Genomic DNA, 43,473 nt, shown 5'->3' with positions numbered 1-43,473 from the left:
ATTTCCACCAACACAATATATTATAGAACCTCAAATAAGGCTGGATAAAAACTCAACGTAGTTTTATTCCAGCCTTATTTTTTATTGAAATATTAGATTTACTCAGCGATTCTATTATCTGATATAGTTTCTTTACCTTCTTTTCTTATGCTGTAAATTTTAGAAATATTAATAACTAACGTTTTGATCACAGCATATACAGGAATACAAATCAACATCCCAATAATTCCACCAACACTTCCAGATGCGATCAATACTAGTATGATCGTTAACGGATGAATATTCAATGATTTTCCCATTAGTAAAGGCTTAATCAAATTACCATCCAATTGTTGGATGACTAAAATCGATATTGCCATATAGAGTGCTTGCCACGGTGAAATAAACAAGCCCACTAGAATGGCTGGAACTGCACCAATAAAGGGTCCAACATAAGGAATAATATTGGTCATTCCACAAAAGACAGCCAACAGCAGACTATAGGGCTGTTTAAAAATCGTCATCGCGATAAAGCTTAAGACACCAATGATCAAAGCATCTAAAACGGTACTACTAATATACGCTGACAATGTTTGATTCATTTCTTTGACTGTCTGACGTAATTCACTGCGAATACTTTTGGGAAAGAAATGAGACATTGCATCCAAAAATTTATGACCATCTTTAAACATAAAAAACAAGATAAATGGCACAGTAAAAAGTAAAATAAAGAATCTCATCAAAACACCAACTATTTTAGATAGACTACTAGTAACTCCTACAATCGCAAAGTTTAAAATATTACTGACCGTAATATTGGCCTTATCTAGTTGTTCTTGAATGTTAAACTCTTTCATTCCCTCCAAATTGCCTAAATCGTTTAACCATTGATTCATCTCTTCTGCATAACTAGGAAGTGACTGACTTAACTCTACTGACTGATTCACTAACTGAGGGACAACATTCATGACCACAATTGCAATCAATACAAGTAAAATTGCAAAAGAAAGTAGAAAACCGGCAATTCTCGGAAGACCTCGTTTCTCTAAAAATACGACGATTGGATCAAACATATAATATAGAAAGCCCGCGATCAATAACGGCATAAAAACAGCAGACACCATTCCTAAAATCGGACTAAAAACATTTGGCATCTTTAATAAAAAGAAAACGCCGATAATTGTTAGTACAATTTCTACTGTCCAAAATAATAACTTCGATTGCTTAAAGAGAGAACCCATACATAACCTCCAATAGATGATACTTTTATTCTACCATTCTTTGCTACTATAAAAAGAGAATTTTTGCCTTAGCCTGTTATCTTATGAAATAATTTATCTCTTTAATTTTAATGATCATTCCATGATATACTTACTGTCTACATATGTTTTTTCTAAATCAATTATTTCAAGAGGTGCAGTATGACTATTTTATTATATAAATTACTTCTAGGGTTTATTGTCGGCAGCGTAATCGCTATGCTCTCTTATATCACACATTTCGTTACGAAGTCTGGTGCTTTAGCTTTGATTTTTGTTGCGACAATTATTTGCGGATTTGGTCCATGGCCGACTTGGGGCCTAATAATAATATTTTTTACTAGTTCAGGATGTATTCATTTAGCAAAAAAAATGATGAACATAACTAAAGTCGAATCCGTTACGGCAAAAGGACATGCGAGAGATGCATGGCAAGTTTTTGCGCATAGTCTTCCTGCGATTATCTCCTTGATTCTATTCTATTATACAAAAAAGCCACTATTCTTGATTGGCTATGTTAGCGCAATCGCAGGAGCTACGGCAGATACCTTTGGCTCTGAGATCGGTATTTTAAGTAAAAAAGTACCACGCTCAATCGTTTCATTTAAACCGATTGAGCCAGGTCTTTCTGGTGGTATTTCTATTCTTGGTAGTGTTGCTTCACTTTTAGGTAGCTTACTGATCTCACTTTCATTTTGGCTGTTTTACAGCTGGTATCATGCTTCTGTACTTCCAATAAGCTTAATCGTCATTGTGCCCTTTATTTGCGGTATTGTTACTTCTCTTGTGGATAGTTTGTTAGGCGCAACTCTACAAGTAACCTATCGCTGTAGCATCTGTGGAAAACTTACTGAACAACGATATCATCATCTACAGCAAACCAAACAAATCCACGGTATCTCTTGGTTATCAAACGATTGGGTTAATTTTTTTAGTAGTTGTTTCACAGTCTTGTTCAGTTGGTTTATTCTTCATTATATTCAGTAATGTACAGCAAAAAGTGGATATGAAACAAAAATGAATATTACTTTTGTTTCACATCCTATCCAATATAGACGGTGGGAACAGATTTTGTCAGACTATTAAAGCTATTTAAATACTGACTAGACGAAGTTTCGTTATGTTTTTATAAATGGATAAATCTTCTATAACTTCAGCGTACGTCATTCCTTTTGGTAAATCAATCGTATAAATATTGGTGTAAATTTGATTATCATCCGCTAAAACCACATTAAAGTTTACATCTTCAATTTCAATTTTATGCTCTTCAAAATATTGATTGATAAATTCTTTGGTCTCTTGTTTGTGTATATAGCGAATTTCTAGTTTTTTTGTTGTCGGCACATGAATTACTCTTCTTACTACAGTTAAAGCAATGAAAACACCAATAAAACTAGTGATGGCAATTGCGTAGTAGCCCATGCCAATCGCAATTCCTAATCCTGCAATAGCCCACAAAGAAGCCGCAGTTGTCAAACCAGTTACTGATTGCTTGGTCACAATAATCGTTCCTGCTCCTAAAAAACCAATTCCACTAACTACCTGGGCAATCAAACGTGCTTGGTCTGAACGAATCACACCGACCAACTCAGGATGATTTACCGCATCTTGCAATGCGCTAGCGGCTATCTCAACTTGAATCAGTGCAATGATCGTTGCCCCCATACAAACTAAAATATGCGTCCGCATACCTGCAGGACGATTTTTATACTGTCGTTCAAAGCCAATGGTTCCACCAATCAACATCGCCAAACATAGTCGGATAATGATTTCAGGAACTGTTAAATTTAAATCCATTACATTTATTCCTCCTCTTACTCTACTATTTTATTATAGCACTAATTTTATTTAAGAGATTGATGTTCATTTTATAAAAAAACATGGCTGAGATATAACTCTGTGAGTCATATCCCAACCACGTAAAATCCAGATAAATCGTATACACTGAAGTAATTGTTATACTTAAGGCCTATCTACTTTTTTTATAATTTACTTGCTGCAGCTTCATCAACGATTACAACAACATCTGAATGATTTTGTAACGCACTAGCTGGTAAATCAACAGAAACAGGTCCATCGATCATACCTTTGATTGCATCTGCTTTGGCTTCGCCATAGGCCATTAAAATCATTTTTTTACCTTTCATGATTGAACCGATTCCCATAGAAACCGCTCTTGTTGGTACGTCTTCCACTTTTTCAAAATTGCGTTTATTGGCATTGATTGTCGATTCTGTTAACTCAACAACATGAGTCAAGCTATCCAAAGGTGTTCCTGGTTCATTAAAACCAATATGTCCATTTTGACCAATACCTAAGATTTGAATATCGATTGGATTGCTATCGATAATACTTTCATAGTGTTTGCATTCAGCTGCTAGATCTGCTGCTTTACCATTTGGTACATATGTGTCTTTGAATGGTTTTTTATTAAATAGTTGATCATTCATGAAATAACGGTAACTTTGATCATCGTCTCCACCTAGTCCAACGTATTCATCCAAGTTCACAGAAGTCATCTCTGTAAAATCTAAATTACTTGTAGTCATTTCTTTATATAAAGTTTCCGGTGTGCTTCCTGTAGCCAGACCTAAAACTTTCGCACCATTGTTCATGCCTTCTTTGATTAGTTCAAATGCTTTCTTTCCGCCTTCTTCAGCGTTCGCTACTTTGATAATTTCCATAAAAAAATTACTCCCTTATGTTCAGATTTGGTATAGTCCAATTATACCACCCTATAAAATAGATTTCTAGTCTAAACTGGACAGAATATAAAAAAACTTCTATTCTTTCTTAAGAATAGAAGTTTTCTGCTTAATAACCGTCCGAATATACCTCATCTACAGCATTTGGATCCGTATAGCTAGAACCATCAGCATTTGCGATATCTTGATTATAACCATAATTATTAGTTGTTTCAGATACATCGCCGCCATATTCATATGTGCCTGCCTCATTACCATTCGTATAATTACTGTAGTTACTATTATCTTTTGCCTGCATGTCTTTGTTCTCAGGCAAGCCTAATTGTGCCCGTAAATTCGTCTGTACGTCATATAATTTCGTTGGATCTAGAATTTGATAGTAAATACCGCCAATTTCTTGACCTTCACCTTCTAATTGTAAAGAATCAATATCTTTGAAAGCAGGAATATATTTCTTTTGAATATCTACCATATTATCCCACGTTAGATCCGTTTTCACATTATCTTTTACCGCATCTAAAATTTTTCTATATTTAGTAATACCATCCAAACTGATGACTTTATTAACAATTTTTTCAACGACTTCTCTTTGACGACGTTGACGCCCAATGTCGCCTTCTGGATCTTCTTCACGCATACGCGCATAGGCTAAGCCAGTCTCACTATCTAGCTTAATATGACCTTTTGGAACCGTAATACCATCTAGTGTAAATTCAAATGGATTATCCACTTCAATGCCACCTACAGCATCAATTAAATCTTTCATACCTTTCATATTGATCGATACGTAACTATCAATTGGAATATCCAATAGATTTTCGACTGTATCAATCGCCATCTTCGCACCACCAAATGCATAAGCATGATTCAGCTTATCTTCTGTGCCATATCCAACAATATCAGTTAAAATATCCCGATCCAAACTAATCATTGTAGATTTTTGTTCTTTAGGATTAATAGTAACTACCATCGTAGTATCAGAACGCCCTTGTTCTGTTCGGCCTAAATCTCCAGTATCAATTCCCATTAGTAAAACTGAAAAAGGTTCTTGTGCATCAATATTGACCGCGCTTTGTCTTCTCTTAGAAGTCCGATCAATCGATTCATACACACCTTTAACTGTACCAGTTGCATCAGAATAAATTTTAATCCCGTATGCGCAAAAACCCGCAACTGAAACAAGGACTACTCCTAAAGCAGTTAATGTTACTTTTTTCCATAGGTTCATAAGACACTTCCTCATTTTTGCAAGAATAATTCATGAAACCTATTTTCTCACAATTTGAATCATGTAGCAACTTTTTTGGGAAATTAGCATGATATCTTAATATATTTGTAAAATAGTGATACAGTAACTTCAGGTACTCTCATCGTTACAAATGTTCATTATACCTAACTAAATTTTAACTATTGGAATTTATGTTTTCTTTCAAATGTCTCCATGCATTTCTATTTTTGGAGAAATTATAAACATTAAATACGCTAACTATAATTAACATAATAAGAAATACTTGATTTAAACTAAAAAAGATACTACAACAAACGAATGTTAACACAATAATACTGTCCCATGGAATCGAAGCTGACTGATTAATTTCTAATTTGGCATTCAATATTCTTCTAAAAAAATAACTTTTCAAAATAGAAACTATTGTTATCATAAATACTGCACCATCAAGGGATTCAAATATCCAAATAACTGGATAAATAACAACTATTGTCATTAAAACCATTAAGATATTTACTTGTAACAACTTTCTTTCCATTCGCAAAACTTTGAGATATGTATTATATAGCATAGCAATTTTACTTTCAAAAATTGTCATTGGAAATATAAATGCTAAATATTTTAGCCCTGAAGAATATGCAGGAAGGAATAGTTGGAGAAAAAGATAAATCGGAAAATATAAAAATAGAATATTCAGTATTAGACTAGATAATAGTTTATCAATGTATTTAAAAGCCTCTTTCAATTTATTACTTTCCATTCTTTTTAAAATCGGAAAAAATACAATCGAAATGGAATTGATAAATACCATTATCATATTTGTCATACTGATAATTAAAGATATTTTTCCAAAAACTTGAATAGACCATTTTAACTCAATGCTCATTCTTATGATCCCCATAACTAATATACTACTAAGATTAGATAAGGTAACGTTGATTCCAATTTTACAAAAATAAACTGAATCTTTAATTCCTATACTGAGAGACTTGATCTTTCCAAAAACCAAAGATCGTGATACATATACTAATAATATATTCGTAACAAGTTTAGAAAAAAGATCCACAATAATAAAATATTCAAACTTTGTCACTCTTAAAATAACCAGACTTATTATTCCAATTATTAATAACATTTTTTCCAAAATCATAGCTACAGAAAATAATTTAAGTTCATCAGTAGCCTGTAACTCATAGGTTAAAACAGACCTGGGTACTATCAATAGTAAAGCTATTGCTGAAAATATAAGTACCGTACTTTTCTGGGAATCGGTTGAAATTCCATAGATTCCAACAAAAATTAGCAATAGCATACAGAACAAAGAAACAACAAATAAATTCAAAAATTGATTTCTTAAACTTTTTTTGGGCAACTCATTGTAATGACTACCGCCAAATTCTAAATATATTCCTTCTGGTATACCAAAAGTCACGTATTGAAGGTATGTAGTATAAAATATATAAAGTTGCCAATAACCATATAGTTCAACACCAATAAATTTAGGCACAAAAATGATTAAAAAAAACGATGTAAACAAATTAACCATATTTGATGTAAATGTATAAGATAAACTTGTCAAAATTCTCTTTCTCATTTTATTAAACCTTCACTTTACTATTATTACCAATTTTTTTTAATGTATAAGCCATTAAAAAAATAACTATGACACTAAAAATCTTAGGTAAAGATAACGAGGCTACTAAAAAATTTGTAAAGCTACTTCTTGGTGCAAACATAAGCTGTCTAGCCATTAGAAAAAAAATACCTTTAAAATATGGATTCAAACGTGTTATAAACCGGTAAAAATTTCTTAGGAAAAAACCATAAAATAAATTTCCTAATATTAAACCGATATAAGAGAAATCTTTAAACAGTTCGGCTATATAGCTGCTACCATATCCTATTCCTCTCAGATATAAGTCAGGCATTATATAATAAGATATCGTATGTGAAAAAAGATTTCCCTCCAAAGCTCTGCTCACGTTCTGTCCAACATAAAAATTTTCAGTTTTAGTTAAACTCATAAAAATTCTTGTTTTAAAAAACTCAATAATTGGACCAAACGAGTAATTTTTATTAGGCAAAGAATCTCTAAAATTAATTGTGTAACCCAACACATTTACACTAATTCCTTGTGAGAAGAAAAAATCAAGCACAGATTCAGAAACTCGGTTTGTCGCTAGAGAATCACCCCTTCTTAAATTTCCGACTATATTGAGTATTATGAAAAATATTGGAAGGATGCAAATACCTAATAATATTTGCTTTTTGCTAATCCATTTTTCACGTTTATTTGAGAAGTATTCTCTATAGAAGACATACAATACAAGTATAATAACATTTAGGAGAAAATCTGATCTTCTTCCTGACCACAAACATAATACACCTTCAACTAAATATAGATAAATAAACGGTAAAGCTTCTTTTTTATAAGGCATACATCCTAAAAAAATAAAAAAGCTGATATCGTACATTTCACTAAGAAACACTATACCACCAGGTAATGAAGAGCGAAAAGAAGAAAATGCTTCATAATACCCTTGTGAATTTGTTCCTTGTATCATTTCAATCAGTACGAACACCCTAAGAACAAACGATAATAAAAATATATATTTACTTACTAACTTAATTTCCTCATAATTACTTTGAATTAAATTGTGATTTAATTGTATTTTTATAAAACTTCCCAAAAAAAGAAATAACAGACTAATAAAAAGTAATAATAAAACCTCTATAATGATTTGTGTATCATAAAAGGCAGTACCAAATAAACCGACCATATCCTTTTTATATCCCAAGATTCCCGTGACAACTATTCGCCCGAGTAAAAATGTAAAGAATGTTATCAAAAAAAGCGAAAAAGGTATATTATCTGGATACTTTGTAAAAGAAGTAATGAAGAACGAAACAATTAGAATTAGCAAAACAACTGCCATAGCTTCATAATTCATTATTTGATAATAATAGGCAAAACAAATTATCAAAAGTGGGAAAAATATTATCTGAATTATGTTAAACAACAAATTTTTTCTCATATATCCCCCTCTAATAACTCTTGACAAAATTTTTGGTAATTTTTCTCTTCACTCAACATTGTCTGCCATGTTAGAAAAGCATTTCGTGACATCTCATTATATTTTTCTTTTGAAAAATTGTTCAAATCAATTATTTTTTCTAAAAGATCTTGAGGAGTTATTTGAAAATCAACTAAAATTCCATTATATCCATCTTTTACAATGTCTGAAGTTCCTCCAACATCAGATGCAATAACAGGTAAGGACATACTAAAAGCCTCCATTACCGATACAGGAGTTCCTTCCGATTCAGATACATTTATAAATAAAGATACTTCTTTATCTTTATAAACATTCATTACATCCTTGTTCTTAACATATCCATAAAACTCATACTTACCTTCTGTTAACTTCTTTTTCGCATATTTATGGATTTTTTTTTCATAAGACATTTTTCCAGAACCGAGATGAATCCATTTATAATCTATACCTCTTTTTTCACAAAGACTTAGTGTGTCAATAATTTTTTCAATATTTTTTAATGGTCTTATAGTTGAGCAACTAACTAAATATATTTTTTTATTCTCATGTTGGAAAAATTTATTACTAATTGATTTAACTCCTAATTTTCTCACAGCTACTTTTTCTTTTAAATTAGGGACTCTCATTTTCAACATATTTTCCCCAAAAGTTGATACCGGGTAAACAAAATCCATATTGCTTAACAAATACTCGCGACTTGGTAAATAATTCAAAAAATTAGCATTTTCATTTACATCATAGCCATGTGCTCTAGAAATAATTTTTTTTACTTCATAATCTTTATCTACTAAATGTTTCTTAAGTTCAATCCCCACCATTGAAGTGAGATAGAACCAATAAGAGTATATATAAATAGAGGTGTTGATTGGTAAATTGATTTCTTTTTCAAATTCATCCTTAACAATTTTCCATGTAGCTAAACTTCTTATTTGAAAATAATATTCAAACAATTTCTTTGAAAAACTTATTGGCATTTTCTTTATTTCATTCTTAATTGACCCGTTCCAATTGTAGATCAGCATCTGAATTTTTCCTTTTAATGAATGATCTGTTGATACGTTAAGTATAGAAACATTAGATGATACAGCCCTTGTTTGTTTCATATTTTTATTAATCATTACGGGTATAATAATAACCTTTTCAAATGTCTCAGAAAGATAATTAATCTCAGATTCAAGATATTCTTCACCTTTCCAAAAGGGAAAATAATTTGTCAAAAGTATTAATGTCTTATTATTTTTCATTTTAATACATCATCCCTAGTGATATTTTTTCTTTTTATAACGGAAAAAATTGTTAAAAGAATAATTTTAAAATCTAAGAAAAACGACATATTTTCTACATAATAAACATCATTTTTCATTCTTTCATCCATAGATGCTGCATTTCTTAACAAGGCTTGATTCAATCCTGTAATTCCTGGTTGAACTTCAAATTTCATTTTAAATTCTTTCGAATATCTATGTTCATTCCCTAGTGGGCTAGGACGAGGACCTACAAGGCTCATATCTCCTAGTAAAACATTCACTAATTGAGGCAACTCATCTATACTCGTCTTTCTCAAGATTAAACCTATTTTAGTTACTCTATAATCATCACTAGAATTAAAAGTACTTCCATCAACATTACGTATATCAGGAGCATTTTCTTTCATTGTTCTCAGCTTAAACATTCTGAATCTCTTCATATTTTTACCCAATCGCTCAGCATTATAAAAAATTGAACCACCATCTTCTAACTTAATGGCTATAGCAAATATAAAGCATATCAAACATATGAATGGTAACAGGATGACAGAAATCAATATATCAAATATTCGTTTAATAAAAAATTGGTACATTTTTTTCCACCCCTTCCATCTCTTGTTTAATTTCTTCTAATGCCTTTTCCATACTGTAACTTGCAGAATAATCAATTGTACTTTTAGCTAATGAATGATTCATAAACGAACTATTAGATGAGTTCTTTGAAATATCACCTAAAACTAACAATTTTTCATTATCAAAAACTTTATTAACTAGCTTACCAACTTCCAAATTAGTCAATATATTCTCTGCTCCTATATTCAACAAATAATAGCCATCGTCCCCATCATCATGAAATATAGTCATTCTTATTGCTTTTATCACATCTTTAATATAGATAAATTCACGCTTATCCTCTGTTAAATTTGTTAAAGACAGCTCTTGCTTATTTAAGGCTTGGCGAATAAACAGATTTATCATATAATTATTCTTTTCATTTGGTCCAAATACATGTGCCAAGCGAAGTATATACAAAGAGGTTTCAGTAGAATTCAAATGAAGACGACAAATTTCTTCACCCACGACCTTACTTAATCCATAAAAACTACAAGGAGAAGGCGAATCATTTTCTCTCCAAGGTAGTAAGTTACTATCAGAATATGCTGAGATAGAAGAAATATAGATAAATTTACCGATACTGTTCTCTTTACTTGCTATTACTACCTTTTCACTCAAAAGAACATTTTCATTATAGTCTTCAAAGGTTACTCCACGGCCTCTTTTAGCTGCTAAGTGTACAACTACGTCAGCATTTTCAAACCATCTATTTAAAGAGTTTAATGAATAGTCCGTATAAAAATCGGCATTTTTATTTCTAGTTAGAGATATAAGTTCAATCGAACTTATTTTTTTCAAATCTTTTACTACTTGTTTTCCCAAAAAACCCGATGCACCAGTAACAACCACTTTCAATTTTCTCTCCACCACACTTTTTATTAAAATATTCTGTATGCAATTTTTTCAAATCTATTATTGATTGGACGAATAATATCTCCTTCTTCGTAGTATCTAAACGATTTATTCTTATCCGCGAAATCTTCTAAATATTTTGCTTTAGTATTCGGTTCTTGACATAAAAATTCCAAAGTCATTTGTTTTTCATAACTTAGATGATAATTTTCTAGCTCACTTAGATCATTAAATAATAGATGATCAAAGGTTAATTTTAATAAATTAAACTTTTTAGTCTGATAAATTAAATTCCACATATGACAACCATCTAGTCTAGGAGTAATCTCTATAATGTAAGGTTCTTCTTGCTCAACTTTCATCTGAGCATACACTGGTCCATTGATTATACCCATTTTGCTAGCTGACAGTTGAAGTAGTTTGGCTGTTTTTTCAAAAATCTCATCTGAGAAATGTGCTGGTAAAATATGTTTATGGATCAAGCCTTCAAACTTTTGCCACGTTACTCTGTCAGAAACCTCACATACCTTTAAAACGCCATTGACTAGGTAACCATTAACCGATATTTCTGGTCCATCAACATATTTTTCAATTATCACTAAATTAGATCTAGAATAGCTTTTGGTATTTTCAAATTCTTGTAACAGCTGTTGATGGCTGTTTATCTTGATTACACCTCTTTGACCTTGAGAGTCAGCTGGTTTTAAAAATATTGGATATTCACCAAATATCTGAAATTCAAAATCTTCAACATTACTCAAAGCTTGAAATTTAATATTTCCTTTAAACCCCTCACCTAGAAATGATCTCATCAAATCCTTTTTATTACATCTTTGAGCAACCTCACTTGAAATAAAATGTGGTAACCCTGTTAGTTCACTCACTTTAGAAACTACTGGCATAGCAATATCTGAACCAACCGAATAGATAAGATTGATGTTATTCTCCTTTACATAGTGAATGACCTCATCTATATTGATAATATTAATCTCTGTAAAAACATCAGCTTCCATACTACCAATACCGTCATTTTTCATGGCAATAGCATGAACTTCTACATCTTGATAGGTTTCTTTTATGAATTTAATTGCATCATATTGAACAGCGGCAACGCCTAATACTAACACTTTCATCATTACTTTAGCTCCCTCCAATACTACTAATTAGTTTTTCAGCTACATAAACAATATCATTCTCCGTCATTTTCGTATTCAGCGGTAAGGTAATCTCCGTTCGATACATGTTGTAAGCATTAGGATACTCAGTCATTTTGAAACCCATTTTCTTATATGCTGTTAACAAAGGTAACGGCTTATAGTGAACATTTGTAGCGATTCCTTTTTTAGCCATCTCCATGATGATTTGATTTCTTTTTTGTTCGTCCGAATCCCTTATACCGATTAAAAATAAATGACCACTTGATGTATATTTTTCAGTGTAATGTGATAACATAGTTACCTGATTTACTTCTTTTAAAGATGATTCATATAACTCAATCAACGTTTTCCTTTTAGATAATAATTTAGGATATCTTTCCAATTGAATTAAGCCCAAAGCCGCTTGTATATCCGTCATATTACATTTAAAAGCAGGCTCTACGATATCATATTCCCATGAACCTAACTTATTTTTAGCAAGAGCATCTTTTGTTTGTCCATGTAGCGATAATGTATTAATCGTTCGGTAAATCAACTCATCTGCTTTTTGGTCAAAAGATTTCCAAGTCAAAGCACCGCCTTCAGCAGTTGTCAGATTTTTTACTGCATGAAAAGAAAAGCTAGTAAAATCAGCAATAGTACCTGATTGTCTCCCTTTGTATGTTGCTCCGAAAGAATGTGCTCCATCAGCAAGAATAATTATCCGATCATACATAGCTTGAATATCATTATTAGACGAAAATAATTTTTTCTTATCTTCAACTAATTTAATTAGTCTATCGTAGTCACACATTACTCCAGCTATATCAACTGGTATAATTACTTTTGTTCTTGGAGTAATAGCTTTTTCCAGAGCATCTATAGATAGATGATAGCTGTCTTTTTCAGTATCAACCAAAACTATTTTTGCCCCTACATGAGCAATCACACTTGCTGATGCTGTGTAGGTGTATGAAGAAGTTATCACCTCATCGCCTGGTCCAACGCCTAACAACCTCAAACACATCTCCATACAGGCAGTAGCTGAATTCATACAGATAGTTTTTTCAGTCCCACAATACTCAGAAATTTTTTTTTCAAATTCTTTTGTTTTAGGTCCTGTTGTAATCCATCCAGATTTAAGAACTTCCACAACACTTTTTATTTCTCTATCAGTAATATCCGGTGGTGAAAATGGTATATTTCTCATAATATCTCCTTTTATTTACTTGATTCATTCGCAAACTTTATCACTTCTTTTGCTGTAAGCTGTTCATCCAGTGACAAACTACTAACAAATGATACTACCTTTTCAAATTCAAACCCTTTAACATTTCCAAGAAATATCTTATCAAATACCTGTTCAGCATTTTTTTCCTTACTTACCAACAACTCTTCATACAATTTTTCACCTGGACGAATGCCCGTTTCTATAATGTCGATTTGATCTTCCCTAAAACCACTTAGCTTAATCATGTTCTTTGCTAAGTCATAGATTTTTACAGGCTCACCCATATCCAAGATAAACATTTCGCCACCTCGAGCTAATGCGCCAGCTTGAATCACTAAACGGCTAGCTTCTGGTATGGTCATAAAATAGCGAGTCATTCGAAAATCTGTCACAGTAATAGGACCACCTGCTCTGATTTGTTCTTCAAAAACAGGTATTACGCTCCCTCGGCTTCCTAAGACATTGCCGAACCTTACTGCACAAAATTTTGTATGTCCGCCATCATTAAGACCTGTTACAATCATTTCAGCTATTCGTTTAGTTGCTCCCATCACATTTGGTGGATTCACAGCTTTATCTGTAGAAATCATTACAAAATTTTTCACACCATATTCTTTTGCCGCTTCAGCAACATTCTTAGTACCAAACACATTGTTTTTAACCGCTTCTGCAGGATTTTCTTCCATTAAAGGAACATGTTTATGCGCAGCAGCATGATAAATCGTTTCTGGTCGATATTTTTCGATAACCTGAAACATTCTTTCTCTATCTCGGATGTCTGCAATAATAGGTACGATCTCAGTATCTTGTGCACAAAAAATACGTCTGAGCTCTCTTTCAATAAGATAAATAGAGTTTTCGCCATGACCTAATATCAATAACTGTTTAGGGGAAAACTTCATTATCTGACGGCAAATTTCTGAACCAATAGAACCTCCTGCACCAGTAACTAAAATTATCTTTTCTGTTAATTGATCCGTTAATTGAATCATATCCAATTGAACTTCTTCACGACCTAACAAATCAACAACATCTATTTTTTTCAATCTTGAAATTGTAATGTTTCCTGAAGCAACTTCCTCTAACGCAGGCATGGAATTTATAGGTAGTCCTAAGGGGGTAATTATCTCCAAAATCCGTTGTAACTCTTTTGGCTGGAGGGAAGGGATCGCAACTGTTATCATTTCTATCTTATCGCTCTTAACAATATTCGGAATTTCATCTACTGTCCCTAATACGCGAACACCACCAAGATATGTCCGAAACTTATCTTGAGCATCATCAATAAAACCAACAACGTCAATATCGCCATTCGTTGTAGAGTTAACTAAACTATTTAATAGTATCCTACCAGCTTCACCAGCTCCAATGATCAACGTTTTCTTTGCAGCAGAGCTTGATGAACCTTTTTTATTCCGATACTCAATAATCAACCGCCAGCTTAAACGGCTTGAAATAATGAAAAAAGTTGTAACTAAATACGCCAATACAATAAAACGTCGTCCATAAAAAGTATCCGTCATAGCTAAAATCACGAGCTCAATTAGAGCAACAATACTGGTTGCCCCAAAAATAGCCGTCATCTCGCTAATATTTGTATAGCGATTAATACGAGTAAATACTTTCAAAATAAACCCTAACAGGATATACAATCCTAACTGCATAATAGTCGTTTCAATTAAAAAGAAATATGTAATTTTAACATAAGGTAATAAGTATAAATAAGAAAATGCATTTGCTAAAATAATTATTAATGAATCTACCAACAATAAAACCAACACTTTTGTCCTTCTTGACATTTTTCCAACCCACTCTTTCTTATAAAAAACCAAATCTTTTCATTTTAATCTCCTTGTATTCCGGTATTCGCACATCATCCCCATTTAAAATATCTCTAGCCATTTGCTGCATTGCTAAAACATGCTCTGCTCCCATGTCTTTTGCGATAGCATCATAGGCTTTTTTCATAAAAAAACCGCGTTTTTCAATATTATGAGCATCTGAGGCCATCATATATACCATATTATGAGAGACCATCTGTTTTGCGGTTCGTTCAATTTGCTTTCCAAAAACACCAACATAACTTGGAGCTGTCAACTGAGTCAAAACCCCCATTTCTAAAAATGGCAGCAACCTGTTCGGATCTTGAATAAATTTGCTGTTTCTTTCCGGATGAACGATTACCGGCGTATGACCTGCTTTTAATAGATCATAAAAAAGGTGCTCCGTATACGCCGGAATATCATTGGTTGGAAATTCAATCAAAATATAGCGATTATCAAGATCTGTAAATAAAATCGACTCTTTTTGAATCTGCTCTAGTAAATCTCCACTAATCCGCACCTCTTGCCCCTCAAATAGGGTAAGCGGTATGCTTCGTAAATCTAATTCTTTCTGTAAAGCAGCCACATGAGTAATTACCTGCCCCGCTGGATTATCATATCTACCATTGTTATGATGTGGAGTACAGAGAATATGGGTAATTCCTTGTTTAACAGCCATTCTAGCCATATCAAGTGAATCCTCAATTGTTTTGGCTCCATCATCAATCCCCGGCAATATATGGCAATGTAAATCAATCATTGGCTATTTTCCTTTCTATCTACTATCATGTACCATAGTAATATCCTTGATCAGTTATATTTTTAGAGCCGTTATAAACAACCCCTAAGATATTCGCATCAACAAGCTCTAATAGACTTTTAGCTTTCAATAAAGAATCTCTTTTTGAAACATTTTCGCGAACAACCAAAATTGTCCCATCTGATTTTGATGCTACGATTTGCGCATCTGTCACTGCCACAACTGGTGGCATATCAAAAATGACTAAGTCATATTGATGTTTTAATTCTAGGATCAATTCTTTCATTCTTCTGGAATCCAGTAGCTCTGATGGATTGGGTGGTTTAGGTCCACTTGTCATTAAAAATAAATTATCAACACCTGAAGACTGAACAACTTGATGCAACATTGTCTCACGACTTCCTAATAAGGTACTTAAACCACGAATGTTATCCAATGAAAACGTCTTTGCTACTGTCGGTTTACGCATATCCGCATCTACCAATAGTACTCGTTTGCCTGAATTTGCAAAGACAATAGCTAAATTTGCAGAAGTAGTGGATTTCCCTTCACTTGGACCAGAAGACGTAATCACTAACGTTTTTAAATCTCTATCTACCATTGCATATTGAATGTTTGTCCGAATCGTTCGGTACTGCTCTGAAATAGGTGAAGTTTTATCTGCTAGCGTAATCAAGCTAACTGCTTTTGTTTTCTGTTTCTTTTGAACTCTTCCTTTATTTGCCATTCTATACTCCTTTACACTCGCGGACGACTTCTACGTACTGGTGTAGAATCGTCTGGCTGAGTATTCTCTTTTGCCGTTGATCTTGAAACTTCTTTATTATGATTGTGGGAATGAGCAGGAGCTGCTGTAGGAGCCGAGGGAGTACTAATCACCTTAGCGTTCAATTCCTTCGCTGTCATGTTAGGGACAACTCCCAGTATTATAAAGCCAAGTTCATCTTCCACAAAACTATCATCTTTGATTGTTTTATCGAATAACTCTAAAATAAAGGCTACAGCTATTCCGCACATAACACCTAGCGCCAAGCCAATCAATAAATTTAATTTATCATTTGGTGAGACTGGATTCACATTTGCAGTAGCCGCCGATATAATTGTGATCTTGTCTACATTTAGCATGTCTTTCGCTTGTTCCTGAAAAACTAACGCAGTCTGATTGGCTATATTTTGTGCCACAACTGGATCAGTTACTTTAGAAACAATAGAGAACATTTGTGAATTTTGTGATTGATTCACTGAAACACTTGCTCCTAAAGCTTCAACAGACAAATCATTGTCATGTTCTGTTTTCATTCGTTGTTGTACTTCGGTCATTACTGTATCACTTTTGATCAAATCTTTATAAGTATTGATCATTTGCAGATTTCCGTTAATATCATTAACATTCGTTGTTTCATTTTGCGGTAATCGAACGATTAATTGAGCCTGAGAGCTATATTTAGGTGTAATCACAAAGTAGGTTAATACCCCCGCAACACCTATACCTAAAAACATACTAACTATAATTAACCCCACACGCTTTTTTAATACTCCGATTAATTCCTGTAAACTGATTGTCTCTTCCATTTTTTCCTCCATTTTAACTACACATAAATAATTATAGGTTCTAGATGAACCAAGTACAAGGCTATTTATGAAGAATGCTCTATCAATTATTTAAACAATTATTGAAATAATTGATAGACTATGTTCTGACTAATAAAAAACAGTTTGTAATCTATATTATTCACTTGGCAGAATTTCTTCTTGATTATTTATTTCTTCATTACCGAATAATTGCTTTTCCAAAAGCTTATCAATAACATCCAAACGATCGGACAATTCCTTTTTCAACATCTCATTTTTAATTTGATCCAGTTGATTGAACACAAGAATAATATTTTCTAGCGTTGCCTCAGCTGTCAAGGTTTCTCCTTCAGCCATTGCATTGATTGCTTGTTTTAAATCCGTATATGCTTTCGCTTGAGTGGTCATTTCATTTAAGAGCGCTATTATTGCTTTACTCCATGCACTGTCAGTTTCAGAAATTTCATTGCGTATTTGTGCGACGCCTTCAACAGATGCCTGTTCATTTATGACAACATCCACAGGCTCCGCTGCCCAGTCAGACGGGGCTTGGACAAGTAGTGCAGTTACTTGTTTTTGGATGTCTCTTTTATTTTTGATATCGTCTATTTTGGTCAATAATAGTTGTTTTCCTTCAGTTACTTCTGAAGTATCAATAGAAAAGTCTTTATTTTCTAGGCCAAAATCGGCTGCCTCTGTCCGTAAGGTAATACTATCTCTTTCGATATTATTTAATTTTTCTACTTCTATTGGCTCTATTAGAAACTCTTCTTGATCATTTTGATATAATTCAAGTATTTGTTTGTTCAGCCGTTTGATTTTTACGGCTTCATTTTTTATTGTTGCTGTTGCGTACTCAACTTTTCGCTGCTGCTCCTGTTTAGCTTTAGTTTGTAATCCTAAAAAGCAAACACCAATCGAGCCACAGATTACAATTATGTAAATCACCTTTTTTATTCCATTACTACCAAACCAATCACTTTTTACCACTTTTACACTCCTTTTTTACACTCCTTTTAAAATTACCTTGCGTTCACTCTCAAAATTCTTGGATATACCACCACCTTGAATTTTTTGATATTTACTTTATAGATCCTAAAAATGATCTATAATCCGCTTGTTCCGTTGTTTCTTTGATACTTAATTTTTCAAAATCACCTTCAATAAAATTAGAAAGTGTGCCAGATAACTCATGTGTAATTGTTGCATTGCCTATGAGTTCCATCCAATATCCATCTGAATCTTCCTCATGAACGACTGTTTTTACCATGCCGCCTGTATTTTTGACAGTAATGGTTTGATTAAAGTCACCCTCGTTCAACAATACATACATTAAACTGCTCGCGCACATAGCCGTCCCACAAGCACTGGTAAATCCAACACCTCGTTCAAAGGTCCGCACAAATAATTGGTTTTTCGCCAATACTTCTACAAAGCTGACATTGACTCCATCAGGAAAAAGTGTATTTTCTCCATTTACATAGGCGGCAATTCGATCAAATTCATCGCCAAAGAGTGTTTGGTGATCGACAAATGTAATCAGATGCGGATTAGGAACTGCGACGACTGAAAATTTCAGCTTGCTTGATAATTCAGGGATTATTTCATCAATGATCCTATTATTCTTAGTATTCATCGGGATCGCTTCTGCTTCAAAACGCACGGGTGAAATCTCCACTTGATAGGTCGCTACCTTGTCCGCTAGCTTGGGTGCCCGTCGTACCTTGAGATCAGCAAACATCGTCTCCACAGTAAAGGATTCCTTATTGGACTTTTCAGCTAAATATCTAGCCACTGTACGCAAGCCATTGCCGCACATACTGGCTTCACTACCATCACTATTGATAACACGCATCTTGGCTAGTGACTCACCTTTTACTACTTCTTCCACCAATAAAAGACCATCAGACCCACCAAGCAAGCCCGACCTTCTATCACATAAACGGGTGCGTAAATCATCGATTTCCTTATCTGTAAAGGGACGTTCTACCTGCGTTTCATCTATTAAAAAGAAATCATTTTCTGATCCATGAACTTTCTGCATCATTATATTCATTCTCATTCTCCCTATCTTTTTTCTCTATTTATTTTCTATCCCTAACTATTAGTATGCCACAAACAAAAAGAGGAAAACAGTGTAATTTACTGTTTTCCTCAAAAAGTTATAAAATTTACTCATTTTTTGCTTATTTAGCAGCTGTAAAATGTTCGTTGACTTTGTCCCAGTTTACAACATTCCAAAACGCGTCGATGTATTCTGGACGTACATTTTTGTAGTTTAGGTAGTAAGCATGTTCCCATACATCTAAACCTAAAACAGGTGTTTTGCCATCCATTAAAGGCGAATCTTGGTTAGGTGTTGATGTAACTTCTAACTTACCGTTGTTTAAAACCAACCATGCCCAGCCTGAACCAAAACGGCCAGTTGCTGCTGCTTTAAATTCTTCTTTTAATTTATCAAAGCTACCAAAAGCAGTATCAATTGCATCTTTGATCTCACCAGTTGGTGCGCCACCTGCATTAGGTGCCATGATTTCCCAGAAAAATGCATGATTGGCATGTCCGCCACCATTATTACGTACCGCTGTACGAATATCTTCTGGAATACTGTCCATGTCAGCGATCAATTCTTCTACTGATTTAGTTCCTAATTCAGGGTGTTTGTCGATTGCTGCATTTAAGTTTGTCACATACGTGTTGTGATGTTTGTCGTGGTGTAGATGCATAGTTTCTACATCAATATAAGGTTCTAATGCATCATAAGCATAAGGTAAATCTGGTAAAGTGTAAGTCATAAAAAATCCCTCCATTATTTAAGTATAAATTTCATACATTTATAGCATAACAGATTTTATGGCAACCTTCAAAGTAATTGCTTACAAAAATTTGGTCAAACTTGTTTTTCCTTGTTAACTCCTTTAAAATGACCTGTATACTCAATTTGAAGTCAGGAGAAAATTTATGAACTCATTTAAGCTTTTTAAACACTCACTCTATCAGTTTACAGATCTCAATCAAGCGAAAAAAATGCCGTTTTGGAAAGTCATTTTTTACGTTTTCTTCTTAAGCATTATTCTTGCCTTGCCAATCACAAAACAAATATTTTCTATTATGCAAGACATTAAAAATGATGGCCAAGAAATTGCAAAAAAACTGCCGGATTTTGACATTAAAGATGGTACGTTACACACAGCAAAGTCAGCTGAAGGGTTCATCTATCAAACAAATTCAATTATTTTTACCTTTGATCCAGATGGAAAACGGTCTCTAAGTGATGTCACGGCTGATTCAATTGGAAATGCGGTCGGCTTAGGATTTTTACAAGATGAATTTGTCGTGTCTTTACCAAATTCTGGTACAGCCGACTCCTTACTAGGCTCTAATCAATTTGAAGTACCGTATGCGAATAGTACATTAGATGGGTTAAGCAGCAAAAATTTGAAGCAAGCCTTAGACGAAGCAAGTGTTCCTTTTTGGATAAAATTAATTGTGTTTGTCTTTACTTTATATCCGACTTTTATCAATTTGGTGATCAATTTGCTTTTTATTACGATTGGAGCCAACCTTTATAGTAAGATTCGCTTATATAACTTACGCTTTTTGGATTGTCTAAAGATCACAACTTATTGTGCAACCTTGCCTGTGATCATCAGCAGTCTTCTTCATTTTTTCAACCGATCTTTCGATGACAGCTTTTTGATTGTCATTACTTCTTTATTGATCTTCTTCTTTGCCATCCGGAAAGAAGAACGGCAAACACCACCTTTAGTTTAATACTATGATATCAGAACGGCTTTAATTGTTTGACTAAATCTTAAACTTTTCTTACATTCTCAGTTCCCTAATTATGTGATAAGATAGACCATGAATTACACTGATTGAGAAATAGTTTATAAAATAATATCTACAGTAATAAGGAGAGAACTCATTATGGGAGAATTGACCCATCGTAAAAATACACGTCAAGTTAAAGTTGGTGATTTAACAATCGGTGGAAGCGATGAATTATTTATTCAAAGTATGTGTACGACAAAAACACATGATATTGAAGGGACTGTCACTCAGATCAAGCGCTTAGAAGCAGCTGGTTGTCAAATCGTTCGTGTTGCGGTTCCTGATGAGGCTGCCGCTGACGCTTTAGGTGCAATTAAAAGTCAAATTTCGATTCCTTTGGTTGCTGATATCCATTTTGATTATCGACTGGCACTAAAAGCAATCGAGCAAGGTGTAGATAAAATCCGAATCAACCCAGGAAACATCGGCCGGAAAGATCGCGTAGAAAAAGTTGTGACTGCATGTAAAGCTAAAGGAATACCAATCCGGATTGGTGTAAATGCTGGTTCTTTAGAAAAGAAATTCTTACAGCAATATGGCTACCCTACTGCTGAAGCGATGGTTGCCAGTGCCGTTGAACATATTAAAATACTTGAAGAGCTAGAATTTTACGATATCATCGTTTCACTAAAAGCAAGTGATGTCACTCTAGCAATTGATGCCTACACTCTAGCCGCACAAACATTTGATTATCCTTTGCATTTAGGAATCACAGAGGCTGGTACTAAGTTTTCAGGCGGAATGAAATCTGCCGCAGGCCTTGGCGCATTACTTTCCCGTGGTATCGGAAATACTTGTCGTGTTTCGTTATCGGCTGATCCTGTTGAAGAGATCAAAGTTGCTAAGGAAGTGCTAAAAGCCTTTGGTTTAGCAAGTAATGCCGCTACATTGATTTCTTGCCCAACCTGTGGACGTATCGAAATTGATTTGATCCCGATCGCTAATGAGATTGAAGAATACATTGAAAAAATCAAAGCACCAATCAAAGTCGCTGTTCTAGGCTGTGCTGTCAATGGACCCGGTGAAGCGCGCGAAGCAGATATTGGGATTGCTGGTGGCAATGGTAAAGGAATGCTCTTCAAAAAAGGCAAGATCATCCGCACGGTTCCTGAAGAGATCATGGTTGACGAGCTAAAAAAAGAAGTCGATCTGCTTGCAGCAGCATATGCTCGTGGCGAAAAAATATAACAGAAAAATAATGAATAAAAAAGATTGAACGGTTAATAGTTCAATCTTTTTTGGTTTAATAGGCTTTTTTGTTACAATGGACTAGCAAGGAGGAATCGACATGGGACAACCACTAATCTATCTTTATGAACAAATGAAAGAAGAACAAGTTGAATCACTCAGACAAATGACTCCTGATCATATTATTATTGATGCTAAAAGAGAATCAGCACAAATAAATGATGACGATATTGAAATCATGCTCGGTTGGGATGATACATTAGGACAGCGTTTATTGGCTTCGGAAACAAGTCGCTTAAAATGGGTCCAATCTGTTTCTGCTGGGGTGGATTCATATGATTTAAAACGTTTTGCTGAAAAAGGAATTTTACTCTCAAATGCCAGTGGTATTCACAGCATTTCCATTTCAGAGCATGTTTTAGGTGTTTTATTAGCTGAATTTCGCGGCATTCGTACTAGTGTTGTCAACCAATCAAAAAAAGAATGGACTAGAAAAAATATTACCTATCGGCAATTATCTAAGCAGAAAATGCTGATTGTTGGAACTGGACACATTGGACAACAACTTGCGGTCTTCGCGCAAGGTTTAGGTCTTCAAACCTACGGTGTTAACACTTCTGGTCATGTGACCAATGGTTTTATCGAATGTTATTCACATAAAAATATGAGCCGCATCGTCAATGAAATGGATATCGTCGTAAATATCCTTCCTCTAACCGATGAGACCTATCAAATGTACAACGAGCGGATGTTTCTTGCGATGAAACCCGGCACCGTTTTTGTTAATGTCGGTCGTGGTCCGTCCGTTAATACAAACGATTTAGTGCATGCCTTGGAGACAGAGCAGCTAAGTTTCGCAGCATTAGATGTTTTTGAAGAAGAACCACTGCCTGAGGACAGCCCGTTGTGGCAAATGGAAAATGTTTTGATCACGCCTCACATTTCCGGTCTAACGCCTGAATTTAAGACAAAACTAATGAGAATATTTACCCAAAATCTTAGCCAGTTCTTGAAAGAGGGAACTTTAGCTAAAAATGAAATAGCTTTACACCAAGGTTATTAACAAAAATACCGACTCGAGCGACTAATAAGTCTATTCGAGTCGGTATTTTTTATTTTTTTTGATCTTTTTCTGTTTCTTTAACAAGATAAATCGGACGTTTTTTTGTTTCCAAGAAAATCTTACCGATGTATTTACCAATAATACCAAGGCAAAGTAACTGCAAACCGCCAACAAATAGAATAATACAAACCATAGAAGGCCATCCGCTAGTAGGATCTCCTTGAATAATCGTTCTAAAGAAAATAATAAACATCGCAATAACAGATCCAACACATGAAAAAGCCCCAACATAAGAAGCAAGATTTAATGGAGCTTCTGAAAAATTGACAATACCATCAATCGAGTAACTTAATAGACTCAAAAATGACCACGAAGTAGACCCCGCTACCCGTTCACGATTTTCGTAAGAAAGATATTCCGTATTGAATCCTACCCAACTAAAAATACCTTTTGAAAAACGGTTGTACTCAGTTAACTCTAAAATTCCATCTACCATTTGACGGGTCATCAAGCGAAAATCTCTGGCACCATCAACCATCTCTGTCTCACCAATTTTATTAACCAATCGATAAAACATCTTAGCAAAAAAACTGCGAATAGGCGGTTCGCCTTCTCGATCCCCTCGTCTTGTACCGATACAATCCAATTCCCGGTTTGCTTCAAGCATTTGAATCATTTTAGGCAGTAATTCTGGCGGGTCTTGTAAATCAACATCCATTACGGTAATTAAGTCGCCTGTCGCTTCATTAAGTCCAGCGTACAATCCTGCTTCTTTTCCAAAATTTCTAGAAAACGAAATGAAACGAACTTTTTCAGGATGTTCTTTATATAAATTTCTCAGTGTATTTAACGTTTGGTCTTTTGAACCATCGTTAATAAATATGTATTCTATGTCATGTTGAATTTGTGAACTTACTTTCTCCACTTCTTCAAAAAACAATGGGATTGACTCCTCTTCGTTGTAACAAGGAACGATAATAGATAGCATGAAATTTCCTCCAAAAAATATTCTCTTTCATTATAGCACATATCTATAATGGAATAATAAAAAAAAGCTGATAAGCATTCGAATCCACTATCCGTCAACTATTTTGAAAACAGCATCTCTCAAAAACAAATTTATAAAAAATAAATAACAGATATTTTTTAATTATTTCCAGTCGAAAAACCGAATAAGCCTTATGCTTTATGGGTCATTCAAACTCAAAACAAATTATTAATCTAACTTTAAATAATCATTACATTTTTGTTTTTAGTTTGATTTCCAATTGAAATCTATTAAATTAATGGTTATTATAAAGAGAGTAAGTGTTTTTTTATCTCGAATATACGCAATTGTATAACTTTTATATTCTTTTAATAACGGAAAAGCATAATATTTTTACGAAAAGGAGATTAAATATGTTAGAAGATATTTTATTAGATGATGTTGCCCAGCGTAAAATCAGCGTTTTTAATCAATTACTGAATACCGCAAACGGTACATATAGCGTTCATTATTTTGAACAATTCACAGATTTTTCCTATGCTCGCTTGAATTCATTATTTGCTGAAATACATGAAGATCTCATGGAAAAGCAAGGACTTGAGTTATTGAATGATCAAGGGAAAGTACATATAGACTTATCAAAGTTACGTGATATTCCATATTCTCAATTTTTATTTCGAAAGAGCTTACCTTATAAATTTTTACTTGCAACAATTTTAGAAAACAACTATACCATAGAAAATTTTTGTAGAGATCATTTTATTAGCCGGGCGTCAATCATTAGAAGACTTCAGCCTTTGATCAATTATTTAAAAAAATTCGATATTCAACTCAACTGTTCTAAACTTCAACTGTCTGGAAAAGAAAACTTGATTCGAATTGTTTATTTAAATTTCTTTTGGATTACATCGTATGGCGAAGATCTCTTTTTAGCATTGGACGAATCAAAAAGAGGCTTTGATCTCTTTGACCCAGAGGACCATCAATGGATGACCTATACTGAGCCTAGAGAGTGGTATTTACTGACAACAATTTCTCGTTTGCGGATCAAAAAAAAGCATTATATTTTCGAACCGCCATTTAAACAACTGACCTTTCCAAAAACAAATATGTCTTTTATCAAAGAATTGGAGCAATCAAGGCTCCCTCAACAATTCATAGAAAGAGAAGTTACGTTTCTTTCGTTTATGATGTTTTATTGGAGTATCTATTTTTATGCAGATGATCCTCGAATTCATTTCGTAAAAGAATACATGAAAAGCGAACAGCAACCACTAGGTAACCTGATTGGGCGTTTTGAGGAATTTTACTCTCCTCTATTTTCAGAAAAAGCTTTATCTAATGACGAAAAAGACCTGCTGAATATCAATATTTTCACAACTTGTCTTAATCACTCTGTCTTAAAGGATTCTCTTCCATTAGCGATCAATTTCATGGAGACGTGTACCAAAGAGCGAAACCCTTTATATGATCCTCTTGCTGCAAAAGTTAGAACATTCCTACAAGAGATCATTTTAATCCCTGAATTTGACTGGATCAAAAACTGTTTAGAAGATTTGGTCTATATCTGTTCGTTCTTAATGTTGCCTTTTTATGAGCGAAGTAATCCAAAATATCAATTGAATGTAGGTATTATTTTATCCCCAAACGCTATTTTTTTACAATCACTTTTTGATTTTTTAGAACAAATTTCATTTATTTCTGTCTCATTTGTTTCTTCAACCTCTAAGGATAACTATGACTTCTACATAGCAGCATCGAAACTACTGCTGCCAGATAAGATCAAGCAAAATAACAACTTTCAAATTATTCCCCTGTCTCCTGCATTAGACTATCAAGTTGGGCTTATTGATACTTTACATAAAAAATATACAGAAAAATCTTCTTCTTTGGTTGGTTGATATAGAATTGATCCACTATAGTACAAACAGAGACTTATGACTTTATGACTGAGGATGGGACAGAAGTGTTTAGCCCCGAGAAATAAGCTGGAATTCACGAAAATTGTTCTTCAAATTTTTGTGAATTCCAGCTTATTTCCGAAGGGGTTGCTTCTGTTTCCACCGTTTATTCCGATTCCAAGTGATTGGGTTGTAACTCGTAGAGTTATGTCCCAGTCACCTCAGGATTCTATTAACTATTTTTTCGTATAAAAAAGGATAGAGCAGAAATCGAGCTTCGCTTCCGCACTATCCTTCTTCGTATCTATGGTGATGTTACTTGCACTGTGAAGTTTGAGTCTATCATATTTTGCTTCAAGTTATTGCTTTAAATCTTCTTTATTTTCAGCGAATTTATATTTTGGTTCATCTGTTTCTTCATCATAATCCACTAATAAATCGTATCCTTTAAAAAACCAGTCATCTGTCTCTTCAATAAAATAGGTAATCCCATCGATGACTTCTTTTACTAAAGGCTGATCTGGTGCTTCTACAGACATTGCAATAGAAAAGCCTTCATGTACATCGGTTTTACCATAAATTTTACCGTAAAAACGAATACCACTATCTGAGGTAACACCTACTTCGTCTTTAAACCATTGTTGCGCACGCGGCGTAATTGTTAATTTCATTTTCATTTCCTCCTAACCTACGATACCACACTTGTCATTTTAGCATAGACTTTGATTTTCAAAGAATAAAGTGCTTAGGCCTTATTCATTCATCTTATCATCTAAAAGATCAACATCATCTGTTTCTCCAACAACTAATAAGTTATCGTTTTCTCTAACCATCTCTTCTGCTGCTGGTGATGCAATTACCTCTGATTTCGATCGACGAATGGCGACGACCGTCAAACCAAAGCGCTGACGAAAGTTCAGTTCGCCTAAGGTTTTACCGTAAAATTTTGGATTTGAAACGCGTACCTCTGCTAAAGATACTTCATTTGATAATTCAATATAGTCTAAAATATTTCTAGAAACTAGTTTATGAGCAACTCGAATACCCATATCTCGTTCTGGATGGACAACAAGGTCTGCGCCGATTTTTTCTAATACTCTGGCGTGGTATTCATTGACTGCTTTGGCTAAAACGTTTGGCACACCCATTTCTTTAACCATTAAGGTAACTAAAATACTTGCTTGGATATCTTCACCGATTGCAACAACTACATGATCAAAGTTGCGTATACCTAAAGAACGCAATGTTGCTTCATCTTGTGCATTTGCCACAACTGCATGTGTTGCTATATTCATGTATTCATTGACGCGATCTTCATTACTATCAATCGCCAAAACCTCTTGGCCCGACTCGACCAAGGTCTGACAGATGCTGCCGCCAAATCTTCCTAAACCGATAATTGCAAAATTTTGCTTCATATTTATTTCTCCTAGCATCAAATTTAATTTAAGTATAACAAACCGATAGACAATTGAACAGAAACAGCCGCCATTCCTTTCTTCATCCATTAGAGAACCCAGCTACTTTGAGTGACGCTTTGCGTTACACAGATTTTTTCCATATAAAAAAAGGCGACACCTTTAAAAATAGACTAGTATTCACAAAAATCTTATACACAATTGTTGTGAAAGTCAGCTTATTTTCAAAGGAGTTGCTTTTTTTGTTATTTATTCATACCTAAGGTCTCTAGTTTAATTAATTATTTTCTATTTTGCTAGTCCATGCTGAAACGCATAAATAGCCGCTTGCGTACGGTCTTCAACATCTAATTTTGCTAGAATGTTCGATACGTGCGTCTTGACTGTTTTAAGAGTGATAAACAACTCATCTGCGATTTCTTGATTACTACGTCCTTTAGCTATTAGCATCAAAATCTCATGTTCGCGATTCGTCAAGTCTTCATGCAAAATAGGTTCTTGCTTTTTGGTCAAACGTTCCATCATTTTAGTTGTTACTTCTGGCTCTAAAACGCGCTCTCCTCTAGAAATCGCACGAATTGCGTTGGCAATTTCGTGTGCAGTTGAGGTTTTCAATAGATACCCAGCAGCTCCAGCTTCAATTGCTGGATAGACCTTTTCATCATCAATAAAACTAGTAACAATAATAATCCGTGCTTGCGGCCAATCCTTTAAAATCGCTTTCGTTGACTCGATTCCATCCATCACATCCATGACTAAATCCATTAAAATCACGTCTGGACGTAATTCTAACGCTTTTTCATACCCAATCTGACCGTTTTCAGCCTCTCCGATCACCTCAATATCTTCTTGAATCGATAAATAAGAAGACACTCCTAATCGCACCATTTCATGGTCATCCACTAACATTACTTTGATCACTTGTTGTTTCCTCCTTTATTACAGGGACTTTGATCTCAACACTTGTTCCTTGACCTTTAAAGCTGATTATCTTAACAATACCGCCCATACCAGCTACACGTTCGCGAATATTTTTTAACCCATAACTACCCGCTTTATTATCATTTTCGCTCATATCAAAGCCTACTCCATCATCTACCAGACGTAATAAAACATTTTTATCTACCTGATGAAGGTATACTTCAAGCTCTTTTGCTTTGGCATGGCGTAACGTATTAGAAAGTAGTTCTTGAACGATTCTAAATAGATGATCTTCAATACTATTATTCAAATGGACATCTTCAACATCCCATGTTAGCTCGATTTTGATTTTAGTTTGTAACTCTTTTAATAATTGCTCAATCCCTTTACGTAAGCTTTTTCCTTCTAAGCTTACAGGACGCAAATGAAGCAATAAGGCACGCATCTCAGATTGAGATGCATTGATAATATCTGTTACTGTCACCAATTGTTTACGAAACATTTCTGGTGTTTCACTTCGCTGGGCTTGTTCATTTAAAGCAGATAACATCATCATTGCAGCAAACAGCTGTTGGCTAACTGAATCATGAAGCTCTCTGGCAAGTCTGTGACGTTCTTCTTCTAAAATTTCTTCTTTGGTTTCTCCGTCCATCAATTGCGGACGACTATTCAATAATTGCAATTCTTTTGACATTTCTAATAATTTCGTTCTGATTTTTAAAATATCTTGGTCGACTTCGCCGATATACTGATCATTACTAGCATGTGCTACATTCTTAGCCAAAGCTGGATTTTCATAGCTACCCCTAGCTAACAACCGAAGTTTTTCTTCAATTCTACCATATTGTGCTTTTTGTACAATAGATACGAGTAAAAAGGTAGATAAACCAACCAAAAGAGAAATCAAGACCATATGGAAAATCAAAGGAATGTAAAATACCTTCCTTTGAATTAATTCCAACATCCAATTTTTCTGTTTGATTGAATGAAAGTATGAAAATAAGGTGAGTAAAACAACGATAAATGTGCTGCATGCAGCATATAAAGAAAGCATCTGTCGAGAGATCTTACCCATCATACGCGAATCACCTCTAGGTCTCCGACTAACGTATTCGTAATGATTTTTAAGCGTCGATTATTGGTATCAAAATCACTACTGTAAATTTTCAATGATTCATTTTTCAAATGATATTTTTCTTCTTCAAAGTTAACATTTCCATAGAATGTTGAATGCTCCAACATCACTGCTACTCCTAGCGGAACTAAAATTCTGGTGCGGCCAAAGCCCTTACGAATAATAATAATACTATCGTCTTTAGGTAACAAAGTATTCCCTAAGTCAACGATGGTGTCACCTGAAAGAACATCTATATTGATGTCATTCCATTCGTAAACATTATTACCGATACGTTCATTGGCAAACCATGAACGCTTGAAACGGCGACCATTTTTAGGTTCAACATTGGTTGTTTCCACCATGATCATTTGTTTCTTTCGCCATGGAGCGCGCTGCGTAATATCAACACCGGCGATCTCTACACCTTTTAAACCAATAAATAAAACGCCAAATACTAACATCAACCAAAATGCTGGACTATTCATGACTCCAATTAGAATCAGGATGACCCCCAAAACTAATTGAAAGTTATTAAAATTGCTGCGATGAACCTTCTTCATTGCATAAGTAACACTTAAGATACCCAGTACCAACAAAACAATCAGGCCTGGATTATGTAAAATTTGCCATAATGCCAAAATAAAAAGTAAAGCTTCTACTACAATAAAAAAACGCCATGGGTTGTTCATGATAATCCCCCTTCCTATGAAATTAGTATACCTTGATTCCTCTATTAATGTTAGTTGCTAAAGGCCCATTTTACTATAGGACTTTAGCCCTAATTTTAAGTAACAAGCGGGTTTATCCTGTGACTTATTCAGGTTTAAAGGGCAAGTCAAAACTACTAATAGCTTTGGCTCGCCCTTTGTTCTTATTAACTGTTTTGTTAGCCGACTTTTGTGATTCTTACTTGCATATCTCCACCAGGAGTTGCAATAGCGACTTGATCGTTCAATTTTTTACCGATCAAGGCTTGTGCAATTGGTGAATCATTTGAAATTTTACCAGAAAAAGGATCTGCTTCTGCACTCCCTACAATGGTATATTCTTCTTCATCGCCATCAGGTAATTCAACAAATGTCACTGTTTTTCCAATTGAAACTTCGTCAGAATCAACCCCATTATTATCAATGATTTGTGCAAAACGAATCATATTTTCTAAAGTAGTGATCTTGCCTTCCACAAAAGCTTGTTCATCTTTAGCAGATTCATACTCTGAGTTCTCTGATAGATCACCAAAGCTTCTTGCAATTTTTATACGTTCAACGATTTCTTTTCGTTTAACTGTCTTTAGTTCTTCTAATTCTTGTTCCAATTTTTCTTTGCCTTCCAGTGTCATAGGAAATACTTTTTCTACCATGTTAATTTCTCCTTCTTAACTTACTACAATATTTTATTTTATTTTCATTGAAAAATTCCGCTTTCAATCCAGAAAAGAGTACCACGCTTTAAGCAAATTGTAAATAATATTCCCTTAATTTTTATAAATCTGCTAGATTTTTTTTCTAATAGAGCACTCTTTCAACGTTTTTTGGTGCAGGATTTCGTGAATCCAGAGTAAAGCGAAACGAGCCGCCTAGATAATAGGTTGGCTCGTAATAGGATACGCAAACTTAAAGGCTATTCACTTTTTTCAGTTTCAGTCTTATTGACATACTTATCAACATACTCTTGATGTTGTTCGTACGTTTCTGCAAAGTAGACATTTCCTGTTGAAATTTCAGCAACAAAATAAAGATAGTTATTAGGTGTTGGATTCAAGACTGCATTAATGGCCTGCTCACTAGGGCTATCAAATGGTCCTGGGCCATATCCAGTATTTTTATACAGGTTATAAGGTGAATCCACTTCTAAATCTTTATAAGTAACTAATTCCTTATGTTCTCCTAAAGCGTATAGGATAGAAATATCCGATTGCAACGGCATATTAGCTGCAATTCGATTAAAGAAGACTTGAGCGATTTTCTTACGATCATCTTCTTTGATGCCTTCTTTTTCGACCAATGAAGCCAGAGTCAGTACTTGTTGAATCGTCATACCTTTCGCATGCACCATTGGAATAAATGGTTCGATCACACTATTGGTCTTGGCAACCATTTGATCTACAAAATCCTCTAGTTTAGCATCTTTGTAATAATCGTATGTTGCAGGGAACAAATACCCTTCCAAACGATAACGAACATCGGTTGCCTCGGCTGCACTTGCCAATAGTTCTGGGTATTTTTCTTTCATTGTGTCAAAGAATGCTTGATCCTTCATCAAATCGATAAATTGCGTTTTCTTAAAACCAGTATTTTTTTCAATTGCATCGCCGATTTTATCAATGTCAAACCCTTCTGGAATCGTTACTTTCCCATCAGCAAGCTGAGTCGGCTCAGCTGTTCCACCTTCTCGTAGAAGTGCACCTATATCATCAAGCGTCATATTTGGCGACATTTGATAATAACCAGCCTGAAAATCAGTTAGATTTTTAAATTTTGCATAGTAATTGAAAACTAAACCACTTTTGATGACCTTGCTGTCTTCTAAAATATTCGCGATTTTTTTATTCGACGAATCTTCTGGGATATGCACTTGCACTAATTTAGTATCTTTTTTATCAAGTGGTTGCAGGCCTTTATTTACGTAATTATAGAAAGTGAAACCAAAAATGGCAATCACTAGGATCAAAACAGAGGCCACGATCAACACAATTCGACTAACAATACGGTCTTCTTTTTTTCTAGTACGCTTATTCGGGTTATCCTCTTTAGTCGTTTGTCTAATAGTCGATTCTAGCGGTTCATCAGATTGCTCAGTTCGCTTTGCGTGATGCTCTACACTGCGCGAGCCAACCGATTCCATGTCATCTTGTTTGGTCGGTTCTGTTTGATCATTTGACTGAGATTGATATGTTCTATTATATTCTGCTTCATTAGGCTTTGATACGTTCTGAGCATTGTGTTCAGAAGAAGCTGAATCATCATTTCCAATTTCTTCTCCCCGCAAAGAACGTAAGACCTGATCTTTAAACGAAGACTTGGAATGATCTTGATTATTTTGGTTATCTTCTGCCAAAACAAATCCTCCTTACTTTCTATGTATCTTCTTTAACTTTAACCATTATACATGAAAGCTTTTTAAATTTAAACTTTTTTAGAGAAAAGTCACTAACTTGTAAGATTTGTTTTCTCTATTAAAATTGAAAAACAGGCTGAAGACGTGTGTCTTCAGCCTATTTATTCAATTTACTCTGCGCTAAGTGCCGCCATTGTAATATAGTTATACGGCTGGTTAAAATGTGGTAAAAAGAAAATATCAAGTAATTTAAGCTTATCAATTGTGACTTTTTCTTCAATTGCTAATGAGAACATGTGGATACCCATTGAGATATCTTCATACGAGGCCATTTGTGCCCCAACAATACGACGAGATCCTTCTTCATAAACAATTCTGATCTTCACAGTGTTGTTTTCCTTCATAAAGCCTGGTTTTTGTAGATCCTCAAACTCAGTATATTTTATTTTCAATCCTAGTTTTTCTGATTCTTGAACCGTTAAACCTGTAGAAACCATATGGTAACCAAAAATCGAAATACCATTTGACCCTTGGACCCCGATCGACTCTAAAGGTGTACCACCAACGTTATGAGCTGCAACGATTCCTGAACGAACCGCATTCGTTGCTAAAGCGATATAGGTCGTTTGCTGTACGGCATTTGAGAAAATCGTAGCACAATCACCGACTGCATAAACACTAGGATCACTTGTTTGCTGATGGAGATCAACAAGGTACGCGCCATTAGCAAACAATTCTAAGTGGTCCTTACCTAAACCATTATTTGGTCTAAACCCAATAGCATTGATAACTAGATCTACAGCGTATTCCCCTTTGTCGGTCACGATAGATTCAACTTTTTCAGAGCCTTTATATTCTTTAGCCAATTCACCATAATGAAGCTCAATCCCATTGTCGGCTAATACCTTGTCCATATCACCTGTGAACCATTCATCATAATAATTTGGTAAACATCTTTTGGCTGCATCAAAGAGCAATACATTTTTGCCTCGGCGTTTAGCTGCTTCAGCGATTTCGACTCCGATATAGCCTGCTCCAATGACTGCGACTGTCTTAACCTCATCTTTAGCCATAGCGGCATCCACGGTTTGTCCATCTTGGAAAAGTTTTAAAAATTCGACATTTTTTAAATCTCTACCTGGAATATCTGGGTTGATCGGTGCTGACCCTGTAGCTAAAATCAATTTATCATAGCTTTCTGTAAACTCTTCACCATTGTGTTTTTTACAATGAACAAGCTTTTGTTCAAAATCGACACTTTCTACTGTTGTTTCCATGTAAATTTTAGCGCCCTTTGCTTCAAACGCTTCTTTGTTCGTATAAAATAAATTCTCGTAAGATTCGATTTGACGACCTACCCATAGCGCTGTCCCGCAACCTAAATAGCTAAGATTTGTATTTCGGTCGATCATGACTACTTCTTGATCTGGATAAGTGTCCAACAATGTGTTTGCTGCAGCGATTCCTGCGTGATTGGCACCGACAATAACTGTTTTTGTTTTGTTCATAAGACTCTCCTTTATGTGATTTATTGAACTTAAGTATAACCTAAGAAAGGGCTTTCTTTTATCAATTTATCAGCGTTTCATTAAAATATTTGAGAAACTCTCATATTTTTCATTAAATCATCATAATTATCCTACCTTTTATAAAATAAAGATTCATTTTCAACATAATAACAAGTAAAATAAACTTACTGAAAGGAGTTTAGTAAGTTATTAAGCTGAAAAAACGATTGGTCAGCCTAGCTACTGGATCTATTCTCTGCTTTTTTACTGTCTGCACGACAACGACTGAAAAAGAAGTCAACGATACAAAACCAGTGTGTCAAAAGGTTCAGAGAAAACGGAACTTTCTATTTCACTGAAGAACAGATGCTCCGCTTAAATAATGCGTTGGATGAACCAACAGACTTATAATCAACGTTCATTTATTTTATTAACGTTTGGCAAAGTATTTTCATTTTGGAGGAATCGTTATGGAAAAAAATCAAGATTACTGGATTGAACAACTTGAGTTAGAACCACATCCTGAGGGTGGCTATTTTAAACAGGTGTTACGCTGTGAACAATCTCTGGAGACCTCAGACAATACGATCAGACCTTATTATACAAGTATCTATTTTCTGTTAACCCAAGGGAGTCCCTCTCACTTTCACCGCTTGGCGTCTGACGAAATTTGGTATTATCATTCTGGCTCGGCGTTAAGTATTCATTTGTTGTATCCGAATGGTCAATACGAAAGGATTCAATTAGGAACGGATTTAGAACAAGGCGAAGTGTTGCAGGCAATTGTTCCTAAAAATGTAATTTTCGGTTCAAGTATTGAAGGAAATGGTGAATTTGCTTTAGTAAGTTGTATGGTTTCCCCAGGTTTTGACTATCAAGATTTTGAGTTATTTACAAAAAAACAATTGAATGTCCTCTACCCTGATCACAAGAATATTATTGAGCAATTAGCCTATGACCAACTACCTGAGTAACATAAAAAGAGAGCTTTCATTACCGCTACGGGTAATAAGCTCTTTTTTTGATTGATTATTTTATGATTACTTTTTCTATTTCTTTAGGAGTTGCAGCAATGTAATCGGCGCCAGCTTGTTCTAATTCTGCTAAATCACCAAAACCATACAAAACACCTAAACTGGCTAAATGATTTTCCTTTGCACCTATTATATCGTGACTGCGGTCGCCAATCATGAGCGTCTCTTCCAATTGAGTGATTTTCGCCTCATTTAGTGCATAACGAATGACATCACTTTTTTTTGAACGCTCACCATCCAAACTGGCCCCATATATCCCAACAAAATATCTATCTAAATTGAAATGAGCTACTATTTGCTTGGCATAGATTTCTGGTTTAGATGTTGCAATATATAAACTGCAACCAGCTTGTTTTAAATCGGTCAATACGTCAAGAATTCCTTCGTATAAATGATTTTCATACATTCCTTTTTCTTGATAATATTCACGATAGTAACTCACTGCCTGCTCAGTTGTTTGTTTATCTAAATGGTACACGTTTTTAAAGGTATCGTTTAATGGTGGCCCAATAAATGAATAGAGTCCTTCTTGATCAAGAATTGGTAATTTTAGCTTATTTAAAGCGTAGCGTACAGATTGAATGATGCCTTCACCAGAAGCTGTGATCGTTCCATCTAAATCAAATAAAATCGTTTTATACTGCATAACAGACTCCCTTAATTTAATTCTATCTTTCGTGAACATCTCCGGTATTGATGACTGGTTGAGTTCCTTTATCCGTGATGATTGATACTAACAGATTATTGATCAATTGAACTTTGCGATCATCGGTAAAGTTGATTTCTTGTCCATCCTCGATTTGTTCCAAAGCCATTTGTGTCATAGAGACTGCACCTTCAACAATGATCTGACGTGCAGAAAGAATCGCTTTCGCTTGTTGTCTTTGTAGCATTGCACTGGCAATTTCAGTCGCATAAGCTAAATGATTCAAGCGTGTTTCGATGACTTCAACCCCGGCAGCTGCTAAACGCTCTTGTAATTCTTTGGCCATTTCCTCAGAAACTTCATTTGTATTTCCTCGTAAGGTAAGATCATCTTCATTAAATGTATCATAAGGATATTGGGTAGCAATGTGACGAATCGCCGTTTCGCTTTGGATCTCTACAAAATCTTGGTAGCGATCAACATCAAATAATGCCTTGGCTGTATCCACTACTTTAAAAACAACAACTGCAGATATTTCCACAGGGTTACCATCGGAATCGTTCACCTTTAATAGAGAACTATTGAAGTTCCGCACTTTTAACGAAACGTTGATTTTTTGGGTCAAAGGAGTAGTAACGAATAAGCCATTATCTTTGATTGTACCCAAATATTGCCCGAAAAATAGGATTGCTTTGGCTTGATTTGGACTAACAATGGTTAACGAGCTTAAAAATAAAGCAGAAATCACCCACAAGACCGCACCAACCGTCAACATCCAAAAGCTTTCATCAGCTACACCAAAATAAAGACAATAGCCTCCGATAACAATCAAAATAATCAGTATTACTAAAGCAATGTACCCGTTGACATGAAATGTTTTCTTCTCTTCCATTCCTTCTCCCTACTTTCTTTTCGATCTATTAAACCTATAGTACTCCTCTTTATTCTTTCTATCAATAGTTCTGGAAAGTAAAAACAGTTGCTTATTTATTAGTTTAGATGTAAACTTACTTTTAGTAAGTAAGAAAATGATTATCAATTTGGAGGTTTTTCTATTATGGATACACAAATTCACGGAATTCACCACGTTACAGCAATGACATCAAGTGCAGAAAAAATTTATCGCTTTTTTACAGACACACTAGGATTACGTCTAATCAAAAAAACAGTCAATCAAGATGACATTGAAACATACCATCTATTTTTTGCAGATGATCTTGGCTCTGCCGGTACAGATATGACATTTTTTGATTTTCCAGGGATCCCCAAAGGTAGTAAAGGAACCAATTCTATTTCCCGTACTTCTTTTCGTGTTAAAAGCGACGCATCATTATCTTATTGGGTCGATCGCTTTAACGAGCAGCACATCGACCATGGCGAAATTCAAGAACGTTTTGGTAAAAAGTATTTGACCTTTGAAGATTTCGACAAACAACAATATCAATTGATTTCTGATGAAAATAATCAAGGTGTGGCAAGCGGAACGCCTTGGAAGAAGTCAGATGTTCCAGCAGAACATGCTTTAACTGGATTAGGACCTGTGTTTGTCACGGTGGCAGACTTTGAACATATGCAACGAGTTTTAGTGGAAGTGTTAGGCTTTAAACTCATTGATGCTGAGGGCAGTTTTCATTTATTTGAAGTAGGTGAAGGTGGAAATGGCGCGAGTATCATTGTAGAACATCGAAACGATCTTCCAGAAGCGCAAGAAGGATTCGGCAATGTACATCATTTAGCTCTTCGCGTCACCGATCAAGAAGCTTTACGTTTTTGGATTGATAAAATCAATCAATTGCAATTTCCTAATTCTGGTTTTGTTGAGCGTTTTTATTTCAAATCTGATTATTTCAGAGCTGCACCTCATATTTTGTTTGAATTAGCAACTGATGGACCTGGTTTCTTACAAGACGAAACCTATGAAGCCGCGGGAGAAAAATTATCTTTGCCGCCATTTTTGGAAAGTAAACGAACAGAAATCGAAGAATTTGTGCGACCTTTTGATACGTCTGATGCAAATAAACCGCGTTAATAAAAATAGAAATGGAGAGAATCTATGCTGCATTATCCCACAAGCGATTTATCAGCAAAACAAGCTTATAAGTTTTTATCTGGCAGTATTATCCCACGGCCAATCGCTTGGGTCACAACACTAAATCAAGAGCGCCACATGATCAATGCTGCCCCGTTCAGTTTTTTCAACGCTGCGGCCTCTGATATTCCTTTAGTAACGTTATCAATCATTCGACGAAATGGCGAAATGAAAGATACTGCTAGAAATATTTTAGAAACACGTGAACTCGTCATCCATTTAGTCAACGATTCAGTTGTTGAATCAATGAACCAAACTGCAGCTTCTTTGCAACCTGATAAAAGCGAAATTACAGTGAACGAAATCGAAACAATTGCTAGTAAATCAGTGACTGTTCCCGGAATCAAAGCGGCTCCTATTCGAATGGAGGCACGTCTGCATCAATATGTCCCTGTAAAAAATCATGAAGAGCAAATCATTACCGATTTATTCATAGTTGAAATAACAGATTTTTATTTTGATAAACAGCTTTTTGATCTTGAAAATGAGTACATACTACCTGAAGTATTTCAACCTATTGCAAGACTTGCAGGGAATACTTATGCTCATATTGATCATTTATTTGACCTAAAAAGACCAAACTAAAAAAGTTAGGTCCTCAATTAATGCTAAGCTAAACAGCTGTAGCAATCTACTTTTTATTCTATTTTGAGTGAGGATGGAACAGAAGTGTTTAACCCCGAGAAATAAGCTGAAATTCACGAGAATTGTTCTTCAAATTTTTGTGAATTTCAGCTTGTTTCGGAAGGGGTTANTGGAACAGAAGTGTTTAACCCCGAGAAATAAGCTGAAATTCACGAGAATTGTTCTTCAAATTTTTGTGAATTTCAGCTTGTTTCGGAAGGGGTTACTTCTGCTTCCACCGTTTATTCGGATTCCAAGTGATTGGTTGTAACTCGTAGAGTTATGTCCCGATCACACTCTTTTTTTTTAGCTATTCTCTATCGTGTTCCAGCCGTAAATCGACAATAGGGACATTCCCATCCAAAATGCCACTTGGGCTGTTCAACTTAAAAACCTGCAATCTAGGATCAACTTCCAAGGTCATTTCCTCATCCATATATCTTTTAGAGTAATCCTTGATATAAACGGCTCCAATGTCTGAATCCAGAGTCAAATCAAAATCCGATTTATCCTGCAGCTGCTCTAATATTAACAAGCGAAAGCTTGTATCAAGTGAACAAATCCCCATTTTAGAATACTTACCAACACCATCATCTAAATCTAAAATAATCACTGCCTGAACGTGAATATAAGGAGTCAACTTGACCTGCGCTTCATCACTCACTTTTAAAAACATTTATTCCTCACTTCCTTCTTGTTTCATAAACCAAGCCTAACACCTATGCATGATTTTTTCGAAGGTTATGCGTTCTTGCACTAATTAAAAACAGTGATAGATTGCCAGTCAAGTAGATGTGTTTTTCAGAAAAATATTCCTTCAATGAAGGCTATTTTTGTTCAATCATCGTTGTCAACTACCAGACTCTATCATTCTACTCTCTTTGCTCAAGTTAATCGTGGGTACTTCTCCACAGCGAACTCTTTTGACAACTCAATATAGTGCTGTGCATTTTCTTTGTTTTTGCGAAGCTCTTCACGTGTCAAGGGACGAATCACTTTAGCAGGACGTCCAAATGCCAAAACATTTGGCGGTATTTCAGTTCCTTCAGTCACTAAAGAGCCAGCACCAATCATACTATTTTTCCCAACTATTGCATGATTTAAGACTGTCGAGCTCATCCCTATTAAAGCACCTTCTTCTATTGTACAACCATGAAGCATACAGTGATGGCCGATCGTTACATTTTCTCCAATGACAACTGGAGCATTTTGATCCACATGAATTACTGTACCATCTTGCACATTACTTCCTGCATTGATTGTAATTGAATTATTGTCTCCTCGTAACACAGATTGAAACCAGATACTGGTGTCCTTAGCTAATACTACGTTACCGTATACATCTGCACTTGCTGCAATAAAATAATCCTTTGTCATACTTGTCACTCTCCTAATAAGTTAAGTATAACAAATATTTTATTTTTGCCACTAACTAATTGCATCATTTTATTGAAAAAAGGACCTAAGATTAGCTCAAAAAAGCGAAATCCTAGATCCTTAGAGTTCATATAGATAATAAAAACAAAAATACCTATGTGCTTTGTTTCAACTAAAACAATTTTTACGGATTAGAAAAGCGAAACATCTTATATTTTATTTTTCCGATTAAGACGCATTCTACTCAACTTCTATCGGTATTTGCTTACCTATAGCACATTTCCGTTTGATTCAATTACCTTTTGATACCACCAGAATGAATCTTTTTTTATACGCTGCTTACTACCATTGCCAGCATTATCTTGAACTACATAGATAAAACCATAACGTTTTTCCATTTCAGCCGAAGAACAACTTACAATATCAATCGGTCCCCAAGCGCAATAAGCAAAAATCTCAGCGCCATCTTGCAGTGCTTGCTGCATTTGCAAAATATGCTCTCGTAAATAATCGATACGATAATCGTCATGTATTCGACCATGCTCCACCTGATCATACATACCAAACCCATTCTCGGCCACCATCAATGGTACTTGATACCGATCGTAATACTGACTCAAGCTATTATAAAAACCTTGTGGATCAACAGCCCAGCCCCATGGATTTGCCTTTAAATGAGGATTTTTAGTCATTGTCATAGGGTTCATTGTATCCTGTTTAGAGGAGACTGTTTGAGAATAATAATAAGATAACGCTAAAAATTGCATCGTTGCCCGTCTTAATAACTCATCGTCTCCTGCTTCTTTTTTGATCGTTATTTTATGATCACTAAAGTAATTTAATGCATATTGTGGATAACGCCCCCTCAATTGGACATCTGTATAAAAATACTGCATGCGATTCCGTTTTAATGCTAATAAAACATCGTTTGGATCACAGGAATAAGGATAAGCGGTGCAATCGGCAACCATAGTGCCCACTTTTATAGTTGGGGCAATTTGTTTGGCTAGTTCAACGACTTTAGCACTTGCCACAAATTGATGATGAATTGCTTGAAACTTTGCTTGTTCTAAGTGATCTGTTTGATCACTGCAAATACCAGTTGAATTAAATGACTCAAATTGAACCAAATTGATTTGATTGATCACGATCCAATAATTGACTTTCCCTTGGTATCTTTCTAATAAGATTTTGCCATATTTCACGAAAAAATCGACTAGCTTTCTATTTTGCCAGCCACCGTATTTTGTGGTCAGATACAAGGGTGTTTCATAATGAAGCATGGTAATGATCGGTTCCATGCCATTCGCAATAATTGAATCGATCAGGCGATCATAAAAAGCTAATCCCTCCTCATTTGGTTCTAATTCATCTCCTTGTGGGAAAATCCTGCTCCAATCAATCGATGTGCGAAACGTTTTGAAGCCCATTTCCTTTAGTAAAGCTAAATCTGTTGGATAAGTATGATAAAAATCGATCCCCACTCGTTTAGGATAATAGCCATTTTGATCTTTGATTCGTTGCTCTACTTGGGCTAAAGTCATGTCTGAATCTAGACTAGCAGCTTGAATATCTTGTGTAGGATCATATAAGTGTACATCTGCCAAACTCAATCCTTTACCGCCTAGACCAAATCCACCTTCTGCTTGGTTAGCCGCAATCGCGCCGCCCCATAAGAAATCTTTTGGAAAACCAACCACTATTTTTCCCCCTCACTTGCTAAATATAACTGTTGATACACTTGTTTTTTCTTTTCAGTTATTCCTAAATATTCAGTTAAATACGTGTCTATATCTCCAGATAGCTCTTTCACTTTATCTAAAGCTCTTATAAAGTAACTTTCTTTTGTATCCATTAAGCTGTAGAGATAATCTAAAACAAAGGAATCATCTGTATATTGCTGATATTCCGCCATTCTTTTTTGATTTCTAAGCGTATTTACCTTTTTAGTGTAAAGATAGTCCTCCATGATCGCCTCTTCCGATACGCCCAGAATAAATAGAATCAAAGCAGCTCCCCAACCAGTCCGGTCTTTACCACCGCGACAATGCTGGATCATCGGTAATCTTTCTGGCACTTCCAGCAATTGCAACATTTCTCGGTAAGCTGTAATTGCATAAGGTTCTGCTACTAAGTCTTCCATTTGCTGTGCCATTTCGTCTAAGCGTTCAACCAATTCTTCCCGACCTTTGCTAGATGCTGCTAATGAAACTAATTGTGCGACTTTTTCCTGATCATCTTTTAATGTTGATGACGCTAGAGCCGCTACTTTAGCGTTTGGGGAGAATTCATATGTCTGGGTATTTGAGATCAATTGATTGGGGTGTTTTTCTTTTTCCCCCTCACTACGGTAATCCACAATTGATCGAATCCCCATCTCTTCTAGATAGCAACGGTCTCGTGTGTCTAAACTTGATAGATCATCGGATCGGAAAAATAAACTCCACTTTACCGGACGATTATCAACACCTAAATAACCGCCTAAATCACGCATGTTAAAACTATGAACTAGATTTACCCGCCTTTCCGCTATAATTTGCTTCGAATCCTGTGTAATCACTTGGTAATAAAGGCGTTGCTTCGGCATCGGATCCTCAAAAATCAACCCCTCGTTAGTTCTCGTACTTTGACCGATAGCTTGCCAGCGACCATTGTATGGATGCGTACTAAATCCTATTTCTTCAATTGCTTCAACGTTTTGGCTGCATAAAATCATTTGATTGTTCTTTCTAATCAGTTCCATATTTTTAGTTTTCTCCTTCTAGCTTCACTTCTTCTATCAGCTTTTGCTTATCCAAACTTTTTATAAAGGGTAAATATAATAGAACAGATGCAGTAAATTGGAGGATTTGCAATGTTGCTCCACGCCAGCCACCTGCGATAAAACCACTAATAACAGGAGGAAGAGCCCATGGAAGTTGTACACCTACTCTCGGTACCAAGCCCCAACTGATTGCAAAATAAGCCATCGTAATTGAGATGATTGGTGCTAAAAACATTGGGAAAAACAAGGACGGGTTTAAGACCATCGGAATCCCAAATTTCATTGGCTCACTAATACCAAAAAAGCTCGGAATGATCGCAACTTTACCGACTGATTTCAATTGAATACTTCGACAAGCAAAGATCAGTAACATTGCCAAAGCTAAGTGTCTTGGGCCTTTATAAACATTCAATAAGCCCTCATTTAAAATACTAGGTAATGCTTGTCCATTAGCGTATGCAGTTATATTTTCAATTAAAGG

42 protein-coding genes (1 of these 42 cut by a window edge) are annotated in these 43,473 nt (G+C 35.0%); 8 read left to right on the top strand and 34 right to left on the bottom strand.

Annotation, left to right across the window (positions count from 1 at the left end; genetic code table 11):
- Window positions 1-98: 98 nt before the first annotated feature.
- Window positions 99-1,220 carry an AI-2E family transporter gene (locus RV15_RS10845; protein ID WP_071878068.1) on the bottom strand — a complete coding sequence of 374 codons (1,122 nt, stop codon included), beginning with the start codon at window positions 1,218-1,220 and terminating at the stop codon, window positions 99-101.
- A gap of 180 nt (window positions 1,221-1,400) precedes the next feature.
- Between RV15_RS10845 and RV15_RS10840 the strand changes: the two genes are divergently transcribed.
- Entirely contained in the window at window positions 1,401-2,225 is an 825-nt protein-coding gene (locus RV15_RS10840; protein ID WP_071878067.1) for a DUF92 domain-containing protein, read from the top strand.
- Between the two features lie 105 nt (window positions 2,226-2,330).
- Here the strand turns inward: RV15_RS10840 and RV15_RS10835 are convergent, their stop codons facing one another.
- The 17 genes from RV15_RS10835 to RV15_RS10755 form a co-directional block, all read right to left on the bottom strand.
- Window positions 2,331-3,035, bottom strand: coding sequence for an MgtC/SapB family protein (locus RV15_RS10835; RefSeq protein ID WP_071878066.1), 705 nt, complete (start codon window positions 3,033-3,035; stop codon window positions 2,331-2,333).
- Between the two features lie 185 nt (window positions 3,036-3,220).
- Window positions 3,221-3,922, bottom strand: coding sequence for a glucosamine-6-phosphate deaminase (gene nagB, locus RV15_RS10830; protein ID WP_071878065.1), 702 nt, complete (start codon window positions 3,920-3,922; stop codon window positions 3,221-3,223).
- Window positions 3,923-4,052: 130 nt separating this feature from the next.
- Window positions 4,053-5,171, bottom strand: a complete 1,119-nt coding sequence (locus tag RV15_RS10825) for an LCP family glycopolymer transferase (protein WP_071878064.1) — start codon at window positions 5,169-5,171, stop codon at window positions 4,053-4,055.
- Between the two features lie 175 nt (window positions 5,172-5,346).
- Window positions 5,347-6,765 carry an MATE family efflux transporter gene (locus RV15_RS10820; RefSeq protein WP_071878063.1) on the bottom strand — a complete coding sequence of 473 codons (1,419 nt, stop codon included), beginning with the start codon at window positions 6,763-6,765 and terminating at the stop codon, window positions 5,347-5,349.
- A gap of 4 nt (window positions 6,766-6,769) precedes the next feature.
- Entirely contained in the window at window positions 6,770-8,206 is a 1,437-nt protein-coding gene (locus RV15_RS10815; protein ID WP_071878062.1) for an O-antigen polysaccharide polymerase Wzy family protein, read from the bottom strand.
- Complete coding sequence (locus RV15_RS10810) at window positions 8,203-9,471, bottom strand: glycosyltransferase (RefSeq protein ID WP_071878061.1); 1,269 nt, start codon at window positions 9,469-9,471, stop codon at window positions 8,203-8,205. The genes RV15_RS10815 and RV15_RS10810 overlap by 4 nt, the downstream gene beginning before the upstream one ends.
- Entirely contained in the window at window positions 9,468-10,067 is a 600-nt protein-coding gene (locus RV15_RS10805; RefSeq protein ID WP_071878060.1) for a sugar transferase, read from the bottom strand. Before RV15_RS10805 ends, RV15_RS10810 begins: the two co-directional genes overlap by 4 nt.
- A complete protein-coding gene (locus tag RV15_RS10800; protein ID WP_245791338.1) occupies window positions 10,048-10,938 on the bottom strand; it encodes an NAD-dependent epimerase/dehydratase family protein in 891 nt (296 codons plus the stop codon). The genes RV15_RS10805 and RV15_RS10800 overlap by 20 nt, the downstream gene beginning before the upstream one ends.
- Window positions 10,939-10,967: 29 nt before the next feature.
- Entirely contained in the window at window positions 10,968-12,077 is a 1,110-nt protein-coding gene (locus RV15_RS10795; protein ID WP_083429162.1) for an ATP-grasp domain-containing protein, read from the bottom strand.
- A 4-nt stretch (window positions 12,078-12,081) separates the two neighbouring features.
- Entirely contained in the window at window positions 12,082-13,287 is a 1,206-nt protein-coding gene (locus RV15_RS10790; protein WP_071878057.1) for a DegT/DnrJ/EryC1/StrS family aminotransferase, read from the bottom strand.
- An 11-nt stretch (window positions 13,288-13,298) separates the two neighbouring features.
- On the bottom strand, window positions 13,299-15,107 hold the full coding sequence (locus tag RV15_RS10785; RefSeq protein ID WP_071878070.1) for a polysaccharide biosynthesis protein: 1,809 nt from the start codon (window positions 15,105-15,107) through the stop codon (window positions 13,299-13,301).
- A 19-nt stretch (window positions 15,108-15,126) separates the two neighbouring features.
- On the bottom strand, window positions 15,127-15,891 hold the full coding sequence (locus RV15_RS10780; protein ID WP_071878056.1) for a tyrosine-protein phosphatase: 765 nt from the start codon (window positions 15,889-15,891) through the stop codon (window positions 15,127-15,129).
- Between the two features lie 25 nt (window positions 15,892-15,916).
- A complete protein-coding gene (locus RV15_RS10775) occupies window positions 15,917-16,618 on the bottom strand; it encodes a CpsD/CapB family tyrosine-protein kinase (RefSeq protein WP_071878055.1) in 702 nt (233 codons plus the stop codon).
- Between the two features lie 11 nt (window positions 16,619-16,629).
- Window positions 16,630-17,463, bottom strand: coding sequence for a YveK family protein (locus RV15_RS10770; protein ID WP_071878054.1), 834 nt, complete (start codon window positions 17,461-17,463; stop codon window positions 16,630-16,632).
- Window positions 17,464-17,619: 156 nt separating this feature from the next.
- Entirely contained in the window at window positions 17,620-18,453 is an 834-nt protein-coding gene (locus RV15_RS10765) for a hypothetical protein (RefSeq protein WP_071878053.1), read from the bottom strand.
- Window positions 18,454-18,544: 91 nt separating this feature from the next.
- Entirely contained in the window at window positions 18,545-19,519 is a 975-nt protein-coding gene (dapF, locus tag RV15_RS10760) for a diaminopimelate epimerase (protein WP_071878052.1), read from the bottom strand.
- Window positions 19,520-19,649: 130 nt separating this feature from the next.
- Window positions 19,650-20,258: a superoxide dismutase gene (locus RV15_RS10755; protein WP_071878051.1), complete on the bottom strand. Its 609-nt coding sequence runs from the start codon at window positions 20,256-20,258 to the stop codon at window positions 19,650-19,652.
- 166 nt (window positions 20,259-20,424) lie between these two features.
- Between RV15_RS10755 and RV15_RS10750 the strand changes: the two genes are divergently transcribed.
- The 3 genes from RV15_RS10750 to RV15_RS10740 all read left to right on the top strand — a co-directional run bounded on the left by RV15_RS10750 (window position 20,425) and on the right by RV15_RS10740 (window position 23,548).
- The gene (locus RV15_RS10750; protein ID WP_071878050.1) at window positions 20,425-21,237 is read left to right on the top strand and encodes a DUF1189 domain-containing protein; all 813 of its coding nucleotides are present in this window, start codon (window positions 20,425-20,427) and stop codon (window positions 21,235-21,237) included.
- Window positions 21,238-21,393: 156 nt separating this feature from the next.
- Window positions 21,394-22,485, top strand: coding sequence for a flavodoxin-dependent (E)-4-hydroxy-3-methylbut-2-enyl-diphosphate synthase (ispG, locus tag RV15_RS10745; RefSeq protein WP_071878049.1), 1,092 nt, complete (start codon window positions 21,394-21,396; stop codon window positions 22,483-22,485).
- A 100-nt stretch (window positions 22,486-22,585) separates the two neighbouring features.
- On the top strand, window positions 22,586-23,548 hold the full coding sequence (locus tag RV15_RS10740) for a phosphoglycerate dehydrogenase (protein ID WP_071878048.1): 963 nt from the start codon (window positions 22,586-22,588) through the stop codon (window positions 23,546-23,548).
- Window positions 23,549-23,597: 49 nt separating this feature from the next.
- Here the strand turns inward: RV15_RS10740 and RV15_RS10735 are convergent, their stop codons facing one another.
- A complete protein-coding gene (locus RV15_RS10735; protein ID WP_071878047.1) occupies window positions 23,598-24,536 on the bottom strand; it encodes a glycosyltransferase family 2 protein in 939 nt (312 codons plus the stop codon).
- A gap of 413 nt (window positions 24,537-24,949) precedes the next feature.
- On the opposite strand from RV15_RS10735, the gene RV15_RS10730 reads away from it, so the two are divergent.
- A complete protein-coding gene (locus RV15_RS10730) occupies window positions 24,950-26,437 on the top strand; it encodes a helix-turn-helix domain-containing protein (RefSeq protein WP_071878046.1) in 1,488 nt (495 codons plus the stop codon).
- A gap of 359 nt (window positions 26,438-26,796) precedes the next feature.
- Here RV15_RS10730 and RV15_RS10720 read toward each other — a convergent pair whose 3' ends face one another.
- From RV15_RS10720 to nox, 8 genes are all read right to left on the bottom strand, one after another.
- On the bottom strand, window positions 26,797-27,108 hold the full coding sequence (locus tag RV15_RS10720) for a HesB/YadR/YfhF family protein (RefSeq protein ID WP_071878045.1): 312 nt from the start codon (window positions 27,106-27,108) through the stop codon (window positions 26,797-26,799).
- Between the two features lie 81 nt (window positions 27,109-27,189).
- The gene (locus RV15_RS10715) at window positions 27,190-27,855 is read right to left on the bottom strand and encodes a potassium channel family protein (RefSeq protein WP_071878044.1); all 666 of its coding nucleotides are present in this window, start codon (window positions 27,853-27,855) and stop codon (window positions 27,190-27,192) included.
- 288 nt (window positions 27,856-28,143) lie between these two features.
- Window positions 28,144-28,776, bottom strand: a complete 633-nt coding sequence (locus RV15_RS10710) for a response regulator (protein WP_025871509.1) — start codon at window positions 28,774-28,776, stop codon at window positions 28,144-28,146.
- Window positions 28,751-29,854, bottom strand: a complete 1,104-nt coding sequence (locus tag RV15_RS10705) for a sensor histidine kinase (RefSeq protein ID WP_071878043.1) — start codon at window positions 29,852-29,854, stop codon at window positions 28,751-28,753. Before RV15_RS10705 ends, RV15_RS10710 begins: the two co-directional genes overlap by 26 nt.
- Window positions 29,851-30,582, bottom strand: coding sequence for a cell wall-active antibiotics response protein LiaF (gene liaF / locus RV15_RS10700; RefSeq protein ID WP_071878042.1), 732 nt, complete (start codon window positions 30,580-30,582; stop codon window positions 29,851-29,853). The genes RV15_RS10705 and liaF overlap by 4 nt, the downstream gene beginning before the upstream one ends.
- Before the next feature lie 197 nt (window positions 30,583-30,779).
- Window positions 30,780-31,253 (bottom strand): transcription elongation factor GreA, encoded by a 474-nt coding sequence (gene greA / locus RV15_RS10695; RefSeq protein ID WP_071878041.1) that lies wholly within the window; start codon window positions 31,251-31,253, stop codon window positions 30,780-30,782.
- Window positions 31,254-31,513: 260 nt separating this feature from the next.
- Window positions 31,514-32,950 (bottom strand): endolytic transglycosylase MltG, encoded by a 1,437-nt coding sequence (mltG, locus tag RV15_RS10690; RefSeq protein WP_071878040.1) that lies wholly within the window; start codon window positions 32,948-32,950, stop codon window positions 31,514-31,516.
- A 170-nt stretch (window positions 32,951-33,120) separates the two neighbouring features.
- Window positions 33,121-34,458 carry a H2O-forming NADH oxidase gene (gene nox, locus RV15_RS10685; RefSeq protein WP_071878039.1) on the bottom strand — a complete coding sequence of 446 codons (1,338 nt, stop codon included), beginning with the start codon at window positions 34,456-34,458 and terminating at the stop codon, window positions 33,121-33,123.
- Window positions 34,459-34,928: 470 nt separating this feature from the next.
- On the opposite strand from nox, the gene RV15_RS10680 reads away from it, so the two are divergent.
- Window positions 34,929-35,432, top strand: a complete 504-nt coding sequence (locus tag RV15_RS10680) for a cupin domain-containing protein (protein ID WP_071878038.1) — start codon at window positions 34,929-34,931, stop codon at window positions 35,430-35,432.
- Window positions 35,433-35,487: 55 nt separating this feature from the next.
- Here RV15_RS10680 and RV15_RS10675 read toward each other — a convergent pair whose 3' ends face one another.
- Both RV15_RS10675 and RV15_RS10670 read right to left on the bottom strand, forming a co-directional pair.
- Window positions 35,488-36,138, bottom strand: a complete 651-nt coding sequence (locus RV15_RS10675; RefSeq protein ID WP_083429161.1) for an HAD family hydrolase — start codon at window positions 36,136-36,138, stop codon at window positions 35,488-35,490.
- A gap of 22 nt (window positions 36,139-36,160) precedes the next feature.
- Entirely contained in the window at window positions 36,161-37,030 is an 870-nt protein-coding gene (locus RV15_RS10670) for an SPFH domain-containing protein (protein ID WP_071878036.1), read from the bottom strand.
- 165 nt (window positions 37,031-37,195) lie between these two features.
- On the opposite strand from RV15_RS10670, the gene RV15_RS10665 reads away from it, so the two are divergent.
- Both RV15_RS10665 and RV15_RS10660 read left to right on the top strand, forming a co-directional pair.
- Complete coding sequence (locus RV15_RS10665; protein WP_071878035.1) at window positions 37,196-38,167, top strand: ring-cleaving dioxygenase; 972 nt, start codon at window positions 37,196-37,198, stop codon at window positions 38,165-38,167.
- Window positions 38,168-38,191: 24 nt separating this feature from the next.
- Window positions 38,192-38,812, top strand: a complete 621-nt coding sequence (locus RV15_RS10660) for a flavin reductase family protein (RefSeq protein ID WP_071878034.1) — start codon at window positions 38,192-38,194, stop codon at window positions 38,810-38,812.
- Window positions 38,813-39,161: 349 nt separating this feature from the next.
- Here RV15_RS10660 and RV15_RS10650 read toward each other — a convergent pair whose 3' ends face one another.
- The 5 genes from RV15_RS10650 to RV15_RS10630 form a co-directional block, all read right to left on the bottom strand.
- Window positions 39,162-39,527: an iron-sulfur cluster biosynthesis family protein gene (locus RV15_RS10650; RefSeq protein ID WP_071878033.1), complete on the bottom strand. Its 366-nt coding sequence runs from the start codon at window positions 39,525-39,527 to the stop codon at window positions 39,162-39,164.
- Between the two features lie 209 nt (window positions 39,528-39,736).
- On the bottom strand, window positions 39,737-40,228 hold the full coding sequence (locus RV15_RS10645; RefSeq protein WP_071878032.1) for a gamma carbonic anhydrase family protein: 492 nt from the start codon (window positions 40,226-40,228) through the stop codon (window positions 39,737-39,739).
- A 269-nt stretch (window positions 40,229-40,497) separates the two neighbouring features.
- Entirely contained in the window at window positions 40,498-41,928 is a 1,431-nt protein-coding gene (locus RV15_RS10640; protein WP_071878031.1) for a glycoside hydrolase family 1 protein, read from the bottom strand.
- Window positions 41,928-42,971: a tyrosine-protein phosphatase gene (locus RV15_RS10635; RefSeq protein WP_083429160.1), complete on the bottom strand. Its 1,044-nt coding sequence runs from the start codon at window positions 42,969-42,971 to the stop codon at window positions 41,928-41,930. Before RV15_RS10635 ends, RV15_RS10640 begins: the two co-directional genes overlap by 1 nt.
- 4 nt (window positions 42,972-42,975) lie before the next feature.
- On the bottom strand, window positions 42,976-43,473 hold the 3' portion of the coding sequence (locus RV15_RS10630) for a PTS sugar transporter subunit IIC (protein WP_071878030.1). The gene runs 777 nt beyond the window's last position; 498 of the gene's 1,275 nt are visible here — the last part of the coding sequence; its start codon lies beyond the right edge, outside the window; its stop codon occupies window positions 42,976-42,978.

It is taken from the genome of Enterococcus silesiacus (assembly GCF_001886225.1).
Classification (GTDB): Bacteria; Bacillota; Bacilli; order Lactobacillales; family Enterococcaceae; genus Enterococcus_L; species Enterococcus_L silesiacus.
The sequence above is the reverse complement of the archived record's forward strand: the minus strand, read 5'-3'. Positions and strand labels throughout refer to the sequence as shown.

Bases quoted from the DNA above. Each gene is read 5' to 3' on its own strand.
- RV15_RS10845 (WP_071878068.1), bottom strand. From the start codon at position 1,220: ATGGGTTCTCTCTTTAAGCAATCGAAGTTATTATTTTGGACAGTAGAA.
- RV15_RS10840 (WP_071878067.1), top strand. From the start codon at position 1,401: ATGACTATTTTATTATATAAATTACTTCTAGGGTTTATTGTCGGCAGC.
- RV15_RS10780 (WP_071878056.1), bottom strand. From the start codon at position 15,891: ATGATTGATTTACATTGCCATATATTGCCGGGGATTGATGATGGAGCC.
- RV15_RS10750 (WP_071878050.1), top strand. From the start codon at position 20,425: ATGAACTCATTTAAGCTTTTTAAACACTCACTCTATCAGTTTACAGAT.
- RV15_RS10665 (WP_071878035.1), top strand. From the start codon at position 37,196: ATGGATACACAAATTCACGGAATTCACCACGTTACAGCAATGACATCA.
- RV15_RS10680 (WP_071878038.1), top strand. From the start codon at position 34,929: ATGGAAAAAAATCAAGATTACTGGATTGAACAACTTGAGTTAGAACCA.
- RV15_RS10835 (WP_071878066.1), bottom strand. From the start codon at position 3,035: ATGGATTTAAATTTAACAGTTCCTGAAATCATTATCCGACTATGTTTG.
- RV15_RS10820 (WP_071878063.1), bottom strand. From the start codon at position 6,765: ATGAGAAAGAGAATTTTGACAAGTTTATCTTATACATTTACATCAAAT.
- RV15_RS10770 (WP_071878054.1), bottom strand. From the start codon at position 17,463: ATGGAAGAGACAATCAGTTTACAGGAATTAATCGGAGTATTAAAAAAG.
- RV15_RS10825 (WP_071878064.1), bottom strand. From the start codon at position 5,171: ATGAACCTATGGAAAAAAGTAACATTAACTGCTTTAGGAGTAGTCCTT.
- greA (WP_071878041.1), bottom strand. From the start codon at position 31,253: ATGGTAGAAAAAGTATTTCCTATGACACTGGAAGGCAAAGAAAAATTG.
- RV15_RS10740 (WP_071878048.1), top strand. From the start codon at position 22,586: ATGGGACAACCACTAATCTATCTTTATGAACAAATGAAAGAAGAACAA.
- nox (WP_071878039.1), bottom strand. From the start codon at position 34,458: ATGAACAAAACAAAAACAGTTATTGTCGGTGCCAATCACGCAGGAATC.
- RV15_RS10785 (WP_071878070.1), bottom strand. From the start codon at position 15,107: ATGTCAAGAAGGACAAAAGTGTTGGTTTTATTGTTGGTAGATTCATTA.
- RV15_RS10670 (WP_071878036.1), bottom strand. From the start codon at position 37,030: ATGGAAGAGAAGAAAACATTTCATGTCAACGGGTACATTGCTTTAGTA.
- RV15_RS10715 (WP_071878044.1), bottom strand. From the start codon at position 27,855: ATGAAGCAAAATTTTGCAATTATCGGTTTAGGAAGATTTGGCGGCAGC.
- RV15_RS10735 (WP_071878047.1), bottom strand. From the start codon at position 24,536: ATGCTATCTATTATCGTTCCTTGTTACAACGAAGAGGAGTCAATCCCA.
- RV15_RS10755 (WP_071878051.1), bottom strand. From the start codon at position 20,258: ATGACTTACACTTTACCAGATTTACCTTATGCTTATGATGCATTAGAA.
- RV15_RS10705 (WP_071878043.1), bottom strand. From the start codon at position 29,854: ATGATGGGTAAGATCTCTCGACAGATGCTTTCTTTATATGCTGCATGC.
- ispG (WP_071878049.1), top strand. From the start codon at position 21,394: ATGGGAGAATTGACCCATCGTAAAAATACACGTCAAGTTAAAGTTGGT.
- RV15_RS10730 (WP_071878046.1), top strand. From the start codon at position 24,950: ATGTTAGAAGATATTTTATTAGATGATGTTGCCCAGCGTAAAATCAGC.
- RV15_RS10810 (WP_071878061.1), bottom strand. From the start codon at position 9,471: ATGAAAAATAATAAGACATTAATACTTTTGACAAATTATTTTCCCTTT.
- RV15_RS10720 (WP_071878045.1), bottom strand. From the start codon at position 27,108: ATGAAATTAACAATTACGCCGCGTGCGCAACAATGGTTTAAAGACGAA.
- liaF (WP_071878042.1), bottom strand. From the start codon at position 30,582: ATGAACAACCCATGGCGTTTTTTTATTGTAGTAGAAGCTTTACTTTTT.
- RV15_RS10635 (WP_083429160.1), bottom strand. From the start codon at position 42,971: ATGGAACTGATTAGAAAGAACAATCAAATGATTTTATGCAGCCAAAAC.
- nagB (WP_071878065.1), bottom strand. From the start codon at position 3,922: ATGGAAATTATCAAAGTAGCGAACGCTGAAGAAGGCGGAAAGAAAGCA.
- dapF (WP_071878052.1), bottom strand. From the start codon at position 19,519: ATGAATATAATGATGCAGAAAGTTCATGGATCAGAAAATGATTTCTTT.
- RV15_RS10790 (WP_071878057.1), bottom strand. From the start codon at position 13,287: ATGAGAAATATACCATTTTCACCACCGGATATTACTGATAGAGAAATA.
- RV15_RS10795 (WP_083429162.1), bottom strand. From the start codon at position 12,077: ATGATGAAAGTGTTAGTATTAGGCGTTGCCGCTGTTCAATATGATGCA.
- RV15_RS10650 (WP_071878033.1), bottom strand. From the start codon at position 39,527: ATGTTTTTAAAAGTGAGTGATGAAGCGCAGGTCAAGTTGACTCCTTAT.
- RV15_RS10815 (WP_071878062.1), bottom strand. From the start codon at position 8,206: ATGAGAAAAAATTTGTTGTTTAACATAATTCAGATAATATTTTTCCCA.
- RV15_RS10660 (WP_071878034.1), top strand. From the start codon at position 38,192: ATGCTGCATTATCCCACAAGCGATTTATCAGCAAAACAAGCTTATAAG.
- RV15_RS10805 (WP_071878060.1), bottom strand. From the start codon at position 10,067: ATGTACCAATTTTTTATTAAACGAATATTTGATATATTGATTTCTGTC.
- RV15_RS10775 (WP_071878055.1), bottom strand. From the start codon at position 16,618: ATGGCAAATAAAGGAAGAGTTCAAAAGAAACAGAAAACAAAAGCAGTT.
- RV15_RS10675 (WP_083429161.1), bottom strand. From the start codon at position 36,138: ATGCAGTATAAAACGATTTTATTTGATTTAGATGGAACGATCACAGCT.
- RV15_RS10645 (WP_071878032.1), bottom strand. From the start codon at position 40,228: ATGACAAAGGATTATTTTATTGCAGCAAGTGCAGATGTATACGGTAAC.